This window comes from Brachybacterium sp. SYSU DS0246 (assembly GCF_059391765.1).
Genome location: NZ_JBZXYT010000001.1, coordinates 115,343 through 173,013, shown reverse-complemented (window position 1 = coordinate 173,013; position 57,671 = coordinate 115,343). Strand labels below are relative to the sequence as shown.

Below are 57,671 nucleotides of genomic sequence, written 5' to 3'. Positions count from 1 at the left end.
GGCATCAGCCAGGCGCGGCCGATGCCGGGCAGGAAGGAGCGGTCCCGTTCCTGCGGCGTGCGGTGATCGAGGATGCGGACGTCGGGCCGGCTCGTCATCTGGTCTCCTTCGTCGGGTGCCGCCGCGCGAGTCCCGCGGCGGCGTGCCGCACGGGCGCGATCGGTGACCGGGTCGCCGTATCGTTGACCCCAGCCTTGGACATCATTCGGTCAGTGGACGGCACAGAAACGGGGCAGAATGGCACATTCTTCGGTCGAGGGATCCCATGCTCCGCGACGGAGGCTGCGGACGGTGCGTCCCGACGGCACACCGGTCTATCGCTTCGACCAGCGTGCCGGCGCGCCGACGGTGAGCGTGACCCGCTTCGATCCGAGCACCGGCGGCGCGGCGTCGGCCCCGGATCATCGCCACGCCCACGACTTCTTCGTCCTGCTCTATCTCGAGGATCCCGCGGGACCGTTCCAGACCGACGGTGCCCCGCCCGCGGCCCGCGCGGGGGAGCTCCACGCCGTGCCACCGGGCAGGGTGGTGGACGCCTCCGACCTCGCCGAGGCGTCACGATGCCGGGGGAACGCCATCGCGTTCAGCGCCGACGCCGTCCCGGCCCTGTCATCGCTCTCGCCACTGGCCTGGGCACACCACCCACTGTTCGCGATGTTCGCCCCCGGCTCCGGAGCCGCACTCGTTCCCGACCGTGACCGCGCCCGCTGGTCGACCTGGATCGGCGATCTCGCGGAAGAGCTCGCGGCACCGGAGCGTCCGGGGGCCCGCGATGCGGTCAGCGCACTCCTGACCCGGATCCTGGTCGCGGCCGCACGGCTGTTCCCAGGGGAGGCCTCGACCCCCGACCCGCTGGTGGAGCGAGTCTTCGAGCAGATAGAGGCGAGATTCCGCGGGCCGCTGACCGTCACCGACCTCGCCGAGTCCCTCGGCTACACACCGGGTCACCTCACCACCGTGGTGCGTGCACGCACCGGACGACCCCTGCTCGACTGGATCACCGAACGGCGGATGACCGAGGTGCGGCGCCTGCTCCGGGAGACCGACCTGCCGCTCGGCGTGATCGCCGCGCAGACCGGACTGAGGGAAGCGACGTACCTGGTCAGGCGCTTTCGCGCCCTCTACGGCGTCACCCCGCAGCGCTGGCGCCGCGATCAGCGGGCATGAGACCTCGCGGCGTCACTGCACGTGCCACCCGCCATCGGTGGGCAGCACGACGCCGTTGAGGTTGACGCCGTCGTCGGAGAGCAGGAACGTGATCGAGGCCGCGATCTGCTCGGGTGTCGCCAGCGTGGGGATCTGCTTCTGGAACGGGCGCAGGCGCTCCGAGCCCGTCTCGGACATCGACGGCGGGAACGGGATGCCGGTGGCCACACCGCCGGGCGCGACCGCGTTGACCCGGATGCCGTGGGGTCCGTACATGAACGCCGCGGACTTCGTCAGCCCCACCACGGCGTGCTTGGACGTGGTGTAGGCATTGCCGGCGGCGTTGCCGCGCAGGGCGGCCTCGCTGGCGACGTTGACGATCGAGCCGGCGGAGGCGGCGATCATGGCGGGCAGGATCGCCCGGGTCAGCTTGAAGGTGCCGGTGACGTTCACGCCCATCACCCGGTCCCACATCTCGTCGCTGGTCTCGTGCAGCGGGGAGAAGTCGTCGTTGATACCGGCCACGTTCGCGAGCCCGTGGATGCTCTGCCCGGCCGCGGCGACGATGCGGTCGATCGACTCCGCCTCGGTGATGTTCCCGGCCACAGCGATGACGTCCAGCTGCTCGTGCTCTGCGGCGAACCGGGCGAGACGGTCCTCGGAGAGGTCGACGGCGATGACACGGCCGCCCTCGTGCGCGATCCGCGACGCCGTCGCCGCTCCGATGCCGCCGGCGGCGCCGGTGACGACGACGGTCCTGCCCTCGAAGCGGGCGCCGGCCGGGACCGTCGGGGCGGCCTCCTCCGGGAGCTGCCCGCCGTTGACGGTGCGGACCATCTCGTCCACGGCGTCCTGGGTCAGGGCACCCTGGCTCAGGGTGACCAGCTGCTGGAGCGGCAGCGGGGCGATCTGTGCGCGGGTGTCGGCGGGGACGTCCGCCTGGGCGAGAAGTCCTTCGATCAGGGGTGCTCCGGCCGGATCGGCCAGCCAGTCGCGGATCGAGGATGCGGCGGTGAGGTGGGACATGCGTGCTCTCCTTCAGTCGCGGCGGCGGTCAGCCGCCGGGGGTGCTGCCGTCGCCCTCGACGAGGGACGCGGACATGTCGGGGCGTCCTGCTTCCGGCCTGCTGGTCACGACACCCCTGCCCCGACGGGTGCCGCCGTGCGTCGGTCGGCATCTTCGTCGGTGCGCACGAGCATGTCGGCCATGTCGCCGCGCCGCCATTGCCGCAGCAGGCGGTGGAAGACGACGGGTCCGGGCGAGAAGGTGAACCCGGTGATCGACTGCTGGCCCTCCGCGTTGTAGTACCCCGGGGCGCATTCGGCCTGGAAGCGGGACTCGTCCCGGGCGGTCTCGCGGACCGTGCGGACCCACTCCTCCTGGGCCTGCGGGGACGGCTCCACCCACCGCGCACCTTCCTGCTGCGCGCGGGCGATGACCTCGGCGATGTGCAGCGCCTGCTCCTGCAGGATATGCACGAAGTTCACCGAGTTCGCGTTCTGGACGGCGCCGAGCTGGAAGAGGTTCGGGAACCCGTGGGTGGAGAATCCATGCAGCGTGCGGGGCCCGCGGCCCCACGCCTCCAGCAGCGGTCGGCCGCCGCGGCCGATCACCGGCAGCGTGCCGGAGACGACCCCGGAGACACCGGTCTCGAACCCGGTGGCGAAGATGACGCAGTCCACTGGGTACTCGGTCTCGCCCACCACGATCGCGTCCTCGCTCATGCTGGCGATGCCGCCGTGATCGGCGGTGTCCACGAGGGTGACGGTGGGGCGGTTGAAGGCCTGCAGGTACTCGTCGCTGAAGCCGGGTCGCTTGCACATGTACCGGTACCAGGGCTTGAGCGCCTCGGCGACCTCGGGATCGTCCACGACCGCCTCGACCCTCTCCCGGAGCCGGTTCATGGTCACGGCGTCGTCGCGCTCGTCGCGGCGCTCGCGCTCGTCGGCGTCGACGGATTCGTCCACGGCCCCCGAGAGGATCTTGCGCTGCAGGTGAGCGGTGGCCGTCCACCCGTCGGTCACCAGGCAGCGCTCGACCTCCTCCCCGGCGAGGACCTCGAGGAAGTTATCCATCCGCTCCCGCTGCCAGCCGGGTTCGAGGGAGCGTGCCCACTCGGGGTCCGTCGGCCGGTTGTCGCGCACATCGACCGTGGACGGGGTGCGCTGGAAGACGAGCAGACGGCCGGCGTCCCGAGCCAGGTGCGGCACGATCTGCAGGCCCGTGGCCCCGGTTCCCACGACCGCGACCGTCCTGTCGGCGAGCCCGGTCATCCCGCCCTCGGCATCGCCGCCGGTGTAGCCGTAGTCCCAGCGGCTGGTGTGGAAGGTGTGGCCGCGAAAGTTCTCGATCCCGGGGATGCCGGGGAGCTTCGGCTGGGTGAGCGTGCCGGATGAGGTGACCACGTAGCGGGCGCGGAAGCGGTCCTGGCGGTCCGTCTCGACGATCCACATCGTCGAGTCCTCGTCCCAGCTGAGCCCGGTCGCGCGAGTGTGGAACAGGGTGTCGCGGTAGAGGTCGAAGTGCTCCGCGATGCGCACCGCGTGCCGGCGGATCTCCTCCCCGGGGGCGTACCGCTGCGAGGGCATGTACCCGGTCTCCTCGAGCAGCGGCATGTACACGTAGGACTCGATGTCGCAGCGCACGCCGGGGTATCGGTTCCAGTACCAGGTCCCGCCGACGTCACCGGCCTCGTCCATGAGCCGCAGGTCCTGCACGCCGCGCTCCCGCAGGAACGAGGCGGTCAGCAGACCGCCGAACCCGGCGCCGATCACGAGGGCCTCCACGTCCGTGGTGACCGGCTCCCGTTCCGCCCGCGGGGTGTACGGGTCCTTCGCGTAGTAGCCGAACTCGCCGGTGGTGCCGCGGTACTGCCGCGCGCCATCGGGCCGGATGCGGCGGTCGCGCTCCTGGGCGTGCTTCCGGCGGAGGGCTTCGAGGTCGACGTCGTCGGCACCGTGCGACGTGGATGTCATACAGGTCCTCTCTCGAGGGTGGGGGCGCCGCGGGTCCCGGCAGATCCACCGCACCACGACAATTCACTTAGTCTCAGGCTAAGCATCATGGCTGAACGTCTGCTGATGCGGCCGTACCCCCGGTTCGTGACCGACCACGACGAGGCGGTCGGGCCCTGGGTCCGCCGATGCGGCCGTACCCTGGGTCCGTGACCGACCACGACGACGCGCGCCGCCGGGTCGAACAGCGGATCCAGACGCTGCTGGTGGCGATCTCCGTGCGATCGCTCCCCCGGCTCGTCGGCTCCCTGCTCGACGTGGACCTGACCCTCAAGCAGGTCCGGGTGCTCTCCACGCTCAGCGGGCCGACGCCTCGCACCTCGACGGATCTGGCCGGCGAGTTCGGGATCTCCCTGCCCACCATGACGGGAATCGTCGACAAGCTGGTGGCGCGAGGACTCGTCGAGCGGGTCGTCGACCAGGACGATCACCGGGCCCGGCACCTGCGCCTGACAGCGCTGGGCCGCTCCGTGGTCGCGGAGGTCACCACACCGGATCCGCACCTCGGCGACGAGGTGGTCGCCGGCCTCGACCAGAGCGAGCTCGAGGCGCTCGAGGTCGGTCTCGCGGCGGTCAACCGCGAACTGCGGCAGGCGCGGCCGTAGCGCGGGGACGGCGCAAGCGTGGCGCGGTCGGCACCCGAACCGCCGTGTCAGCGCGCGAGCGGCACTGAGCGCGGCACCGCCCCGGTCACCGACTCCAGGATCTCCAGGTACTGCCGGGCCAGCACATCGTCGTCGGCGTGCTCTGCGACCCATTCGCGGCCGCTGGGCCGCACCCGGGCGCGGGAGCGGTCCGCGGCCAGGCCCCGCCACAGGTCCACCAGGGCGTCCTCGTCCTGCGGGGGCAGCACGTCGCCGGCGCGGGCCCGGCGGACCACGTCGGCCGCTTCCCCGGCCAGCAGTGCAGTGATGTGACGGCCGGTGGCGAGCATCTCGTAGAGCTTGGAGGGCACCGTCCAGGCGAACGGGGCCCAGTTCCGCAGGGAGACCACGACCGTGTCCGCCCAGGCGTACTGCTCCCCCACCTCGCGGTGTGGGATGCGCGGCAGCACCGTGACCGGGGCATCGAGCTCATGGGCGAGAGACGCCAGAGCCGGCGCCTCGATCCCGTGCCCGATCAGCCGCACCTGGATCTCGACCCCGTCGTGATGCAGCCGGGCGGCGGCCCTGACCACCGTCTCCAGCCCTTGGGACCGGCCCATGTTGCCCAGGTAGAGGCACCGCAGCTCGGAGTGGTCGCCGGCTGCGTGGTCACGCTGGGCGGGGACCTGGGAGAGGTCGGTGCCGTTGCGGACCACCTCGACCTTGGTCACGCCCCGCTCGTGCAGCACGTCGGCGAAGCGGGAGGTGGTGGTGACCACGGCGCGTGCGGTGCTCTGCCAGCGGGTGACCTGCTGGTGGACCAGTCCCTTGGCCCGGGCGACGATCCAGCGCACGATGCGGCGGGCGAGGCCGGGGTGCGGGGCGTGGGCGGCTTCGGCGGGCAGCGCGCCGGCGGGGCCGACGTGGGTGACCAGGTCCGGCCAGGCGTCACGCATCTCCACCACCAGCGGAACCCGCCAGCGGGCCGCGAGCAGGTGCCCCACCAGCAGCGTCGGGATGGCGGGGGCGGTCGCGATCACCACGTCGGGGCGGGAGGCAGCCCGGGCGAAGCGACGGCGGACCCGGCGCAGCGCGTCCCCGGCTGCGACGACGTGGTCGACGGTCCGCGAGGCGATGTCCGCCCGGTGCGGGAGGTAGGCGGTGCGCAGCACGGTCTCGCGGTGCATGCCCTTCTCGATGGCGCCGACGCGGTGGGCGCGGCGCTGTTCACGGGTGGGGCGCCCGCCCGGGTAGTGCGGCACGGGGGCGGCGACGGTGACGTCGTGCCCCGCCGTCATGAAGCGCTCCACCAGCGCCGACCAGCGGCGTTGCGGGGCCCCGAACTCCGGGGCGTAGTAGTGCGTCAGCACCAGGATCCTCATTCGGCCGGTGCCTCCTCGATCCCCAGGACCCGCGCGGCCTCGCGCAGCATCTCCGGGGTGGCGTGGGCGGTGTCCGGGGCGGTGATGCCCTCCCGGGCGACGTCGGCGTCGACCAGCAGCCATAGGGCCTGCGGGTGGCCGGGGTGCGGCGTCGTCCGGCCGCGACGGCGCCGCGTGGAGCGCTCGCGATCGGCGTCAGGCGCGTTCCCGTCGTCGGCGTGCTCGCCGGTCGGGCGGTCCGCGGCGCCGTCGGCCGCTTCCGCCTCATCCGGGTGCTCCGCCGGCAGCACAGCGATGGCGGAGACCGGGATCAGCACGCTACGGGAGCTCAGCTGACGCCGCACCACCGTGATCGCGGCGAGCTCGCCGGTCGCATCCTGCAGATAGATGTCGCGCACGCGGCCCACGGACTCGCCGCCCCTCCCGCGCACGGTCGCGCCGGAGAGCGCCTGCAGCCGGGAGCGCGCCGCGAAGCGCTCCCGGGCCAGAGGAGGATTCATGTCCTCGGAATGGCCGGGCAGTGGATCGGTCATCGTCGTCCTCCCCCTATCGGTCGTGACCCCCGTGCACGCACCGCGTTCACCTCTCGCAATCAGCCATCGACATAGTGGCTCACGAACGCGTGGAGCTCTTCGACGGGATCGATCGCGCTGCGCTGCTGCAGCTCGCGCACCGAATGCTCGCGCATCGCCAGGCTCAGCAGCACCGACAAGATTGATCGCGCCACGAACGCGGGCTCGGCGCCGTCACGCAGCAGCCCCTTCTCCGCGTAGCTGGTCAGCACGGATTCCAGCACGTGCTCGTGCACCAGGCGAAGCCGCGCGATGCGGAAGCGGCCCGGATGGCTGGGATTGACGATCTCCGCAGACAGCGTGGCCAGCAGGCACATCGAGTGCTGGGACGGACTCCAGGGCCCGGTCAGCGCCGCGAGCAGGGCCTTCGGTGAGCCCTGCAGGGCCTCGGTCGAGTCCATGAGGCCCTGTGCGTGGGCCTCGAGACGATCGATGACCGCACCCAGCAGGGTCTCCTTCGAGGAGAAGTGGTGCAGCATCCCTGGATGAGAGATCCCCACGCGACGCGAGATGTCACGCAGGCTGGCCCCGTGATAGCCGCGCTCGGCGAACAGTGCGGACGCGCCATCGAGGATGGCCTCCCGGCGTGCCTGGCCCGGACTGGTCTGCAGGCTGGCCAGTTCCGGGGCGGCGTCGATGACGATTCGCGGGCCGTCGTCGGGTGCCTGCTCTCCGGTGGTCAGGGTGTCGAGTGTACGAAGTGCCACGATCATCGGGCCGACTGGGGCGGCCGGTGCCGCCTGGCCGAAATGTTCGCCCCCAGCACGATCCGAAAACTCGGACGACAGCGGAGCGGGCCCGGTTCCGGGTCCGGGAGGCCCGCTCGCGGCGTCCATGTTCATCAGTTCTTCTCCTCGGCGATCAGCTCAGCGATCTGGATGGCGTTCAGTGCAGCGCCTTTGCGCAGATTATCCGCTACCGCGAACAGGACGAGCCCCTTGCCGCCCGGCACCGATTGATCCTCACGGATACGTCCGACGAACGTGCCATCCTGACCAGCGGCCTCGAGCGGATTGGGCAGCTCGACGACGGACACGCCCGGGGCGGCCTCGAGCAGCTCACGGGCGCGCTCGGGACTGATGGCCTGATCGAACTCGGCGTGGATCGCGACGGCGTGGCCGGTCATCACCGGCACGCGCACACAGGTCCCGGCCACCGGCAGATCCGGCAGGTCCAGGATCTTGCGGGACTCGTTGCGAAGCTTCTGCTCCTCGTCGGTCTCCCCGGAGCCGTCCTCGACCAGATTCCCGGCCAGGGCCAGCACGTTGAAGGCGATCAGCTTCGCGTAGGTCGACGGCTCGCCGAGATCGAGGGCGGACCCGTTCAGGGCCAGCTTCTCCACGTCCTCGGCGCCGGCGCGGACCTGCCCAGCCAGCTCCGCGACGCCGGCCACGCCGGAGCCGGAGACGGCCTGGTAGGTGGCGACCTTCAGCCGCGCCAGGCCGGCCTCGTCGTGCAGAGCCTTCAAGGTCGGCATCGCCGCCATCGTGGTGCAGTTGGGGTTGGCAATGATCCCGCGCGGGGCCGACGCGATGGCCTGCGGGTTGACCTCGGAGACGACGAGGGGCACCTCGTCGTCACGGCGCCACGCCGAGGAGTTGTCCACGACGGTGGCGCCGGCGTCGGCGAACCGAGGGGCCAGGGCCCTGGAGGTGGAGCCACCGGCCGAGAAGATCGCGATGTCCACGCGGGAGCCCTCGGAGGTGATGTCCGCGGCCTCGGCATCCTCGACCGTCAGCTCCTGGCCGGCGTACTGCACGGTGGTGCCGGCACTGCGGGCCGAGGCGAAGGCGCGCACCGCGCTGTGGGGCACGGCCCGCTCGGCGAGCAGGGACAGCATCACGCGGCCCACCTGGCCGGTCGCGCCTACCAGGCCGATGACCGGCCCGTCGGCCCGGTAGCCGGGGGTGGTGGTGAAGTCGGGCGCAGCGGTGGTGGCGGTGGTGTTCTGAGTGCTCATCGTCCGGTCCCTCCGTAGACCACGGCCTCCGTCTGATCGGTGTCGAGGCCGAACGCGGAGTGGATGACCCGCACCGCGTCGTCGAGCCGGGACTGCTCGGTGACCACGGAGATGCGGATCTCCGACGTGGAGATCATGTCGATATTGATGCCCGCATCCCCGAGGGAGCGGAACAGCGTCGCCGAGACGCCGGGGTGGGACTTCATGCCGGCGCCGACGATGCTGACCTTGCCGATCTGGTCGTCGTAGCGCACCTCGGTGTACCCGATGGTCTCACGCGCCGTCTCGATCGCCTCGAGCGCGGCCGGCACGTCGGTCTCCGGCAGGGTCAGTGAGATCGCGACGGTGTCGTCGGTGGTCGAGGAGTTCTGGACGATCATGTCGATGTTCGCGCCGGAGCCGGCGACGACGTCGAACAGCAGCGCGGCCTTGCCCGGGGTGTCGGGCACCTCGACGACGGTGATCTTGCCTTCGCTGCGGTCGTGCGCCACGCCCGAGATGATGGGGGCCTCGAGGCCGGGATCGGCGATGTCGTCCATGGGGAGCTCCTTGGTCGGGTCAGCGGCGTCGCGACGGACGACGTCCGCGCTGCGGATGGTGACGTCGGGGTCGATGGGGATCACGCGGTCGGGGTCGTCGGAGACGATCGTGCCCAGGCGGCCGGAGTAGGAGGAGCGCACGTGCAGCGGCACTCCATAGCGGCGGGCGTACTCCACGCTGCGCACCATGAGGATCTTGGCGCCGTTGGCGGCCAAGTCCAGCATCTCCTCGCAGGAGATGTAGGGGACGCGGCGGGCGGCGGGCACGATGCGGGGGTCCGCGGTGAACACGCCGTCGACGTCGGAGTAGATCTCGCAGACGTCGGCGTCCAGCGCCGCGGCCAGGGAGACGGCCGTGGTGTCCGAGCCGCCGCGGCCGAGGGTGGTGATGTCCTTGGTGGTCTGGGAGACGCCCTGGAAGCCGGCGACGATCGCGACCGACCCCTCGTCCAGGGCCTCCTGGATCCGCCCGGGGGTCACCTTGAGGATGTGCGCCTTGCCGTGGATCTCGTCGGTGATCAGGCCCGCCTGCGAACCGGTGTAGGCGCGGGCATCGACGTCGACGGCGTTCAGCGCCATCGACAGGATCGCCATCGAGATCCGCTCCCCCGAGGTGAGCAGCATGTCCAGCTCACGCGGCGGCGGGTTGGGCGTGACCTGCTGGGCGAGGTCGATCAGCTCATCGGTGCTGTCACCCATCGCGGAGACGACGACCACCACCTTGTGACCCGCCTTGGAGTACAAGGAGATCCTCTGGGCGACGCGCTTGATCGAGTCGGCGTCGGCGACGGAGGATCCCCCGAACTTCTGGACGACCAGGCTCATGGGGAGGGGTTTCCTTCACTGTTGCGGACAGGCGGGACAGTCATGCTGTTCGGGCCGTGGCCGGGTGCCGGGGCGATGCCTCGGCGGATACCGGGGCAATGCCGTGGCCGGGTGCCGGGGCGGGCCCTGGTGGTGCCTCGGCCGCAGGGGGCGCTTCCGCCCTGCCCGCGCCGAGGGAACCTCGCAGGTCATCCGCCTGGCACACCGTGGCACCGAGGTTCCGGTGCCAGGCGCACAAGCCCGCCCGTCAGTCTACGAGGCGCAGCGTCAGGTCGCCCATGACCACGGCATCTGAGAAGAAAGCCCAGGTAGAAGGCAGGGTCGCGACGTGTTCCACCCAACATTGACATGCTCCGGGGCGGGTCGTCGTGCAGCGGGAACACACCACCCCTGCCGAGATCGCGCCACTGTCTCCTGCCGAGGCGCCGCCGGGCGCACCCCAACGTGGCGAGGCTCGACCGGGCGCACCGCAACGTGGCGAGGCGCCGCATCCGTGACCTCGTTGGAACGCGAGCTCCTTTCCAACAGCTTCACGGATCTCGCTGCGGGCCCGAGGCGCCTCGGCGCGAGCTATGGCATGCACCACCGGACCGAGCACTTCGTCGCCGGATGGACCGGGCGCTTCGTCACCCGGATGGGGAGGAACGGCGCACTCTGTGCGATGACCTGGCCCCTGTGGATGCACCACGGTGCCCCGGGAGCTGCCATCGGACCATGGCCACATGGCACGCACACCCTCTCCGCTTCCCTCGGCGTTGCTCCGACCGGCCTTCACGACGACCCAGGCCGCGGCCGCCGGAGTCAGCCCGCAACGGCTTCGAGCCGCCGATCTGCGGCGAATCGGATTCGGTCTCTACTCCGAGGCCACGGAACCCCTCAACGAGATCGATGTCGTCCGTGCCCTCACCGGTGACCGACCCGACGTCACGGCCCGGGGCCTCAGCGCCGCACGGCTCTGGGGATTCCCACTTCCCTACAGGCTTCAGACGTGGACAGCGAACAGCCCTCTGACGCCGCTCGAGCTGAACAGCACAGGAACCGCTCGCGCGCGTTCCACTCTGATCCGTTGGAGCAGGCAGCAGATGGGTTCGACCGACGTCGTAGCGCGATCCGGCCTACGTCTCACTTCCCGTGTGCGGACCTGGCTGGACCTGGCGCCGACCCTTTCGGTGACCGATCTGACGTGCATCGGTGATCACCTGGTGCGTCGCCCGAGGCCGTGGGCCGAGCAGCGCAGCGCCCCGTACGCGACTCTGGAACAGCTCGATGGCGCCATCCGCGCCTTCCCCGGTCGCGGCAGGCCTCGTCTGCGACAAGCCCTCGCCACGGTGCGCGTGGGCAGCGACTCTCCGGCCGAGACAAAGCTCCGCCTCGCGATGATCGACGCCGGCATCCCCGAGCCCGAGATCAACACCCAGGTCATGGTCGATGGCGTCGACCTCGGCGAGCCGGATTTCTCATGGCCCCAGTGGCGCTTGTGCGTCGAGCATGAAGGCCGCCACCATCGGACGCCGGAGCAGCAGGAGCGCGACATCTGCCGGCGAGAGCTACGGGAGAAGATGGGCTGGGCCGAGCTGCAGACGGTCGCCGTGGACCTGCACGCCTCGTGCCGGCGCGGGGTACGACGCATCAGCGAAGCCCTGCGCCGGCAAGGGTGGCAGAGCAGGCTCTGACCCGTGCGGCGACAGAGTTCGACGGGAACTCGGAGACTGAGAGACGGGACGCAGGGGGTGCTCACAGGTGACGGATCGCCGCTCCGGCGGTGGCTCGGAGACTCAGACGGGACTCAGAGGGGACGGACCCCCGCTCCGGCGGTGGATCAGCCCGTGGGATCCGTGACCTCGTGGGAACTCGAGACCTTTTCCAACGAGGTCACGGATCCCACGAGGGTGCCGGGCGGCACGAGGATGCCGGGCGGCACGAAAGCACCGGGTGGCACGAGGACATGGGGCACCCCCAGGGCACCGGGCGCCAGCGGGCGCCCCAGGGCGCGGGGTGCCCGCGGGCACCCGCGCAGCGGGAGGGACCTGGTCAGGCGGTGCCCTCAACCAGCTCCGTCAGCAGTGCCCGGGCGCCGCGGGTGCGGAGCACCTCGAGGGCATGGAGGTAGGGCTCGGTGAATGCCTCGTGCTGGACCAGATCGCCGAAGAGCTCCTCGTCGCGGAGGAAGGCGAGCATGTCCTCGTCGTGCTTGGCGGCGGCGGCCATCACGCGGTCGTGGAGGCGGTCGACCACCGGCCACTCCTCCCCGTTCTCGCCCGTGCCCTCGGCGTAGCGGGCCCAGGAGGCGACGATCGCGGCGGTGGCGGTGACGTCGCGCCCGGCCTCGAGGTTCTCGCGGATCACGGGCATCATCCAGGTGGGGATGCGGTCGGAGGATTCGGCGGCGAGGCGGGCGAGGGTGTCCTTGACGTGCTCGTTGGCGAAGCGCTCCATGAGCTCGTCCTTGTAGGCGTCGAGGTCGATGCCCGGCACCTCGGGCACCGTCGGCGTGCCTTCGCGGTCCATGTACAGCCGCCGCGTGAACGGGGCGAGATGCTCGTCGACCGCGGCCTCGTCGGCGTAGGTGTGGCCCAGCAGCAGCCCGAAGTAGGCGATGGCCTGGTGGCTGCAGTTCAGCAGACGCAGCTTCATCAGCTCATAGGGCTCGACGTCCTCGACCATCTGCACGCCCGCCTCCTCGTAGGCGGGGCGGCCGGCGGGGAACTCGTCCTCCAGGACCCACTGGACGAAGTCCTCGCTGACCACGGGCCAGGCATCCTCGATGCCGAAGTCGCTCGAGATCATCTCGATGTCGGCCTCGGAGGTGACGGGAGTGATGCGGTCGACCATGCAGTTGGGGAAGGCGACATGCTCCTCGATCCAGTCGGCGATGGGGGCGCCTTCGTGCAGCCCGTTCTCGTCGCGGCGACGGGCGTAGGCGAGGATCATCCGCTTGGCGAGGTCGCCGTTTCCGCGCACGTTGTCGCAGGACATCACGGTGAACGGCGCCGTACCTGCCTCGCGGCGGCGGCGCAGCGCCTCGACGACGTAGCCGAACATCGTGCGGGGATGACCAGCCTGATGGGCGGTGTTCGCCCCGCCCCCGTCGGTCGCCGCGAGCCCGGCGGCCTGGGCTCCGGCGGGATCGAAGCGGGTCCGAAGGTCGGCGGCGACGTCCTCGGTCTCGTACTGGAACTGGCCGGTCGAGGGGTTGTAGTTGTAGCCGCCCTCGGTGACGGTGAGCGAGACGATGCGCACCGCCGGGTCGGTCATCCTCGCCAGCACGGCCTCGGGGTCGTCGGGCGCGAAGAGGTACTCGGCGATGGAGCCGATGACACGCGGGGCGCGATGGCCGTCGGGGGCCTTGGTGACCAGCGTGTACAACCCGTCCTGCGCGGTGAGCGCGTCGCGCATGCGGGCATCCCGGGGCAGCAGGCCGACGCCGCAGATCGCCCAGTCACGGTCGCGGCCGGCACGGAAGAGCTGGTCGAGGTACATCGCCTGATGGGCGCGGTGGAAGCCGCCCACGCCGAAGTGGACGATGCCGACCTTGCGGTCCTCGAGCGGATAGTCGGGTACCGCGACCTGACCGCTAGCGGCCAATTCGGGCAGGGCAGAAGCGTTCAGAGCGGTCATGTCTCATCCTTCGTCGGTGAGTGATGTGATGGGGCCGACCCTACCAACGTTCTCGTCAGATGAGCAGTCCTGAGCGCTCACCTGATCGAACGGTCCGTGCGCCCTCGAGGCGTGGCCGGCCGGCCACCGGTGGCGCGGCGGCCCTCACTCGCACCCCCGGCACAAGGCCGGGCAAGGCGCCGGCTGCGCGGCGCCCCTCACTCGCACCCCCGGTACGTGGCCGGCCGGCGCGCCGGCGGCGCGGCGCTCCTCACTCCAGCAGTGCAGCGACCTGGTCGGCGAGGTCGGGGGCGAGGACGATGTCATCGACCAGACCGGAGCGGGCAGCGGCCACGACGGCCTCCGGCCGCCCCACGGCGGGCGCCGCCGCGATCACGTGGGCCCGGCGCAGCTGGTCGGGGCGCACGCCGACCACCCTGTCCTCCATCGCGGAGTGCCAGACCGCCCCGGTGCCTGTCAGCAGGATGCCGCAGGTCTCCGCCACGACTCCGGCCTCCTGCGCACGGCGCTGCTCGCTCTCGGCGAGGCGGGCCCACAGGGTCGAGGCCCCCGGGGACCAGGCGCCGATGGAGACCACCGCGACGTCGAGGCTGTCGGCCGCATCGAGCGCCGTGCGCACTTCGTCCATGGACCGCAGCGAGGCGGCGACCTGCGCAGAGTCGACGATCAGCGGCGTGGGCAGGGCCCAGACCTGGCCGCCGCTGAAGGAACCCAGGGTGTGGACGAGGGCCGAGGAGTGCGCGGTGGAGTAGCCGGGGGCGCTGAGCGGGCCGACGAGCTGGACGATGTCGGACGGAGGCAGCGAGTCCAGCGACTCGGGAAGGTGCATGAGGGTCCGGGACCAGGCCACGCCGAGCCTGCCGCCCTCGCGCAGGCGGGCGGGCAGCAGCCGGGCCACCTGCCGGGCGATGGCGGCGCGCATCGATTCACCGGGGCGGGCCGCGGCGACGGTGACCGAGGCGATGCCCAGCTGCTGGGCGAGCTGAGCGTGGTCATGGCCGGCGGCCGCGGGGTCGACGATCTCGATACGCACGATGCCTTCGTCGCGCGCCTCGTCCAGCAGCCGGGCCACCTGGAAGCGGGACAGCCCGTGCCGTCGGGCGATCTCGACCTTCGGCCGGCCCTCGACGTAGTACTCGGTCGCCAGGGCGACCTTGAGGGAGACGGACACAGCGGTCGCCTCGGAGCGGTCGCCGGCCGGCGCCACCTCGCTCACCGCCGCATCGTCCTGCGCCATGCCGGCACCTCCTGCCACCTGGGGATAGCGATCATCTGTCGCACAACTGTTGCTCACGTGAGCGTATATGACTACGCTCACTCTCAGTTGAGCATTTCGAGCGATCATCTGTGAGCACCGGCAAGGCCGTCGGCCGCAGTCATCCTCCAGCGGAGACATCGCCGTCCGCGGCGGTCGCGCCGGAGCGACCGTTCCCGCGGCACGGACGCCGGAGGCGCCCGAGAGACCTGATCGACCCGCTCCCCCGAGACTCCAGCCTCGAGCCGTTCAGAGGAGAACAGCGCATGGGACACCGCCGACCACATCCGCCCCGCGAGGCCCACCCGCCGGGCGCCTCGACCCGCGCCGCGGGGTCGACCCCGAAGGCGTCACCACCACGCAGCCCTCTCACCCGGCCCTCCCGTCGGAGCCTGCTCGGTGCGGGCCTGACCGCAGGCATCGGCGCCGCCGGGCTGGGCCTGGCCGGCTGCGCCCCCGCGTCGGCCGGGCGCGAATCGATCGTGGTGGCGATCGTGTCGAACCCGCAGATGCAGGACGCGACCAGCCTCATCGACCACTTCACCGCGCAGCACCCGGACATCGACGTCCGCTTCGTCTCGCTGCCGGAGAACGAGGCCCGCGCGAAGATCACCGCCTCGGTCGCCTCCGGCGGCGGCGAGTTCGACGTGGTGATGATCTCCAACTACGAGACCCCGCTGTGGGCGCCCAACGGCTGGCTCACCGACCTCGAGCCCTACATCGCCCGAACCGACGGGTACGCCCCCGAGGACTTCGTACCCACCATCCGCGATGCCCTCACTGTGGACGGCTCGATGTACTCGGTGCCGTTCTACGGCGAGAGCGCGTTCCTGGTCTACCGCCAGGACCTGTTCGAACAGGCCGGTCTGGAGATGCCGCAGCGGCCCAGCTGGGATCAGCTGCGCGAGTTCGCCTCCGCGCTGCACGATCCCGACAACGGCATGGCCGGGATCGCGCTGCGCGGCCTGGCCGGGTGGGGCGAGAACCTCGCGCCGATGAGCACCGTGATCAACACCTATGGCGGCTGCTGGTTCGACATGGACTGGGCCCCGCGGCTGGATTCCGAAGAAGTCCACGAGGCAGTCTCCATGTACGTCGACACGCTGCGCTCCTACGGCCAGCCCGGCGCCGCCACCTCCGGTTTCGGCGAATGCCTGACCCAGTTCAGCCAGGGCAACGCGGCCATGTGGTTCGACGCCTCCTCGATGGTCTCCGGGGTGGAGAACCCCAGCTCCTCGACCGTCGTCGGCAAGACCGCCTATGCGCTGGGGCCGACGGAGAGGACCGAGTACGCCGGCTGGCTGTACTCCTGGGCGCTGGCGATCCCCGAGACCAGCCAGAAGAAGGACGCGGCCTGGGAGTTCATCGCCTGGATGACCCATCCGGACTACTTCGATCTGGTGGGCAACGAGGTCAGCTGGGAGGCGCTGCCGCCCGGCTCGCGGCTGTCGACCTACGAGATCCCCGAGTACGCGGAGCTCTCGCAGAACTACGCCGAACCCACGCTGGATTCGATGGAGAACGCCACCCAGGAGAACGCGATGACCGTGGAGGTGCCCTACGACGGGCTGCAGAACGTCGTCATCCCCGAGTTCCAGGATCTCGGCACGCGCGTGGGCCAGCAGTTCTCCGCCGCGATCGCCGGCTCCAAGACGGTCGACGAGGCGCTGGCGCAGTCCCAGACCTTCGCCTCGTCCGTCGCCCGCACCTACGGATGGGAGGGCTGAACGATGAGCGCAGCCACCGACACCCCGGCCGACGCCCCACGCACCGGCGGGACCGGGCGCACCGGTTCACTCGCCTCGCAGGCAGGTTCATCGGCCGACGGATCCCGCGGAGGCAGACCGCGCGGGCAGGACGGTTCCCGGGCCGACGGGTGGCGTCGCCGCCTGCCGCTGATCCCCGCGTTCCTGTTCGTGGTGATCTGCACCCAGATCCCGTTCCTGCTGACGATCTGGTACTCGCTGCGCTCCCGCAACCTGCTGCGCCCCGAGGGCGAGGAGTTCGTGGGCCTGCGCAACTACCTCGACATCTTCGTCGACTCCACCTTCCGCACCGCCGCCCTGAACTCGGTGCTGATCACGCTGGGCTGCGTGGGCGTCTCGATGGTGCTGGGCCTGGGGCTCGCGCTGCTGCTGGACCGGAAGTTCACCGGCCGCGGCATCGTGCGCACCCTGCTGATCACGCCGTTCCTCATCATGCCGGTGGCCGGGGCGATGCTGTGGTCGATCTCGATGTTCAGCCCCACCTACGGGCTGGTGAACTGGCTGATCTCCCTGGTGGGCATCTCCCCCATCGACTGGACCAGCCAGCTGCCGCTGCTCTCGATCCTCATCGCGCTGGTGTGGCAGTGGACGCCGTTCATGATGCTGCTGCTACTGGCGGGGCTGCAGTCCCAGACCGGTGACGTGCTCGAGGCCGCGCAGATGGACGGCTCCACCATGTGGCAGACGTTCGTGCACATCACGCTGCCGCACCTGCGCTTCTACCTCGAGCTCTCGGTGTTGCTGGGCGCGATCTACGTGGTCAACACGTTCGACCAGATCTACCTGATGACCGCCGGCGGGCCCGGCACCGCGAGCGCCAATCTGCCCTTCTACATCTACCAGCGGGCGTTCCTGGGCTTCGACATCGGCCAGTCCGCCGCGATGGGCGTGATCACGGTGATCGCCACGATCATCATCGCGACCTTCGCGCTGCGCCTGATCTTCACCAGCATCAACTCCAAGGAGCAGTCATGAGTGCCGTCACCGCCGACGCCCCGCGCACCCCCGCCGCTGCACCGGCCGCCTCCCAGCCCAGGCGGCGACGGCCGACGGGACGGGCCCGCGGCACCATGCTCACCGTCCTGGCCTGGGCGGCGGGCCTGATCTTCTTCGCCCCGGTGGCGTGGATGGTGCTGACCAGCTTCAAGCAGGAGTCGCAGGCCGCCTCGAACCCGCCCACCTTCTTCTTCACCCCGACCCTGGAGCAGTACTCCTCGATCATCGGCTCCTCCGGGGCCGCCTCCTATCTGGTCAACTCGGTGATCGCCACCGGCGTCTCCACGCTGCTGGTGCTGATCCTGGCCGTGCCGGCGGCGTACGCGGTGAGCATCCGCCCCATCAAGCGCACCCAGGACGTGCTGTTCTTCTTCATCTCCACCAAGATGCTGCCGGTGGTCGCGGTGATCATGCCGATCTACGTCATCGCCGGTCAGCTGCGGATCCTGGACAACATCCTGACGCTGATCGTGCTGTACACGGCGATGAATCTGCCGATCGCGGTGTGGATGATGCGCTCGTTCTTCCTCGAGGTGCCCGGCGAGGTGCTCGAGGCGGCCTCCATCGACGGGGCCACGCTGATGCGCACGATGCGCACCGTGCTGCTGCCGATGGTGGCCCCGGGCGTCGCGGCGACCGCCCTGATCTGCGTGATCTTCGCGTGGAACGAGTTCTTCTTCGCCCTGAACCTCACCGCCGCCAACGCCGCCACGGTGCCGATCTTTCTCATGTCCACCATGACCTCGGAGGGGCTGTTCCTGGCGCGGCTGTCCGCCGCCTCAGTGCTGGCCTCGCTGCCGGTGGTCCTCGCCGGCTGGATCGCCCAGAAGCAGCTGGTGCGCGGACTGTCGATGGGTGCGGTGAAGTAGGCCGGGTGATCGACCGGGCGAGGGTTCGGGTACCGTGCGACAGTTCCCGCCACAGCCCGAGGTGCCGCTCGTGCACCGCCCCGGAGGATCCGTCGTGCCGCTGAAGAAGTCACCCACCGTCTATGACGTGGCGGAGCATGCCGGAGTGTCCATCGCGACGGTCTCGCGGGTGCTGCGAGGACCCGAGAAGGTGGCCGCCGGCACCCGGGAACGCGTCCTCTCGGCCGTGCAGGAGCTCGGGTACGTGCCCAACGCGAGCGCGAGAGGGCTCGCCGGCCGACGAACGGGGGTGCTCGGCCTGCTGATCCCCGGCCACGACATCCCCGCCACCAGCAGCCGGCCGACGGACGTCGACGGCGAGGTCGAGTTCCTCGAGGACCATGACGACTCCCACGCGGGCCCCCTGCGCAACCGCTACTTCGAACAGCTCGTCCAGGGAGCTGAGGCCGCGGCCTGGCGCGACGGGTACGCCCTGCTGATCGCGGCCGGCACCAGCGTGAGCCGTGACGTGGTGCTGCGGGACCTGACCGGCCGGGTGGACGGGCTCGCGGTGGTCTCCCGCACGGTGCCCGACGACCTCATCGAACGCGCCGCCCGCAGCGTCCCGCTGGTCCTGGTCGCGGGCGAGATCCGCGGCGCCACCGATTCGGTGCGGGTCGACAACCGCGGCGGGATGTCCGCCCTGACACGGCACATCCTCACGGTGAAGCCGCCCGGCCCCGTGGTCTATCTCGCCGGCCCGCCCAACTCCCCCGACGCCACGGCCCGCGAACTCGGCTTCCACGACGCGGTGGCTTCCCATGACGGCCCGTGGCACCGCGTCCTGGCCGACTTCTCCTGGCAGGGCGGGTACGACGCGCTCGGCGAGCAGCTGCGCAGCGGGGTCCCCGGGGCCGTGATCGGGGCCAACGACCAGAGCGCCCTGGGCGCCCTGGCCGCGCTCCAGGAGGCGGGGATCCGGGTGCCCGAGCAGTGCGTGGTCACCGGTTTCGACGGGATCGACGAGGCCCGCTACAGCCGGCCGCGCCTGACCACGGTGCGCCAGCCCATGACCGACCTCGGCATCCGCGCCGTCGAAGCCCTGCTGCGGCGCATCGCCGATCCCGACGCCGAGCCCCTCGACCTGCAGCTGCCCGTCGATGTGCTCCTGCGCGACAGCAGCGGCAGAGCCGCGCCCGCCACCTGAGCCCGGGCAGGCTCCCGCTGCACCGCCCATGCCCGCGACCGTCACGGCCACCGCACCCTCCCGGCGGCGAACGGCACCGCGAGATCCGTGACCCTGTTGCTTCACGGCATGAATACCAACGCGCTCACGGATCCCGGCGGGGCCCGGGTCCGATCTGCCCGTCGCGCTCCGGGGTTGCACGAGCGGCATGTAAGCGCATACAGTCACACCGTTCCGTACGACGGAGCGCCGATGCCGGTGATGGAGGAGGCGCCCCGGTCCGCACGGACACCGGCAGGCAGGTTCCTCCCGCGACGCGGCGGGCACCGGCCCCTGCACCTCCGCTCCCGGAGGCGTCTCCACTGCTGGAGGCACCTCGGCCCCCGGAGCGGAATCGTTCACAACGACGGCGTGAGGACGTGACGACGTGGCATCTGCACCACACCTGAACCTGGGCCGGCGCACCCTGCTGGCCGGCGGCGCGCTCGGCATCACCGGGCTCGTCGCCTCGGGATGCTCCCTGCAGATCACGAGCCGGCCCGATCCCACCATCGGCGACGACACCATGCTCATCGCCGGGGACAAGGGCACGCCCACGTTCACCGCGAACTTCAACCCGTACCAGTCCAATGCCCGCACGGCGGCGACGATCATCTACGAGCCGCTGATCTGGATCAATCCGCTGGACGGGGAACTGGAGCCGTGGCTCGCCGAGAGCTGGGAGCAGCCGGACCCGCAGCAGATCGTGATGACTCTGCGCCAGGGCGTCACCTGGCACGACGGCACCGAGCTGACCAGCGACGACGTGGCCTACACGTTCCGGATGCTCCAGGAGTTCCCGGCCAATGACACCGCGGGCGTGTGGGGCCGGCTCGAGTCGATCGAGACCGACGGGGCCACCATCACCTTCACCCTGCTGGCCCCGGACACCCCCGCCCTGCCCGTGATCGGCAAGACGATCATCGTCCCCCGGCACCTGTGGGAAGGGGTCGAGGACCCCTCGACCTGGCGCAACGAGGAGCCCGTCGGCTCCGGGCCGTTCGCACTGGGCAACTTCACCTCGCTGCAGTACACGCTCGACAGGTACGAGGACTACTGGCAGGCCGCGTCGATCGACATCTCCCACCTCGTCTACCCCGCGGCCAGCGAGCAGCTCGACCTGGTCACCAAGGGTTACGACTGGGCGTACTCGTACATGAGCGATGTCGAGAACACGTGGATGGCGGCGAACGAGCACAACAAGTACTGGTTCCCGCCCGGCGGGATCATCGGCCTGCATCCGAATCACGACGTGGCCCCCTTCGACAGCGCCGACGTCCGTCGCGGCCTCGCCCTGGCGATCGACGGCGAGAAGATCGCCTCGGCCGCCGTCGAGGGATACACCGGGCCGGCCAGCCAGTCCGGGATGCTGCTGCCCAACCAGGAGGACCTGCTGAACCCGGAGCTCCCGGACCGCAGCTTCCTGCAGCAGGACACCGACGCCGCCATCGAGGCGTTCGAAGCGGCCGGGTTCACGTACGACGGCACCACGATGCTCACCCCGGAGGGTGAACCGTTCACCTTCGCGCTCTCCACCCCGAACGGGTACACCGACTGGCTGCGGGCCGTGCAGGCCGTCCAGAGCCAGCTGGGGGCGATCGGCATCGAGGTCACCATCGACGCGCCGCAGGCCGCCGCCTACGAGGCGAACCTGACCAGCGGCGACTATCAGGTCGCCTGCGGCTCGTCGAACGGCTCCGACGCCTTCCAGGGCTTCACGAACCTGCTCTCGGGCGAGTACTACGCCCCCATCGGCGAGGACACCCAGAACAACCGGATCCGGTACCAGAACCCCGAGGTCGACGACCTGATCACGCGATACCGCGCCTCGGTCGCGACCGAGGAGCAGACCGAGATCCTGCACGAGCTGCAACGGATCTTCTACCAGGATCTCCCTGTCATCGCCATGTACTACGGCGGGCTGTGGGGCCTGTACAACGACGGCCGCTTCACCGGCTGGCCCACCGCCGAGGACCCCTACGCACCGCTGCAGACCTATGGGTCCTCACCGCTGATGGTGCTGACCAGAGTGCGCCGCGCCGGCCAGGAAGGCGAGTGATCCCCCGATGAGATACGCCCTGCAACGCCTGGGATGGTTCCTGCTGACCCTGTGGGCCGCCATCACCATCAACTTCCTGCTCCCCCGGATGATGCCCGGCTCCCCCGCCGACGCCGCCATCGCCAAGCTCTCCCAGAACGGGCCCGTCACCGAGGCGACGCGGCGCGCGGTCGAGGCCCAACTCGGGGTGCCCGACGGCAACATCCTCCAGCAGTACGTCGACTATCTGGGCCAGATCTTCTCCCTGGACTTCGGTGTCTCCTACGCCTTCTACCCCGAGCCCGTCAGCGGTCTGGTCTCCCAGGCATTGCCGTACACGCTGATCCTCGTGGGCCTCGTGACCGTCGCGGCCTTCGTCATCGGCACCCTGATCGGTGTGCTCTCGGCGTGGAAGCGCGGCACCTGGCTGGATGCCCTGCCCACCGTCGGCGGCAGCTTCATCAACACCTTCCCCTACTTCTGGACCGCGCTGCTGCTGCTGTTCCTGCTGGGATACGTGCTGCACCTGTTCCCCACCTTCGGGGCGTACTCCGCCACCACCGTGCCGGGACTGTCCCTGGAGTTCGTGCTCGATGCGATCTACCACGCGGCGCTGCCGGCCTTCACGATGCTGATCACGTCGCTGGGCGCTTGGATCATCGGCATGCGCAACGCCATGATCACCACCCTCGGCGAGGACCACGTGACCTTCGCGGAGGCCAACGGCATCCCCGGGCGCACGGTGGCGCTGAAGTACGCGGCGCGCAACGCGATCCTGCCGAACCTGACCGGCTTCGGCATGGCCCTGGGCGGTGTCGTGGGCGGCTCGATCCTCGTCGAGCAGGTCTTCGGCTACCCGGGGATCGGGTTCCTCCTGTTCAACGCGGTGACCGGCCAGGACTACCCGCTGATGCAGGCGATCTTCCTGATGATCACGGTCAGCGTGCTGGTGGCGAACCTGCTCGTGGACATCCTGTACGGCATTCTCGACCCGAGGACGAGGCGATGAACGCACCCACCGACCGCACCCCATCGAATCCCGGGGGCGAGGACGCTCCTGGGATGGCCGGTCCCGTCGGGGCCAGCAGTCCCGCGGGAACCAGCCCCGCCGGCCGTCCCGGGCCCGACGGGAGCCCGAGCCCCGTCGGCCGCCCCGGACCAGCCGGCGACCACGGGGCTCCCGGCGACCCCGGATCCGCCGCTGCGGCCGACGCCACCGCGCAGCGCCACCCCGCCCTGGCGGCCCTCGTTGGCGGACTGCGCACCATCTGGGGCAACCGCAAGGCCCGCATCGGCCTGATCATCCTGGGCATCTTCGTGGTGCTGGCCGTGCTGGCGCCGCTGCTGGCACCCTACGACCCCAAGGACAACACCTTCGAGCGCAACCTCGACGCCTCCGCCCAGCACTGGCTGGGCACCACGGCCGCCGGGGAGGACGTGCTCAGTCAGGTCATCTACGGCGCCCGGATCTCCCTCCTGGTGGGCTTCGGGGCCGGCGGCATCTCCACGGTGATCTCCGTGATCATCGGCCTCACCTGGGGATACATGCGCGGGATCCTGGCCGACGTCGTCAACTTCATCGTCAACCTGTTCCTCGTCATCCCCGGCCTGCCGCTGATGATCGTCGTCGCCACGTATCTCAGCAACGGCGGCATCTCCGTGATCATCGTGGTCATCGCCGTCACCGGCTGGGCGTGGGGAGCCCGCGTGCTGCGCAGCCAGACACGCACCCTTCGCAGCCGCGACTTCGTGGAATCTGCCCGGTTCTCCGGCGAGCGGGCGCCGCGGATCATCTTCCGCGAGATCCTCCCGAACATGACCTCCATCATCGCCGGCGGCTTCTTCGGCTCCGCCACCGCCGCGATCCTCGCCGAGGCCGGGCTCGAGTACCTCGGGCTGGGCGATTCCACGGTGGTCAGCTGGGGCACGATGATCTATTGGGCCCAGAACTCCAACGCCATGCTGACCGGTCAGTGGGCGCTGCTGTTCGCCCCGGGCCTGTGCATCGCCCTGCTGGCCACCTCCCTGACCCTCATCAACTTCGGCATCGACGGGATCAGCAATCCCCGTCTGCGGGAAGGGAGCACCGGGCGATGAGCACCGCTCCGATCACGACGCAGCACACCACGGCAGAAGTCGAACCCCTGCTCAGCGTCCAGAACCTCTCCGTCGTCTACGAACCGGTGGGGGCACGCCCCACCCATGCGGTCAAGGACGTCTCGTTCGACGTCGGCCGCGGGGAGTTCATCGGCCTGGTAGGCGAATCCGGCTCCGGCAAGTCCACCCTGGGCTTCGCGCTGACGGCACTGGCCAAGCCGCCTGCCCGTATCGAGAGCGGGCGGGTGATGTTCGGCGAGGTCGACATCGCCCACATGAGCCAGGAGGCCCTGCGCACACAGCGCCAGGGCGGCTTCGCGATGGTGCTGCAGGCCGGGATGAACACGCTGAACCCGGTGCGGACGATCCGCAAGCACTTCCACGACATCTTCGCCGCCCACGGGCATGTCGCCAGCGGCCGCCGCGACCAGCGGGCCGAGGAGCTCGTGGGCCGGGTGTCCCTGGGCCCGGAGGTGCTGGACCGGTACCCCTTCGAGCTCTCCGGCGGCATGCGCCAGCGCATCACCATCGCGCTCGCCCTCTCACTGGAGCCGCAGCTGATGGTCTTCGACGAGCCCACCACCGCGCTGGACGTCCTGGTCCAGCACGCGGTGATGGACACGATCCGGGCGCTGCAGGCCGAGGAGGGCTTCACCGCCATCCTCATCAGCCACGACCTGGGCGTGGTGCTCGAGTCAGCGCACCGCGTGCTGGTCATGCACGACGGCTGCATCGTCGAGGACGCCCCCAGCGCCGAGATCCTCCACCGGCCGCAGCACGAGTACACCCAGATGCTGCTGAGCCACTTCGCCGATCCCCGCGCCGAGCACGTCTCGCTGCCCGGGTTCGAGGCGCCCGAGCTGCGCGCCACCTCCCCGCACGGTGAGGTGCCGCCGGCCGGGAATGGCCCGTCGGCCGAGCATCATCCGTCGACCGAGCACCACCCGTCGGCCCCGCCGCCGCATCCCGGATCGACGGCCGACGGGCCGGCACCGGGCGTCGCCGGCTCCGCACGCCGTTCGGGCCTGGCCGTCCCTGACGGCCCCGAGCTCCGCGTCCAGGGCGTGACCAAGCGCTACGCCCCGCCCCGGCGCCGCGCCGCGCCCGTACTCGCGGTCGACGACGTCAGCTTCACGCTCGCCCCGGGCGGGGCCACCGCGCTGGTCGGGCAGTCCGGCAGCGGGAAGTCGACGCTGGCGAGAATGATCACCGGGGTCGAGAAGCCCACCGAGGGCAGCATCCAGCTGGGACCGGTCGACGTCGGTGCGCTGCGCCGGGGCGGGCTGCGGGATCTGCGGCGCACCGTGCAGATGGTGTTCCAGGATCCGTATTCGGCCCTGAACCCGCTGAACACGGTCGAGTACACCCTCAGCAGGGCGATCGCCAACCTCACCGACGTCCATCGCGACGGCGCCCGCCGGCGCGTGTTCGAGCTGCTGGAGACCGTCGGCCTCACGCCGGTCGAGCAGTACGCGAAGAAGCTCCCCCATCAGCTCTCGGGCGGGCAGCGCCAGCGTGTGGTGATCGCCCGGGCGCTGGCCGCGGACCCGCAGGTGATCATCGCCGACGAGCCCGTCTCGATGCTCGACGTCTCCCTGCGGGCCGGTGTGCTCGCGCTGCTGCGCGACCTGCGCGAGCGCACTGGCATGTCGCTGCTGTACATCACGCACGACCTGCTCAGCGCCCGTCTGATCACCGACGACATCCTCGTGCTGCACGAGGGCCGGGTGGTCGAGCAGGGCCCCACCGCGCAGGTGATGCGGCAGCCGCGCGACGAGTACACGATCCGTCTGCTCGACGCGATCCCCAACCCCGGGCGCGTCCACGGCGCCTGAGCGACCCCGACACCCACGACAGGAGACCCATGTCCACGCTCCGCTTCCCCGACGGCTTCCTCTGGGGCGCCGCCACCGCCGCTCACCAGATCGAGGGCAACAACATCAATTCGAACTGGTGGGAGATGGAGCACCGCCCGGACACCCACGTCGTCGAGCCCAGCGGTGACGCGGCCGACAGCTACCACCGGTTCGAGGAGGACATCCGCATCCTCGCCGAGCTGGGGCTGAACTCCTACCGCTTCAGCATCGAATGGGCGCGCATCGAGCCCGAGCGCGGCGTCGTCTCCAAGGCGGAGCTGGCCCACTACCGCCGCATGATCGACACCTGCCTCGAGCACGGCGTCGAGCCGATCGTGACCCTGATGCACTTCACGGTGCCGCGGTGGTTCGACCGCGACGGGTTCTGGCGGGCCGACGACGCCCCCGATCTGTTCGCCCGCTACACCGAGACGGTGCTGCCGATCCTGGACGACGTGCGCTACGTGTGCACGATCAACGAGCCCAACATCGCCGCGATGCTCGCCGGCGGCGAGAAGGCCGAGAACCTCGTCGCCCACGGCCTCGCCTTCCCCGACCTCCACGTCGCCGACCAGTTGCTGGCCTCCCACCGGGCATCCCGCGAGGTGCTCTCGGGCCGCGGCGACATCCTCTCGGGCTGGACCGTGGCCACACAGGCCTTCCATGCCACGGGCGAGGAGGGCAGCCAGGAGAAGCTCCAGGAGTACGGCTACCCGCGCGACTTCTGGTACCTCGAGAACTCCGCCGGGGACGACTTCCTGGGCGTGCAGGCCTATACCCGCACCTTCATCGGACCCGACGGCCCGATCCCGGTGGCCGAGGGCGTCGAGACCACGCTGACCGGTTGGGAGTTCTTCCCGCCCGCCTCGGAGCTGGGAATCCGCAGCGCCTGGGAGCTCAGCGGCAACGTGCCGATCATGATCACGGAGAACGGCATCGCCACCGCCGACGACACGCGCCGCCGCGCCTACGTCCAGGGTGCCCTGGAGGGAATCCACCGCACGATCGAGGACGGCATCGACGTGCGCGGCTACCAGTACTGGTCGCTGCTGGACAACTACGAGTGGGCCAGCGGGTTCCGCCCCACCTTCGGTCTGCTCAGCTGGGATCCCGACACCTTCGAACGCGAGATCAAGCCCAGCGCCCGCTGGTACGGCGAGGTCGCGCGCGCCGGCGAGCTGAGCGTCGAGGACTCCTGACCCGACCGTCCCCCGATCCCGATTCCGATCCGGAGAGTCGCCATGACACCCGCAGCAGATCCGCATCCCGCGCCCTCGTCGGCCGCGCCCTCCCCGTCGGCCGCGCCCGCACCTGCCCGCCGTCCCAACATCCTCATGGTCCTCACCGACGACCATGCCGCCCACGCCATCGGTGCCTACGGGTCCGTCGTCAATCGCACCCCGCACCTGGATGAGCTCGCCGAGCGCGGCTGGGTGATGGAGGACTGCTTCTGCACCAATTCCATCTGCACCCCGAGCCGCGCGTCGATCCTCACCGGAACCCATAGCCACGTCAACGGCGTGACCACGCTGTCCACGCCGATGGATTCCTCGCTGCCCACCTTCGTCTCGCGCCTGCACGAGGAGGGGTACCGCACCGGGATCGTCGGCAAGTGGCATCTGGGCGAGGGCCCCGAGCATGCCCCGCGCGCCTTCGACCGCTGGGAGATCCTCCACGACCAGGGCGAGTACTTCGACCCCGTCTTCCGCACCGCCCACGGGGACGTCCAGCGCACCGGGTACACGACCGACGTCATCACCGATCTGGCGCTGGAGTGGATCGGGGACTGGGAGGCCGAGGCGCCGGGCGAGCCCTGGTGCCTGCTCGTCCACCACAAGGCCCCGCACCGACCGTGGGAGCCCGACGAGGCCCATCGCGGCCTGTACGCCGACCCGATCCCCCTGCCGTCGACCTTCCACGACGACTACGCCACCCGCGGGGAGGCCGCCCACCGCGCGGCCATGCGCATCGCCGACCACCTCACCCTCGAGGACCTCAAGCGGTACCCGCCCGAGGGGCTCGACCACGAGCAGCTCGCCGTGTGGAAGTACCAGCGGTACATGCAGGACTACCTCGAGTGCGTCGCCTCGATCGATGACAACGTCGGCCGGCTCACCGCTGCGCTCGACGAGCGCGGCCTGTTCGACGACACCTTGTACGCGTACGCGTCCGACCAGGGGTTCTTCCTCGGCGACCACGGGTGGTTCGACAAGCGCTTCATGTACGACGAGTCCATCCGGATGCCGCTGATCCTCAGCTATCCGCGGCAGCTGGCCGCCGGCCGGCGCAGCCAGGAGATCGTCACCAACGTGGACTACGCCCGCACCTTCCTCGCCGCCGCAGGCGTGGAGCCGCACCCCGGCATGCAGGGCACCAGCTTCTTCGAGGCGCTGCGCGACGAGCTGCCCCCGCAGGAGGATCCCGCCTTCTACTACCGCTACTGGGAGAACGACGACGGAATCCACGGGGCTCTGGCGCACTACGGGATCCGCACCCGGCGCTACAAACTGATCCGGTTCTACAACGACGGGCTCGGGCTGCCCGGCACCCGCCGCAACCTGTTCCCGCCGTATTGGGAGCTGTATGACCTGCAGGAGGATCCCGAGGAGCTGCGCAACGTGGCCGAGGATCCGGCGTACTCGACCGTGCGCGCCCGGCTGGAGGAGCGACTGCGGGTGGAGCAGGCCGCGGTCGGCGACGTGCCCTACGAGCCCGAGGTGGACGCCGAGGGCCGGCCGGTGCGGCTGGTCTCGCCGCCCCGGCCGCGGGGCTGAGTCGAGAGGCCGGGCAGCAGGCCGGGGCGCCGCCGCTCAGGCGTCCCCGGGCACCTCCCGCTCGATCTCGGCGAGCCAGGCCTTCGCAGTGACGTCCGAGGGCATCCGCCAGTCGCCGCGCGGGGACAGGGAGCCGCCGGCGAGGACCTTCGGCGCGTTGGGCACGGCGGAGCGCTTGAACTGGTTGGCGAAGAAGCGGCGTGTGAACACGGTCAGCCAGTGCTTGATCTCGTCGCGGGAGTAGGCGCGCTTGTCCGCCTCGGCGTATCCGGCGGGCCACTCCCCGGCCTCGGCGTCACCCCACATCTGATGGGCGAGGTAGGCGATCTTCGCCGGCCCGTAGCCGCGGCGCAGCAGGTGGTAGAGCGCGAAGTCGTGCAGCGCGTAGGGCCCGATCGAGCCCTCGGTGGTCTGCGCCTCCTCCCCTTCGCGGGTGGGGATCAGCTCCGGGGTGATCTCGGTGTCCAGGACCGCCTGCAAGAGATCCGCGGTCGACTGGTCGAACAGTCCCTCGGAGATCACCCAGCGGATCAGGTGCTGGATCAGCGTCTTGGGCACGCCGGCGTTGACGCCGTAGTGGGACATCTGGTCGCCCACCCCGTAGGTCGCCCAGCCCAGCGCCAGCTCGGAGAGGTCGCCGGTGCCGACGACGATGCCGCCGTGATGGTTGGCCAGGCGGAAGAGGTAGTCGTAGCGCATGCCGGCCTGGACGTTCTCGAAGGTGACGTCGTAGACCTCCTCGCCCCGGCCGAAGGGATGGCCCATGTCCTGCAGCATCTGGGTGCAGGCCGGCCGGATGTCGATGGTCTCGAAGCTCGCGCCGATCGCCGTCGAGAGCAGCTCGGCGTTGGAGCGTGTCGTCTCTCCGGTGGCGAAGCCGGGCATCGTGTACGCCAGGATCTCGGAGCGGTCGCGGCCCAGGCGGTCCATGGCCTGCGCGCACACGATCAGCGCGTGCGTGGAGTCCAGGCCACCGGAGACCCCGATGACAGGACGCGTGCCGCCGGGCTTGTCCCCGCCGATCGCGCTGAGCCGACGAACCAGCCCCGCGACCTGGATGTTGTAGGCCTCGTAGCAGTCCTGGGCCAGGCGGGCCGGGTCGTCGGGCACGAAGGGGAAGCGCCGGTGCGGCCGACGCAGAGGGCCGGTCGCGGGGGCCGCAGCGGGCGATGGCGAGCCCGCCCCGTCGGCGCTGCCGAGCTCGTCGGGGCCCGCCCCGTCGGCGCCCGCCCCGTCGGCGCTGCCGAGCTCGTCGGGGGGCGCCCCGTCGGCCGGAGCGCCCCCGAAGAGGTACGTCTCCGGCCCGTAGGTGTAGTGGTCGATGCGCTCGGCGAGGTTGCGGCGGTTGTCGTCGAAGGTGTTCTGGCGCCGGCGCTCGGCGACGATGTGCTCGAGGTCGACGTCGACGACGGTGGCGCGCGGGCCCTGCGGGAACCGCTGGGACTCCCCCAGCAGATCACCGCATTCGTACACGAACGTCTGCCCGTCCCAGGCCAGGTCCGTGGTCGATTCGCCCTCGCCGGCGGCGGCGTAGATGTAGGCGGCCTGGCAGCGGTCGGAGGCGGAGCGGGCCAGCAGCTTGCGCTCGTCGGCCCGTCCGATGGTGATCGGGGAGCTTGAGAGGTTCACCAGCACCGTGGCACCGGCGAGCGCGGCCTCGGCCGACGGCGGGATCGGCACCCACATGTCCTCGCAGATCTCGACGAACAGGTTCAGGCCCGGCACGTCGGGCACCGGGATGATCTGGCGCTGGGAGATGACGGCGTCATGGCCGCCGATCCGCAGCGTTCCCGCGGGAACGTCATCGCCTGCGGCGTACCAGCGGCGCTCGTAGAACTCGCGGTAGGTGGGCAGGTACTGCTTGGCGGTGACGCCGAGGATCTCCCCCCGGTGGATGGTGATCGCGGCGTTGAAGATCCGGCTGCGGTGGGGCAGGCGCAGCGGGGCGCCGACGACGATGATCGGCAGCAGCTCGCGGCTGGCCTCGACCAGGGTGGCGACCGCGTCCTCGACGGCATCGAGCAGCGGCTCCTGCATCACCAGGTCATCGAGGGAGTAGCCGCTCAGCGAGAGCTCCGGGAACACGGCCAGGCCGACCTGCTGGTCGCGCAGATCGCGGAGCACTTCGAGGTGCCGCTCGGCGTTGGTCGCGGGATCGGCGAGCGCGACGGGCAGGGTCACGGCGGCCACGCGCACGAAGCCGTGGTCGTAGATCGAGGCGTGCGGGTCGCGACCGGCCCGGTCGAGACTGTCCTGCCCGACGCGACCCTGGGCAGTGATGCCGTGTTCGGTGCTGCCCTGTTCAGCGCTGCCCGGAACGCCGTGCCGCTGGTCAATCCCGCCCTGGTCGGCGCCGCTGGAGGCCTCGGTGTCCGTCGCTGAGCTCATGGGGGAAGCCTAATCGAGGGCCGCGCCGCGGATCAGGCCGCGAACCTCGGTGTCAGAGGCGCATCATGGCGAGCGCGCCGACACGGCGGGGCGTGCCAGCACGGCGGGCGCGTGCCAGCACGGCGGGCGCGTGCCAGCACCAGGACGAGCGCGCCGACACGGCTCCCATTCCCCCGCAACGTGTCAGCGCTGCAACGTTCCGGGGGAACGGGCGCGGCGACACCGCGCGTCGAACCGTCGGGGGCGCTCGAGACTGCCCCTCCCCACCGCCGAGGCCAGCTGTAATAAGTTGTCCCGGTGATCGTGGACAGCACAGCTTCTCGCGAGGGGGCTCGGTGAACGCTCGTCGGCCCCTGCTGGGGTGGCTGCTGATCGCGCCGAGCCTGATCGGCGTGACCGCCTTCCTGATCCTGCCCGTCGTCCTGGCCTTCGTGGTCTCCCTGTTCCGCTGGGACCTGCTGGGCACCCGGGACTTCGTCGGCCTCCAGAACTACTCGACGCTGCTCAGCAGCGGCGCCCTGGCCAACTCCCTCATCGTCACGGCACTGTTCACGCTGATCTCCGTGCCGGTCTCGATGGCGCTGGGCCTGGCGCTGGCCTCGCAGCTGGTCAGAGCCGTGCCGGGATCTGCCGTGGTGCGGGTGATCGTGGTGATCCCCTGGGTGTGCGCGCCGCTGGCCCTGGGCGTGGTGTGGAAATGGATCTTCCAGCCCTCTGTCGGCGCCGCGAACCAGATCCTGGGCATGCGCATCGAGTGGCTGACGGACCCGAGCCTGGCCCTGCCCGCGGTGGCGTTCGTGTCGATCTGGCAGAACGTCGGCTACATCTCGCTGTTCTTCCAAGCCGGGCTCTCGCGCATCCCCACCTCGATCTTCGAGGCCGCCCGGCTCGACGGCGCCGGTCCCTGGGCCTCGATGTGGCACATGACGATCCCGCTGCTGCGGCCGACGACGTTCTTCCTGGCCGTAACCCAGGTCGTCGCCAGCTTCCAGGTGTTCGACATGGTCTTCGCCCTCACCGGCGGTGGGCCCCAGCACCGCACCGAGGTGATCGCCTCGCTGGTGTACAACGAGGGCTTCGGCGCCTCCCGGCTGGGCCGGGCCAGTGCGGTCGCCGTGATCCTGTTCGTGCTGCTGGTGATCATCACCCTCATCCAGCAGCGCTACTTCGCCCGCCGCATCACCTACGACATGAGCTGAGGGGAGGAGACCATGCACACACGACGCGCCCTGAGCTACGCGGGCACCTACCTGGTGCTCGCCCTCGCGGCCGTCCTCACCCTCGGCCCGTTCCTGGTCTCGGTGATGACGGCCTTCACCTCCACCCAGCAGTTCGCCCAGCAGGGGCCGCTGAGCATCCCGGCCCCGCCGACGCTGGAGAACTTCGTGGGCCTGTTCACCTCCTCCGACGGGTTCGTGACCCCCGTGGTGGTCACGGTGCAGATGGTCGCGGTGATCCTGGCCGGGCAGATGGTGTTCTCGGTGCTGGCCGCCTACGCCTTCGCGCTGCTGCGCTTTCCCGGCCGTGACCTGCTCTTCTGGGTATACGTGGCCACGCTGATGGTGCCGCAGGTGGTCGTGGTGGTGCCGCTGTACCTGATGATGAGCGAAGCCGGGCTGCGCAACACGTTCTGGGCGCTGGTGCTGCCGTTCGTGCTCGGCTCTCCGTACGCGATCTTCCTGCTGCGGGAGAACTTCCGCGGCGTCCCGACCGAACTGATGGACGCCATGCGCATCGACGGCGCCGGCACCCTGCGCCTGCTGTGGCACCTGGTGGTCCCGCTGAACCGGCCGATCATCGTGACCCTGATCCTGATCACCGTGGTGACCCACTGGAACAACTTCATGTGGCCGATGGTGATCACCTCCGGCCCCGAGTGGCGCACCATCACCGTGGCGACCTCCGCGCTGCAGTCGCAGTACAACAACAACTGGACCCTGGTGATGGCCGGGACGACCCTGGCGATGCTCCCGCTGGTGATCCTCATGGTCGTGTTCCAGAAGCAGATCACCCGCTCGGTCGGCGAGACCACCCTGCGCTGAGGGCCGACTGGGCTGGCCGGAGTGGTCCGCGGGCGGCGGGCGGGCTGGGGTAGCCGGGTGGCGTTGGCACGAACCTGTAGCAGAGGAGCATCTGCCCTCCGTATACGGGGGTCGCGTGCCGCTGAGCTACATGTTCGTGCCAGCCCTCCCCCGACCCCGCATCCTCGCGCCAGCCCTCCCCTGACCCCGCGACATACACCGCCACAGATCCGACCGCCCCGCTGTCCCCGCGCGATAATGGGGACTGCTCCGCGCTGTTCCCAGGCCCCGGAAGGACCTTCCCCATGCTGACCCGCCGCACCCTGCTCTCGACCTTCACCGCCGCCGGCCTGCTCGGGACCGCGGCCGCCTGCTCCCCCTCGAGTGACGACGGGGGCAGCGGCGATGGCGGCGGCAACGGCACGCTGACCTTCCGGCTGTGGGACGAGAACGCCGCCGCGGCCTACGAGGAATCCTTCAAGGCCTTCACCGAGCAGGAGGGCTGGAACGTCGAGATCGACATCGTCCCCTGGGACGACTACTGGACCCGCCTGCCCCTCGACGTCGCCAGCGGCGATGCGGCCGACGTGTACTGGATGAACTCCGCGAACTACATCCAGTACAAGGACTCCGAGGACCTGCTGGACATCAATGAGGTCGTGCCCGACGGGGCCTCGCAGTGGGAGCCGAGCGTCGTGGATCTCTACAGCCGCGACGGCGGGCTCTGGGGCGTCCCGCAGATCTGGGACTCGATCGCGCTGTTCTACAACAAGGGTCTGGTCGAGGCCGCGGGCGTGGACCCCGCGAATCTGAGCTTCGACCCCTCGGCCGAGAGCGATCCCCTGCGCGATGCCGGCAAGGCCCTCACCGTCGACGGCGAGGGACGCCATCCCGGGGACGAGGGTTTCGACGTCGACTCCCGCGCGCAGTTCGGGTTCAACTCCCAGGCCGACCGACAGGCGATCATCGGCCCGATGCTGGCCTCCAACGGCGCGCAGTGGCAGAAGGACGACAAGTACACCTTCGCCTCCCCCGAGGGCATCGAGGCCTTCCAGTACATGGCCGACCTCATCAACGTCGACCAGATCGCCCCGAGCGCCGCCGACACCAACGAGAACGGCGACTTCACCCGCGATCTGTTCACTCAGGGCAAGCTCGGCCTGTTCCAGTCCGGCCCCTACAACCTCACCAACATCGCCGACGGGGTCGGTGACTCCTTCGAGTGGGCCCTGGCCGCACCGGTCGCTGGCCCCGCCGGCGCGAAGTCCCTGGTCCACGGCGTGGTCGCGGTGGGCAACGCCAAGGCCGACGACGACCAGCAGGAGGGCATCGCGAAGCTGCTGACCTGGCTGGGAAGCGTCGACGGACAGATGCCGCTGGCCGAGAAGGGCGTCTCCTTCCCCGGCCACGTCGACGCGCAGGACGCCTTCATCTCGTTCTGGAAGGACAAGGGCGTGGACGTCAGCGTCTTCGTCGAGGCCGCCAAGAACCCGGCCGAGGCCGATACCGGCACCCGTGCCAACGCCGGCCTCGAGGCCGCGATGCCGACGTTCCAGGAGGTCTTCATCGGCCGCCTGACCGCCGAGGAGGGCATCCCCCAGGCCCAGGAGGAGGGCAACGCCGCCATGGCGGAATGAGGCCCCGATCCGCGATCGTGGCCGGCGGCCCGCCCCCGACTGATCCGCTCGCCGGCTCACGTCCCTGTTCATAGGGCTCTTCACGATCCTTCTACGGGTTGTGTCCACAACGTGCCCTCCACGGAGCTGGTCGGCGCGCCGCTGCATGCGACGCTGTGCTCATGACGGAGAACACGTCCCCGCCGACCGGGGCAACCGCGCCCGCCCCATCCGGCGTTCCCGAGGTGCCCAGCGGCCCGGGCATCGTCGCCGAGCACGTCAGCCGGGCCTTCGGCAACGTGCAGGCCGTGCACGACCTGTCCTTCACGGCGCCGCGCGGGGCGGTGACGGCGCTCGTCGGCCCCAACGGCTGCGGCAAGTCGACGCTGATGCTGATGCTCGCCTCGCTGCTGTCCCCGGATGCCGGGCGCGTGCTGGTCGACGGCATCGACCCGTCGGCCGACTCCCCCGCCGTGCGTGAGCGCGTGGGCTGGATGCCCGATCAGTTCGGCGCCTGGGATTCGCTGCGTGTGGGCGAGGTGCTCGAGGTGATGGGACGGGCGTACTTCCTGCCCACCGAGCGCCTGCGCCGGCGGGTCGACGAGCTGTTGCGGCTGCTGGATCTCGCGTCTCTGGCCAGCCAGCCCGCGCACGTCCTCTCCCGCGGGCAGAAGCAGCGCCTGGGCCTGGCCCGGGCCCTGGTCCACGAACCGAGCGTCCTGATCCTCGACGAACCGGCCTCCGGCCTGGATCCGGCCTCCCGGCGCCGGCTGCTGCGCGTGGTGCGGTCCCTCGCGGCCGACGGTGCGACGGTGCTCGTCTCCAGTCACATCCTCACCGAGCTCGAGGAGATGGCCGACCACGTCGTCTTCATGGACTCCGGTCGCGTGATCGACGCCAGCAGCGTGCGGGACCTGGCCGACCGGCCCCGCCCGTGGCGCGTCTGTTCCCTCGACCAGCGCGCCCTGGAGCACGCACTGCGCCGGCTCGGCGTGCGCCACGGCGAGATCGTCGGCCCCGACCGCAGCTCCTCCGGGCACACCGAGGCGATCGTCCAGCTGCCCGACGACGCGACGGCCGCGCGCCTGCTGGCCGATCTCACCGGTGCCCGTGCGCAGGTGCTGTCCTTCGGGCCGGCCACCGGGCGCCTCGAGGCCGCCTACCTCGCCTCGGACGCCGCCCAGCGCGAAGGAGCCCTGTGATGACCCGGCCGCTCAACGGCACGCTGTCGCTGCGCCCGCGCGGCCTGTGGCTGGTGACCTCGCTCGAGCTGCGTCAGCGGATCCGCTCCGTGCGCTGGTACGTCGCGCTCGGCGTGTGGACTCTGGCGCTCATCGGCATCGGCGTGCTCGCCCTGGCGCCGACCATGTACTCCTCGCAGTGGAGTTCCATCGAACCGATCGCCGCGGTCGTCTTCAGCCTGCAGATCATGCTGGTGATGTTCGCGATGCTGCTGGTGGTCCCCGCACTGTCAGCCGGTTCCATCAACGGCGACCGCACCGCCGGGACCCTCGCGACGCTGCAGGCCAGCCTGCTGAGCCCGCTGGAGATCGTCTTGGGCAAGCTGCTGGCGGGCTGGCTGACGGGCCTGGCGTTCCTGGTCCTGGCGCTGCCGTCGGTGGTGCCGATGGCGCTGCTGGGCGGGGTGGGCCCGCTGTACATGCTGCGCCTCGTGATCGTGATCGCGGGGTTGACGCTGTGCGTGACCGCGCTGGGGCTGGGACTCTCGGCGCTGACGAACCGGCAGCTGGGCTCGGTCGTGCTCGCCTACGTGATCGTGTTCGGCGTGACCGCCGTGCTGCCGATCGTGTGGGGCGTCTCCGCCATCTTCCTGGTCCAGGAGCGGGAGGTCACGACCTACCACATGGACTACCAGTACAGCGCCGGCGAGAGCACCGGCGAACCGGTCTGCGTCCGCGAGCAGGACACCCAGGACATCGTCCGACTCGACCTCACCCAGCCGCTGATGTGGGGCAACCCGGTGGTGCTGCTGGCGGAGGCATCGCCCAGGGTGAATCCGAACGCGGCCTGGAGGTCCGATGAGGACGTCGACGCCCTGCAGCTGATCAAGGCAGGGATGCGGACCTCGGCGACCCCGACTCATCCGGCGAACCACAATCACTGTGACCCCTCCGCCGAGGGCTACCCCACCGATCTGGGCGAGCCGCCGAACCGTCCGCTGTGGCCCATGGGCGCGGCCCTGTGGCTGCTCGTCGCGGCCGCGGCGCTGGCGGTGTCGACCTGGCGTCTGGCGATACCGATCACGCGCCTCGGCAAGGGCACCCGCATCGCCTGAGCCCGGCCCGCGCGGCTGCCCGCGGGGCCCTCGGTCCTCGCGCAGGTCCCGGCCTCGCACCCTCAGCCATCGCGCAGGCTCAGCCCTCGCGCACCTCAGTCCGCGCGCACCTCAGTTCTCGCGCAGGCTCAGTCCTCTCGCAGGCCGGGGACCGAATCGGGGATCCGGTGCGCTCCCGGCCCGTGGGCCGGCCGGTTCCCACGGCCGGAGCCGTCGGCCCCCGGGCCGCTCCCGTCGACGCCGGAGCCGGCCCCGCCGCTGGTCAGCGGGGAGCCCTCCGCGCCGAAGTCGGGCAGCAGGCCACGGGCGAGGTCGGCCTCGCGCACGGCGGTGTCCTTCGCGCCGGGCTGGCTGTCGTCGACCCACAGTCGTTCCCCGGCCACGTCCAGGTCGAAGATGGCCAGGCTGTTCTGGCCGCCCTGCTCCTGCAGGCGCTTGCGCATCGCGGCCCGCACGGCCGGGTCCTGGGCGTGCTGGGTGCGCGTGCCGATCTCGGGCGCGACCAGGGAATAGGGGGTCTCGCGGCGGGTGTAGTTCCCGGCCGGGCCGTACAGCACATCGCGCAGCCCGCCTCGCATCGCGGCGGCCGCACCGAGGCCCAGCAGCGGCACCAGGATCAGGGCGTCGCACACGATCCACACCCAGGCGGTGGGGGTGGCCGCACCGGGCAGCAGCATCAGCCCGGCCGCGAACAGCGCCACTCCGGCCAGCCCCGCGGCGGCGCTGATCCAGCCGGTCAGGGACACCGCCCGCGCCTCCCACGGGTTCACGCGGGCCCGATGAGCCCAGGAAGCGTAGGTGCGCTGGTCGATGACCAGGCCGCGCTGGTTCTCGCTGAGCCGGGCGGCGAGGCCGGGGGCGAGAGCGACGCCGAGGAGGACCAGCCCGAGCGCAGGGACGGCGGCGGCGAGCATCTGCCAGCCCAGCGGCGAGGACACCTGGGACAGATCCGACTGCGTCATCCCGCTGATCGTGCTCACCAGGTCGGTGATCCCGAAGATCACCCAGCTCAGCGCGACCACTGCGGGGCCCAGCCAGGTCACGCATGCCCGGGCGATCAGCGCCAGAGCTGTCAGCGCGCCGCGCGGTCGCAGCCCGGCGGAGGCGGCGCGGGTGCCGGGGTTCGGCGGGAGGTGGCGGCGGTCCTGGGCCAGCACCCGCTTCGCCGCGGCCCGGCGGCGCTCGAGGTCCCGCTCGAGGCGGGCGGTGGTCTCCACCGAGGAGGCCGGGTCGATGTCCAGTACTTTCGGGGCGCTGACCAGCGGACGCACGCAGATCCAGGCCAGCATGATCGCTCCGGCGGCGAGCGCGAGCGACATCAGCTGGCCGGGTCCGAGGCCCGACCATGGCTGCGGCAGGCCGAGGATGACCGTGAGCGGCAGCGCCGCGACCACCAGTATCGGCGGGGCCAGCAGCACCGCCGTGATCCGGGTGGCCACGTCGCGCTGGAAGCCGCTCTCGCTGAGGTGGCGGCGGGGATCCATCCCGGCGATGGCCAGCGGCGCCAGGGGCACGGTCGCCAGGCTCAGGGCGGCACCCACCAGCGGCAGCACGAGGAACCCCGTCCACAGGCCGCCCGCGGAGAAGCCGAGCTCGCTCACGGTCGAGCGCAGAAGCACCGGTTCGGCGAGGCCGACCAGCAGGCTGAGCAGCCAGTACGCCGGTGAGGCGCCGGCGACGTACAAGAACACCAGCACCAGCCACAGCCCCAGGATGACCAGGCCGGGAGCCCAGAAGATCCGCAGCAGGCGGCGGGCCAGGGCACCCTTGGACTCGGCGATGATCTCCCCGGGCGCGACCAGGTCCGTGCTCTCGTCCGGAAGCTCACGTGGGGGCGGCAGGTCCAGCAGGGGAGGCAGAGGGCGGTCGTGCGGGGACGTCATCGGCGCTCCTGGTGGGCTCTCACACGGCTCGTCGGCCCAGGAAGGCGCGCCCGAGGGTCATCTCGTCGGCGTAGTCGAGGTCCCCGCCGACGGGGAGACCGGAGGCCAGGCGCGAGACGGAGAGCTCCAGCGGCGAGAGCAGACGCGAGAGGTATGTGGCGGTGGCCTCGCCCTCGATGTTCGGATCCAGCGCGAGGATGACCTCCTTCGTCTCCCCCGAGCCCAGCCGGCTCATCAGCTGGGTGATGCGCAGGTCGTCGGGGCCGACGCCGCCGATGGGGTCGATGGCGCCGCCGAGGACGTGATAACGGCCCTTGAACTCGCGGATGCGTTCGATGGCGACGATGTCCTTGGACTCCTCGACCACGCAGATCACCTCGTCGGTGCGGCGCGGGTCGGCGCAGACGCGGCACTTCTCCTCGGCCGAGACGTTCCCGCAGATCTCGCAGAAGCGGACGGTGTCCTTGACGGTCACCAGCACGTCGGCGAGGCGGCGCACGGAGGCGTCGTCGGCGTCCAGCAGATGGAACGCGATCCGCTGCGCCGACTTGGGGCCGATGCCCGGCAGCTTGCCGAGCTCGTCGATGAGGTCCTGAACGATGCCTTCGTACACGCCCTCAACTCTAGTTCGTGCGGCTGACGGGCCGCCCCAGGACGGTCGCCGCCCGCCTCCGGCCGTGCCTCTCCTCACGCGAGCCGTCCTCACCGCGAGATGTTTGTCCATCGCTGGGACATACATCGGTAGCCTGGCGACCGGACCGACCCCCGACGAGGAGAACCATGGCCCAGCTGCCCGACGCCCTGCTCGACGCCGTCCATGAACGAGTCCTGGACGGTCTCGGTGACGTCGCCCCGGCCACGGAGATCGCCCGGCGGGTGGTCACCTATCTGCGCAACACCGCCGAGACCACCGTGCACCGCGAGGACGACGGGACCACCTTCGTCATCACCGGTGACATCCCCGCGATGTGGCTGCGCGATTCCGCCGCTCAGCTCACCCCCCTGCTGCGTCTGGTCGTGGCCGGGGTCGGCTCCGCGCAGGACCGTGCCGTGCTGGTGGAGATGCTGAACGGGCTGCTGCGCCGGCACTGGCAGTACCTCGTCATCGATCCCTACGCCAACGCCTTCAACCGCACCCCGTCGGCCTCGCACTGGGACGAGGACGAGACGGACCGCGACAACCCCTGGGCGTGGGAGCGCAAGTTCGAGCTGGATTCCCTCTCGTACGGGCCGGACCTTGCCTGGCGGGTCTGGAAGGCCACCGGGGACACCTCCTGGGCCGACGGGAACTTCGTGCCCGCCGCCCGCGCGATCCTGACGACGGTGCGCACCGAGCAGCATCATGAGGAGCGCTCCGAGTACTTCTTCCGCCGGCCCGGCGCTCCGGCCCAGGACACCCTCGCCCGCGAGGGGCGCGGCTCCCTCACCGAGCCCAACGGCCTGGTGTGGGCAGGGTTCCGTCCCAGCGATGACGCCTGCGAGCTGGGCTACAACATCCCCGGCAACCATTTCCTCGCGCTCGCTCTGGAGCGGCTCGCAGAGCTGCTCGAGCATGTTGCCGGCGAGGCCGAGGATGCCGCGGAGGCACGCCGGCTCGCCGCCGAGATCCGGGAGGCGCTGGCGGCGCACGGGCTGGTCGAGGGGCCGGACGGCGAGAAGATCTGGGCGCACGAGATCGACGGCCGCGGCAACCACGTGTTCCTCGATGATGCGAACGTGCCCAGCCTGCTGGCGCTGCCGTACCTCGACTGCGTGGCGATGGACGACCCCACCTACCTCGCCACCCGCGCCGCGGTGCTCTCACGGACGAACCCGTACTACTTCGCGGGGCTTTTCCTGGAGGGCGTCGGGTCGCCGCATACCCCCAAGGACCACGTGTGGCCGATCGGCAAGGCCGTCGAAGGTCTCACCAGCGGTGATGACGGCGAGCGCCTGCGGATCCTCGAGCAGCTGATCCGCACCGACGGTGGCACGGGGATGATGCACGAGGGTGTTCACGTCGATGATCCGACGGTCTTCACCCGCGAGTGGTTCTCGTGGTCGAACTCGATGTTCTGCGAGCTGGCGCTGGATCTGGCGGGGGTTCGCCGCGCGGCGGAGTGAGCCGGGGCGACCGGGCGGAGTGCGCCGGGGGCACCGGGCGAAGTGAGCCGGGGGCACCGGGCGGAGTCGCGGCGCTGGGCATCATGACCGGCGCGTTGTACCGTCGTGCCCACCCGCCGCAGATCCGGCGGGCGTCGCCAGCGAGAACAGGACATGCACGATGCCGTCGTTGCCGCATCCCTATGACTCCAGCGAGCCGGTCTCCGAGTGCAAGGTGACCCAGGCCCCGGAGGTCCCCACCGCGGTCGTCTCTCAGCGTGATTTCCCGATGTACGAGATGTCGACCCTCATGGACGGCACGTTCTCGCACCTGGTCCCGGCGCTGGAGGAGGCAGGAGTGCACCCGATCGGGCCGGCCTTCGCGCTGCACCACCGGGCGCCGGTCTCCACGGCGGACGTCGAGGTCGGTTTCCCGGTGGACAAGCCGCTGCCGGCACCCATCACGCTGCCCAGCGGGTACGAGGTCATTGCCTCGGTGCTGCCGGCCGGTCGCGTGGCCTGGGTCAGTCATGTCGGTGGGTACGGCGGCCTGGCGGAGAGCTGGGGCGCGTTCACCGAGGAGGTCGGCGATCGCCGGGAGCAGATGACCTACCCGTTCTGGGAGTTCTACGTGAGCCCGCCCTCGCCCGGGGTGGACCCGGCGACGCTGCGCACCGATCTGTTCAGTCTGCTGGAGCCGCGCGAGGGCTGACGGGCGGCCCGGTGGCTCCCGCCGGCCGGCTCAGTACCGGTCGGTCTCGTCGATGACCTCGATGATCTTGCCGCCGAGGACCGTTTCGATGACCTCACGGCCATTGCGCGTGGCCACCACGGCGTCCTCGTCGTCGCGGGACGCGCCGCCGGTGGGGTCGACGGGGGCCGAAGCGCCCTCAGCGGGCTCCGCGGTGGCGCTGCGTGTGCGCAGACCGGCCGTGCGAGAGGCCAGCGCAGCTTCGCGGGCCAGGGCGGCTCCGGTGCGGGCGGGGGCGGGAGCCTGGGCCTCCGGCGCTGCGGGCGACTCCGACGGCGCGGAGCGTTCCGGCGCCGAGGCCGGGCTCGGCTCCGAGCTGACCGTCGCCGCGGCACCCCATGACGCGGCTGCCCGCGCAGATGCCGACTCGGCCGGCGGCTGCGAGTCCGTCGCAGATGGCGCCGGCGGCTCCGAGGGCGTCACAGATGGCGTCGGCGACTCGACGGGCCCCGCAGACGGGATCGCCCTCTCGACGGGGACTGCCCCGGCCGGCTCCTCGTCACCGGGCGAGGGAACTGCCGGGTCGTCGGCGGCAGGCGCCACCGGCTCCTCGTGTGCTCCGGCGTCGGAGGGCAGTGCGTCCGACCACGGGCGCGTGTCACGGGTGGCGGGGCGGGAATGGACCACTCGGTCTTCGGCGATCGCCCGCCGCAGGGCGTTCTGTCCATAGGTGCGGGGCTGGCCCGGAGGCAGGGTGTCGCGGCCTTCGTCCTCCACGACGGGGATCTCGGTCGCCGGCTCGGCGCGGACGCCCGTCTCCGGCTCGGCGCGAGGGCCTGCTCCGGGCTCGGCGCGAGGGCCTGGCTCGGGCTGGGCGCTGCCGCTGGTTCCGGGCTCACCCGGAACGTCGGCTGCCGGTCCTGGTCCCGGTGCCGGTGCCGGTGCCGGCGCGAGAGCGTCGGACCAGCGGGTGGAGGGCCCAGGCGACTCGGGAGCAGGTGCAGACGGGTCCCGCTGCGGGGGCGCGCTCTGCTGCGGAGCAGCATCGGCGCGGTGCGGTGCGACGTCCTGAGGCGGAAGATCCTCGGGATCGGGCGGATACGGGTCGTCGGGCTCGGGAGGGAAGTCCTCGGGGCGCTCCGCAGTGATCGTGCCGCCCTCGCGACGGGCGTGCGGGGCCGCGGGTGAGGACTGGCTGCGCGCGGGCGCCGTCCCTGCACCGGAGCGATCAGCGGCCCAGGGTGCGGAGGAGGACGGGCCTCTTCCCTGCGCGCTGCCCTGCGGCGCCATGGCGGGCGCGGCCTCGCCCCAGGACGGGACCGGACGTTCCTGGCCCGATGCACCGGGAGCCGCCGACGCCTCGGGGCGGCCCCGGTCCCATCGGTTCCCGGCGGCAGCCGGGACGGACCGCGCGATGCCGGTCTCCGGGCCACCGTCAACGTCGGGACCGGACCCGCGTCCGCCTCCGTCATCGGGACCGCCATCGTCCGGGCCGCCGTCACCGGGACCTCCGGGCCCCGGGTCCTCGGCCACGATCGCGTCGACCGTGACCTCGACGCGGATGATGCGCCTGACGGCGTCGGCGACGTTCTGCGCGACGGTCCCTCGACGGAACGCCGCGACCAGGCCCTCGGTGCGGAACCCGACCAGCAGCGTCGAGCCGTTCATCGAATTGACGTGCGCGTTCTGGGCGACCAGCACCCAGCTGGGGCGCCGGATCTGGGCGAGCTCGTCGAGGATCGCCGACCAGTGCTCGCGCACCGTGGCCGCGTCCACGATGCCCTGAGCCTGCGCGTCGACGCCGGAAGAGTTCGCCGCTGCCCCCGCCGTGGAGGACGCGGCCGGTGGAGCGGCCTGCTGCGCGGCAGTCCGAGGCTCCACGGGCGTCTGCGACGGGCGCGAGAGCTGGGCGTCCCAGCCATCCTGTGCCGGGCGCGACGGCTGGGCGTCCCCACCGCCCTGGGCAGGGCGCGAGGGCCCGGAGTCGCGGTCGCTCTGGGCCGGTCGGGAGGGCGTGCTGTCCCATCCGTCCGGCGCCGATCGGCCGTCAGGCCGTGCGGCGGCCTGGCCCTCGCGGGCTGCAGGAGCGTTCTGCCGCTCCCCGGATCCGGGCGCCGGCTGCCGTGCGGGGACGGCGGAATCGGGCCGCTCCCCCGCCGACTGCGACGAGGCGGCCTGGGAGGGAGCGTTGCCGCTGCGCGCCTGCCGGGCCGCTTCGACCTTCTCCTGGGCGATCCGGCGAGCCTCTTCGCGGCCACCGGATGCCGCCGGCGCCGGCTGCGAGCCCTGAGCGGCCGACGTCGGACCGGCGGACGGGCCTGCGGCGGCCTGGCCTCCCTGCCCGGGCGGGGCCGAGGCCGGGCGGCCCTCTGCCGGTGCCTGCCCATCGGCTCGAGCGGGGGCAGCGGCCCGCTCGTCGCGCAGCACCAGCCGCGCGGCGAGCAGTTCGAGGTGCAGCCGCGGTGAGGTCGCCCCGCTCATGGTCGAGAGCGTCTCGTGGACGAGGTCACCGCAGACGGACAGGTCCGCGGGCGCGAACATCCCCGCCTGGGTGCGCATGCGCTCGAGCTCGTCCGCCGGGACCTGCGGCAGCAGGTCAGCGCCGCGATCCGGCACGGCGGCCAGCACGATCAGGTCCCGCATCCGCTCGAGCACGTCCTCCACGAAACGGCGGGGCTCGTGCCCGGTGGCCAGGACGTGCTCGACCGCCTCGTACAAGGAGGCGGCGTCACGCTGGGCGACCGCGGTGATGGCGGTATCCAGCAGCGCGGTGTCGGTGAAGCCCAGCAGCGCGATCGCGGTGGGGAAGTCGAGCCCGTCCTCACCGGCGCCGGCCATCAGCTGGTCCAGCACCGAGAGCGAGTCACGCGCCGAGCCTCCGCCGGCGCGCACCACCAGCGGCATCACGCCCTCGCCGACCTGCACGCCCTCGGCCGCGCAGACCTCGTCGAGGTAGGGAGCCAGCACCTGCGGCGGGATCAGGCGGAACGGGTAGTGGTGGGTGCGCGAGCGGATGGTGCCGATGACCTTGTCCGGCTCGGTGGTCGCGAAGACGAACTTCACGTGCTCCGGAGGCTCCTCGACGAGCTTGAGCAGCGCGTTGAAGCCCGCGGAGGTGACCATGTGGGCCTCATCGATGATGAACACCTTGTAGCGATCGCGCACCGGCGCGAAGGACGCTCGCTCGCGCAGCTCGCGGGCGTCGTCCACGCCACCGTGGCTGGCGGCGTCGATCTCGACCACGTCGAGACTGCCGGAGCCGCCGCGGGCCAGGTCACGGCAGGAATCGCACTGCCCGCACGGCGTATCCGTCGGCCCCTCGGCGCAGTTCAGGCAGCGGGCGAGGATACGCGCCGAGGTGGTCTTGCCGCAGCCTCGCGGACCCGAGAACAGATAGGCGTGACCGATGCGGCCCGCGCGCAGCGCACGCCGCAAGGGCGTGGTGACGTGGTCCTGGCCGATCACCTCGGCGAAGGACTCCGGGCGGTAACGACGGTACAGAGCGGTGGCCACCCCCACAGGCTAATGGAGACGACCGACGGCCCCGCCTGTCGTGCACATGTTGGGGACAGCACTCCCCTGGGGAGGAACCGCGGCCGCGACGGGCGTGCGACCATCCGTCCACGGCCGGGCGGGCAGAGAGCGCGGCGCACCGGTCGGTGGAAAGATGTCGAGCATGTTCGCCCTCACCCCGTCCGAGGAGGACGTACGCCCCCGGCCGACCTCCGCCGTGCGGATCGTGCTGGGGCTGGCGCTGGCCATCCTGTGCCCCGTCGCCACCCTGCTGGCCGCCTACTACGCCCCGTACCAGAGCCCGCTGGGCTACGTTGCGGCGGCCGCGGTCCAGCTGCCGCTGCTGATCTACGTGCTCGTCGACGGGGCAGGGTGGATCCGCGCCACTCGCCGCTCGCGTCCGGTGGACGCCGTCCCCGCCGCCTGCGCCCTGGTCGCCTCGGGGATCTCCCTGTTCCTCGTGCTGACGCTCGCCGCGGCTCACGGGATCCGCGACAGTGCCCTGCCCCGCCTTCGCCTGGGCATCCCGCTGCCGCCGGACCTGCCGTACCTCATCGCCCTCGGCCTGGTCACGGTCACGGTGCTCATCGCGGTGCTCTCGCTCCTCCTGCTGGTCCTCAACGCTCGTGACCGGCGCAGCGCCGTCCAGGAGGAGCCCGACCGCTCCGCCGATGCGATGGACCGCACAGTCGAGGACGAAGACGGCACCACTGCCAACGAGCACGCCGAGGACGAGGGCGCGTCCGCTGCCGTGCCGACAGGTCCCCGGGTGGTCACGCGCGCATCCGACGGCATGCTGCGCAGGCTGGTCTCCCCCGGGACCGGGATCCTCCTGCTCCTCGGCGCACTCGCCTCGCTGAGCGCCACAGTGCTGATCACGCTGAGCGGCATCGACGACGACCGGGCCGGCCGGGTGGCGTGGATCGTGCCGCTGTCCGCCGTGCCCGCTCCGCTGTGGGCGGTGATCGAGTCGCTGTGGCGCCGGGACGAAAAGCTCGGCATCACCCTGGCGGCTCTGTACCGCGCGCTCACGCTGCCCTTCGTGACGGTCGGCGTGGTCCTGCTTCCGAGCGCCCTGGTCGGGCTGCTGCCGCCGGTGTGGCGGGGGTTCGCCGCCCGGCCGCTGGGGGCGATCGACTGGGCCGGCTTCGTCACGCGCGACGTGCCGCTGCCGGGATGGGTCGGGATGGCGGCGCTGATGGCCCTGCTCTTCGGAATGCTGGGCGCGCTGGCGCTGACGGTGTTCGTCATCCTCCCGCTCACCGCCGCCTTCCTGCCTCACATCGCGATCGGTGACAACGCCCTGAGCACGAAGCCGGAGGATCACCGGCGCAACGTCCGAGCCATCCGTGCGCTGGCCGCTCTGATCCCACTGATCTTCGTCTTCGCGGTGCTCATGACGGACGCGGAGGCCGGAAGCCTCCGCTGGTGGGCAGCAATGGCGACCGTCGTCGTCATGGTCGCGCTGGCCGTGTACATCCGGCGCACCCAGCGCGTCGATCACGCCCGCCGGCGCAGCCCGGCGTGTGGGTCCGCCGCACCGGATCCGGACTCCGGCACCGGTTCCGACTCCAGCTCTGGTTTCGATTCCAGCTCCGATTCCGGTTCCGGTGCCGGTTCCGGCTTCGACTACACCTCCGACTCCGAGAAGTAGTACGGCGGTCCAGGCGCTCAGCTCCCCCGCCCGTCGCCGTCGTCCGGATCGTCCGACGTCGAAGCCTCGCTCGACATGGCCGACGTGCGCGCCGCACCAGGGTCCTCAGCGGCCGGCGCCCGGCTCGAGCCTCCCGAGGTGCGCGCCTCGTGCAGCCGCTTCGCGCGCGCCCGCAGGCGCTGGCGGGTGATGACGAAGACGACGAGCACCACGATGACCGGCACGGCGATGTCGGCCACCCAGCCCGGGATGTCGACGGGCAGATCCAACTCCGGTATCCATCCCAACAGCCGCTCGCGCAGCCAGGCCAGGCCGTCGCGGACGGGCCGGAGGAGGTTCGAGAGAAATTCCTGCACCGGGCCCAGGATCCGGTCCCGAAGCTCCACCAGAGGCCGCAGCAGATCGGCGATCCACTCCCGGATCGGCGCGATGAAGGCGGCGATCGCGTCGGTCACGGGCTGGATGCGGGCAAGGATCCATTCGATCGCCGGTCGGAGGAACCCGCTGAACAGCGCCCCGATCCCGAGCAGCGGCAGCAGGAATCCGGCGGCCTTGGCCAGTGCCGCGAGCAGGGCGTAGCGCGTGGGATGGGCGGTGCGCCGACGATCGCGGGCGGCCGACGGGCTGCCCTCCTCGGGCGCGAGCGGGATCCGCTGGAGACCGCTGCGGACGTCGACCTCCCCGGCGCCGCCCAGGCCGGCGGTGCGCACGGCGAGCACCTCGGCGTCGGCGAGCTCACCGTCCTTGCCCGGGCGGCGCACCGTGGCGTAGGTGACGGTGAAGTTCTCCTCCAGTCGGAACGCCAGGCCGTCATCCTGCGGGTTCCCTTCGGAGGCGGCCTTCTGCTCGGCCTTGGGGTCGTGCTCGACGCCGTCGATGGTGACCGTGAAGGAGGTGTCGAGGAAGCGGTGCCGCACACGGACCTGATAGTCATGACCGTCGGCCCGGCCGCTGTAGTCGACGTCGGCCGCGAACCGCGTCGGTTCCTGCGCGGCCGGAGCCTCGGCTTCCGGACGGCTCGCGGTATCGGCGAGGCTCTCGGGCTCGGAATGGGCGGCAGGTTCGGCATGAGTCTCGGGCTCGGAATGGGCGGCAGGTTCGGCGAGACTCTCGGGTTCGGATCGGGCCGCGGACTCGGGGTGGCGACCGCTGCGGGGCTCGGGCATGGTTCCACGGTGCCCACCTGCCGCGGCCGGCACATCGTCCGCGCGGCGACGTTTCAGGCCGCCCCCATCAGCCGACCGGCGGAGGCCACTCGAGGCATAAGCGCTCCTTGTGTGATGCCGTAGGCAAAGTATTGATCCGAACCCCTCACGCGCGTAGCGTCTTCGGCTGTGAATACTTCAACCTCCTCCCCCGCCGGCGAGGCGCCCCCCACGCGCTCTCGCAATCCGCTGCGCGCGATCACGCGGATCCCCTTCGGCTGGCAGGTCCTCATCGGCCTCGTCCTCGGCGTGGTCCTCGGGCTGGTCGCCGCGCAGATCGGTCCCGTGCCCGGCGCGGGCGAAGATGGCGGTGACGGCCCGAACTGGCTGACCACGACCCTCGAGACCATCGGCTCGATCTTCGTGACGCTGCTGAAGGCCCTGGTCCCGCCGCTGATCTTCCTCGCGATCGTCACCTCCATCGCGAACCTGCGCAACGTCACCAACGCCGCCCGACTGGCGTGGAAGACGCTGCTGTGGTTCGCGATCACCTCCATGATCGCCGTGCTGATCGGCATCGGCCTGGGCGCCCTGACCACGCCCGGTGCGAACTCCGGCGTCTCCGCGGACGCCGCCGAGGCCTCCTCCACCCAGGGCACCTGGCTCGACTTCCTCACCGGCCTGGTCCCGGCCAACTTCCTGGGCATCGAGGGCAGCGTGGGCGACGACGGCTCGGTCTCGCTCGGCTTCAACGCCCTGCAGATCCTGGTCATCTCCATCGCCGTCGGCATCGCGGTGCTCTCCGTGGGCGAGAGGGCCGAGCCGTTCCTGCGGTTCACCGGCTCCGCGCTGGAGATCGTGCAGAAGATGCTGTGGTGGGTCATCCGCCTCGCCCCGATCGGCACCGTGGGCCTGCTCGGCAACGCGGTGGCCAGCTACGGCTGGGAGGCCATCGGCCAGCTCGGCGTGTTCACGGCCGACATCTACATCGGCCTGCTGCTGGTGCTGCTGGTCGTCTACCCGGTGCTGCTGAAGGTCAACGGCCTCAGCGTCGCCTCCTTCTTCCGCGGCGTGTGGCCGGCGACCTCGCTCGGCTTCGTCTCCCGCAGCTCGCTGGGCACCATGCCGATGACCCAGACCGTCACCGAGCGCATGGGCGTCCCGCGCCACTACGCCTCCTTCGCGGTCCCGCTGGGCTCGACCACCAAGATGGACGGCTGCGCCGCGATCTACCCGGCCCTGGCCGCGATCTTCGTGGCGAACTTCTACGGCGTCTCCCTCGGCGTCACGGATTACCTGCTGATCGTGCTGGTCTCCGTGCTGGGCTCGGCGGCCACCGCGGGCATGACCGGCGCGACCGTCATGCTCACGCTGACGCTGTCCACGCTGGGCCTGCCGCTGGAGGGCGTGGGCCTGCTGCTCGCCGTCGACCCGATCCTCGACATGGGCCGCACCGCGTTGAACGTGACCGGCCAGTCACTGGTGCCGGTGATCGTCTCCCGCCGCGAGCGGATCCTGGACCACGAGACCTACGACGCCGCGCGCCGCACCTCGTTCCAGGCCATCCAGGCTGAGCAGGCCGAGGAAGCACGAGCGGCCGCGGCCGCCCACGCCGAGGCCACCGAGCCGGGCGCCCCGGCCGATGACGCGATCATCGACCCCGACGCCCGGGAAAAGCAGGCCACCTCGGTCTGACCCCTGGCGGAGGCACCGCTGAGCGGGGCTCCGGAGTGCAGAGTGCGGCGCATGTGCGCCCCTCGGCATTCCGGGGCCCCGCTTCTGCGTCCATGGACGCCTGGTGGCCATCACGTCCGACCTCTGACATCCAGGTGGCGCAGTACGGATCACCGGTCCGGCTGGTCTGATCCGTCGGCACCGACCCGACGGGCCGGAGCGGCGGCGCGCAGCACCATCCAGGCCACCGCGAGCCACAGCGCCCACGAGGCCACGTCCAGCAGCCACCCGAGGCCCGGGCCGACGGGTCCCAGCACGTTCTGCTCGATCCCGACACGGAGGCTGTTGAGCAGCCCGTGGCCGATGACGGCCGCCCAGACGGTCCCGGAGATCTCTCGCAGCGCCGACAGCAGCGGCGCGACGGCGACGATCGTGCCCAGATAGGCGATCGCCTCCCGCGGAGAGAACCCGAAGGCGACCACGATCGGCAGATGCCACACGGCCCACATCACCCCGATGCTCAGCGACATCGCCCAGAAGCCGAGCGGCGCGAGCTCTCGGTGCAGCCAGCCTCGCCAGCCGGCCTCCTCGCCGATCGCGAACACGGCCTGCATGACGAAGACGGCCGGGACCGCTGCCACGAGGCCGGCCAGCGGCGGGCCGTCGGCCATCGGCGGAGCCCCCGCACCGAACCCGATCAGCACACGGGCCAGCGGTACCACGGTGAAGGCCGCGACGGCAGCGAGGGCGGCGATGCCCAGCGCCCTCCAGGAGGGCACGGCCAGCGCGAGCGAGCGCCACCACGCCTCTCCGCGCCGGCGGACCAGGAGGGCGGCGATCAGCGGGAAGAGCTGGGCCAATGGCACGACGACGCCGACGGCGGCCTCCGGCAGCACTCCGATGGCGAACGGGATCGAGAGGGCGACGGTAGCGGCAGTGGCCACGGCCATGAACAGGGCGACGCGTCCGTAGTCGGGACGAGCATCGGAGGCGGACGCGGACGCGGAGAGCGCCGGGGGCACGGCGGGATTCGAGGACATCGTGCGCTCCTGAGGGACGGTGCGCGGCGCCGGGTGCGATTCCGCGTCGGGCTCCACCGTAGGAATCCGGCACCGGCGCCGGATACGGGGCTCCCCGCCGCATCGGGTGGAGGACATCCCCCACGACGAGAGCAGTGGTGCCCTGGGAACTGCCGCCGGGTCGGCCTCGCGCGCACCGGCTGGCCAGAGGGCATGAAGGACCCCTCGCGCACCTGCCAGAGCCCGCCTGCCCTTGCTGCCGTCAAGCCCTGGGGGAGTTCAGCGAGGTGACACCGCACGAGGGGTCGCATACGAGTGTAGCGGCTCCTCCCGGGCGACTTCGAACCGGTGTGCGCCATGCCGCTTCCCTGACAGTTTGATCACGACCCGGCAACGCGGAGCTGAATACGGGCTCGACGCCGAGACGGTCGGGTAGGTTTCCTCCAGCGCGCGGCCGTGTCCCCGGTCACGCACCTCCGGTGTCGACGTCGCCACCGCTTCCTCAATGCCTCAGGAGGGCTGACATGACTTTCGCCGACGTGGTCGGGATGCTGAATGGGGTGGTCTGGGCTCTGCCCTTGGTCATCCTGTTGCTGCTGGCCGGCCTCTACTTCACCCTGCGCACCGTGTTCCTGCAGATCCGGTGCATCCCGGATATGGTCTCGCAGCTGAAGAAGGGCGAGTCCTCCCCCGACGGCACGTCCTCCTTCCAGTCCCTCATGATGTCCCTCGCCGGCCGCGTGGGTATGGGCAACATTGGCGGCGTCGCCACGGCGATCGCCCTCGGCGGCCCCGGTGCCGTGTTCTGGATGTGGGTGATCGCGCTGCTCGGCGCCGCGACCTCCTTCATCGAGTGCACCCTGGGCCAGATCTACAAGGAGAAGGACCTCGACACCGGCGAGTACCGAGGTGGCCCGGCCTATTACATCGAGAAGGCGTACAAGCACACCGCCGCCGCTCCCGTCTTCAAGGTCTACGCGGCCGTGTTCGCGGTGCTCACCATCATCGCCATGTGCTTCTTCCTGCCGGGCGTGCAGGGCAACGGCGTCTCCTCGGCCGTCTTCGAGGCCTGGAACATCCCGCACTGGATGACCGCCGTGGGCCTGATCATTCTGCTGGCCTTCATCATCATCGGCGGCGTCAAGCGCATCGCGCACTTCGCGATGATCGTGGTGCCGATCATGGCGGTCCTTTACATCATCCTGGCGCTGGTGGTGTTCTTCGTGAACTTCGACCAGATCGGCCACGTCTTCGGCACTATCTTCTCCAGCGCCTTCGGCATGAACGCGGCCTTCGGCGCGATCGTGGGCAAGGCCATCGAGATGGGCGTCAAGCGCGGCCTGTACTCCAACGAGGCCGGCCAGGGCACGGGCCCGCACGCGGCGGCAGCCGCCGAGGTCTCCCACCCCGCCAAGCAGGGCTTCGCGCAGTCCTTCGCGGTCTACGTCGACACCCTGTTCGTGTGCACCGCCACCGCGTTCCTGATCATCTCGACGAACATGTACCAGGTGTTCGCGCTCGACGAGGAGACGGTGCTGTACCAGGGCGCCATCCCCGAGGGCACCGACTACGGCCCCGAGTACGCGCAGAACGGTTTCGAGACCGTCTTCCAGGGCCTCGGGCCGACGTTCGTGGCGATCGCCCTGTTCTTCTTCGCCTTCACCACGATCGTGGCCTACTACTACATGGCCGAGGTCAACCTGACCTACCTCAACCGCTTCATCCCCAGCCGCACCGTGCGCCGCGTGCTGATCCGTTGCCTGCAGGCGCTGATCCTGGTCTCGGTGGTCTACGGCTCGGTCGCCACCACCGGTGACGCCTGGGCGCTCGGGGACGTCGGCGTGGGCCTGATGGCATGGCTGAACGTCGTCGCGATCCTCATCATGCAGGGACCGGCGCTGAAGGCCCTGAAGGACTACCAGCAGCAGAAGAAGCAGGGGCTGGATCCCCAGTTCGACCCGCGCAACGTCGGCATCCGCAACGCCGAGTTCTGGGAGCTGCGGGCCGACGGGCTGATCACACCCGGCGCGACCGGCGAGGAGATCGCGGGCCGCACCAAGGGCCCGGAGACCCGCCCGCTCTGAGAGCCCACACTGCGGTGAACCGACGCCTCTGAACCGGCGCGGCACGAGCTCCACACAGAGACGACGGCTCGGCCCCACATCGGGGCCGAGCCGTCGTCGTCTTCCGGGCGATGAGCCCAGGTGAGGTATCTCAGGCGAGGCGCTGCGCCGGGGAGACCGTCTTGGCGGGGTCCATCTCGGGGATGTCGCCGAGGACCTCGTCGATGCGGGCCTTGACGTCCGCATCGAGGGTGACGCCGGCGGCCTTGACGTTCTCGGTGACCTGCTCGGGCCGCGAGGCGCCGATGATGGCACCGGCGACGTTGTCGTTGGAGAGCACCCAGGCCACGGCGAGCTGCGCCGGGGTCAGGCCCTGCTCCTCGGCGATCGGCAGCAGGCCCTGGACCGCCTCGAGCACCGGGTCGTTCAGGAAGCGCTTGATCATGTCCGCGCCGCCCTTCTCGTCCCGCGCCCGCGAACCCTCCGGCGGCTCCGCGCCCGGCTTGTACTTACCGGTCAGGATGCCCTGCGCGATCGGGGACCACACGATCTGGGAGACGCCGAGCTCGCGCGAGGTGGGCACCACGCGCTCCTCGATCACGCGCCACAGCATCGAGTACTGCGGCTGGTTCGAGATCAGCTGGATGCCGAGCTCGCGGGCCAGCTGGAGGCCGGCGCGGATCTGATCCGCGTTCCACTCGGAGACGCCGATGTAGAGGGCCTTGCCGGAGTGGACCACGTCGGCGAAGGCCTGCATGGTCTCCTCCAGCGGCGTCGCGTAGTCGTAGCGATGAGCCTGGTAGAGGTCGACGTAATCCGTCTGCAGCCGTTGCAGCGACCCGTCGATGGACTCGAGGATGTGCTTGCGCGACAGGCCGGTGTCGTTGTGCCCCTTGGGGCCGGTGGGGAAGTAGACCTTGGTGAAGATCTCCAGCGACTCGCGCCGCTCCCCCTTGAGTGCCTCGCCGAGCACGACCTCCGCCGCGGTGTTGGCGTAGGTGTCGGCGGTGTCGAAGGTGCTGATGCCGGCGTCGAGGGCGGCCTGCACGCACGCGCGGGCGCGGTCGTCCTCGACCTGGGAGGCGTGGGTCAGCCAGTTGCCGTAGATGATTTCGCTGATCTTGAGGCCGCTGCGGCCGAGATGACGATGTTCCATACCTCCCAGCCTACGTCGCAGCGGCCGATCAGGCAGGGGTGTTCACCCGGGCTCCTGCTCGCCCCGGATCGCGACCTGGCGCTGGGCGAGCAGGCGCAGAGTGGCCAGCATCGGCTCGGTCATGACGGTGCCGACGATGACTCGGCGCACCGCGTCGTCCGCCCCGGTCGGCACGGACGCCACATCGATCCGGGCGACCTGCTCGACGGCGTCGGCGTAGTCGTCAAGCATGGCCTCGTCCACCTCGATCCCTGCCGCGCCGCACGCCTCCCAGGCCCGCTCGAGCCGTTCCAGGAGCGGATCGGCCGGGTCGGCGGACCAGCCGCGGCGCGAGGCCCACCGCCGCGCGTGCCCGTCAAGCCCGGCGGGATCAGCGCGGCCCTCTGCTCGCTCGTGATCCTGATCGGTCGCGGCCGCCCGTCCTCGCTCCGCTTCCGCGTGGGCGGCTCCGCTGCCCACGAGAGCGTTGTGCGCGGTGGCCAGGACGTGGTGGCGCTGCGGATCCGGCGCGTCGATCGCGACGACGACCCGGCGCACGGCCGCGATGCCCAGCCCACCCGCGTCGGTCAGTGCCCGCACCAGGCGGATCCGCTCGACGTGGGACTCGTCGTACTCGGCGGTGGTGCGGGAGGTCTGACGGCCCGGGGCCAGCAAGCCCTCTCGCAGGTAGTACTTGATGGTGCCGACGGGCACGCCGGTCCGTTCCGCGAGGGCGGAGATCCTCATCGTGTCACCTTCTGTCGTGCTTCCTCGGGCCCAGACACGGAAACCCCTTGACGTGGGGACGGGTCCGGCACACTCTTAGAAAGTAGCACTTTCTAATCTCGCGAGGAGCGCGCCATGGCCCGTCAGCCGGACTCTGTCACACCTACCCGCCCGCCGAACCTCACCCATGCCCCGATCGGCGGGGTCGTGGTGTTCAACATCGGCATGACCATTCACAAGCCGTGGCGACCGGACCTCTGGCTGCCGGTCGCCGCGGAGATGCCCCGGATGCTCGCCGAGCTCCAGCGCAACCGCGCCGCCTCCGAGCGGGGCGAGGCCGAGGACCTGGGGTTCCTCAGCGCCGAGAACCTGCTGGGACCGAAGGGGCCGTGGGTGGTGCAGTACTGGAAGAGCGTCGAGCACCTCTACCAGTACGCGCGGATGACCTCCCGCGCCCACATGCCGGCGTGGAAGCGGTTCAACGCGGCGGCTCGGAAGAATCCCGGAGCCGTCGGGATCTGGCACGAGGCCTTCGAGGTTCCCGCCTCGGGAATCGAGACCTTCTACGGCAACGGCGCCGAGGTGGGCCTGGCCAAGGCCGCCGGCTCGGCGCCGCTGGCCTCGCGCGGGCGCACCGCCCGCGAGCGGCTGGGCCGGGCGTGAGCCACCTTCCGGGCACACTTCCTGGGCACGCCGCCTCGGGCGCTGAGGAACTGCCGGGCGAGCAGGCGGCTGACGCACGGATTCTCGAGCAGGAGCGCCTCCTCGCGCCATGCGCAGCCGGCTCAGCGGGTCATGCGCCGCCGGAGCGTCGCCACCCCGTTGCCCGCCAGGTCGTCGAGGTAGGCCGGGCGACCGGCCATGACCATGACGAGAGCGAGCAGTGGACCGCGCACCGCCGGCAGCTCGGGCGGATTGTGCGCGAAGGACGCATCGGTCGCCCGGAGGTGGAGCCCGCTCACCTGCGACCGGCTCCTGACGGTGTAGTCGCGGGAGGCGAAGAACGTCGCGACCGCCAGCGCTGAATCCTGCTCCGGTGTCCGCTCCAGTCCGAGCGGCCGACGGATATCTTGGGCATGCACGATGACCTCGCCGAGCCAGGGGACGGTCCGTCGGGTCGCCGGGCGCATCGCCTCCCCGTGGCGGGACCCGATCGCGGCGAACCGGCTCAGCGTCTCCTCCGGAGTCGGTCCGGCGAAGCGGCTGATTCGGCGACGGTTGTAGACGTCGGCGCGCAGACCGGCCCGCAGCATGTGCGCGGCCCAGCAGGCCCATCCCCCGGTCAGCACAGCCCCGAGATGGGCCACCACGTCGTGGACCGTCCACCCCGCGCACAGCGACCCCTGCGCCCACTGCTCCCGCGACAGCGCCTGCAGGTCCTCGGTGAGGGCTGCATGTTCGCGCGCGAGCACGTCGTCGCGTCGGCGGTCCACGGGGCCGGTTCCTCTCATGCCCCGATGAACTGCGGGGCGAGCAGACGGCTGACACCCGGGATGCTGAGGGTGCGCCGCGCGACCTGCTGGACGCGCAGCTGCAGGCCGTTGGCCGGGATGAACGAGGCGGCGCTGCGACGCCCGGCGCGCTGGGCCCGTTCGACGACCGGACGCCACCGCCGCTCATAGTCGCGCAGGCCCACCTCGACGTGCGGCCCTGCCGCGCGCAGGGAGCGGGCGAGCGCCTCCGCGCCGGCGACGGCGAGCGATGTCCCCTGGCCCGCGAGCAGCGAGACCGCATGGGCGGCATCCCCGGCCAGGACCACCCGGCCGCGGCTCCACGTCGGGGCGGCCGATTGGGCGACCAGGTCGTCGTAGAACGACGCTGGTGCTTGCTCCAGCGCCGTATCCACCAGCGGGTGGAGCCCGGAGAACTCCGCGCGCAGACGCGAGGGATCCGGTTCCGGTCGCTCCGTGAGGCGTCGGTCGACGCGCTGGGCGCACAGGACGCCGATCCGGCCCGCGCCTGCGGCGTACATCCCGCCGATCCGCTGGAAGGTGTCGGTCATCAGGGCATGGTTCCCGAGTTCGTCGGCGAGCTCCGGGGCCTCGAGGAGGTAGCTGGCCGCCCGGTACCCCATCGGCACGATCTCGCCGTGGCCGGGGGCGACATGCTCACGGAACGGGGAGCGCACGCCGTCGCAGGCGACGACGAGGTCGGATTCGAGGGTGGCTCCGTCGGCGGTCTCCACCACGGCGCGGGCCGGATCCATGGCGCCGCTGAGGGCCGCGTCGCGGACTGCGACGGCGCGCTGCCCGTAGCGGACGTCCACGGAGGCCGGGAGCTGCGCGAGCAGGCCCAGCTCCACCTCCGGCCGCAGGATTGAGAAGTAGCGGCCGTCGGCCGCCTCGACCAGGGGGCCGACGTCGATGGTCCCGCTCGGGGTGCCGTCGGGCCGGGCGAAGCGCACCCCGTCGAAGACGTTCCCGCGGGAACGCAGTTCCTCGAGGATGCCCATCCGCTCGGCGGCGAGGAAACCAGGACCGAAGAAGTCGATCATGTACCCGCCGCCGCGCGGCCCCGGGGAGGCCTCCAGCACGGTGACGTCGTGGTCCGGGGCGAGCTCGTGGGCGAGGGCGAGGCCGCTGACCCCGCCGCCGATGATCGTGACCTCCATGGTCTCGAACCTACTCCGCCGGTCGCTGCCGGCGAAGCGGTTCCGCCGACACGGGCTCATTGCCCACGCAGGCAGGCATCTCCGCCTCGGGGCGCTGAGCGCTGAACGGTACCGGGAGATGCCAGTGTATCGAGGGAGACCGTCCTGGCAGCCTCTGGAACCGCCGAGCACGTCAGGCGTATGCGCGCTCCAGCCAGCCCTTCCAGGCCTGCTGGGCGGCCTCCCGATCCACGTCCTCGGTGTAGAGGTAGTGACCGACGGCGACGGGAAGTCCCATCGCCGCTCTGCCGTGGAAGCGGTAGAGACCGTCGGCGGCGCGCAGGCCGATGAAATCCTCCCCCGGGCGGGCGTAGTCCACTTCACCCTCGAGCCGCGGAAGGCCCTCCGGGGTCAGCGTCAACTGCTGACCGACCTCGACGGGCCCGTCCACGCCGAGGGCCCGCTCGAGCTGCGTCCATGCCTCGGGGCTCGAGGAGGAGGCGGGCCCTTCGGCGACGACGAAGGCCGCAGGACGGTCGGCGAAGTGCTTGAGGTACTCGGCCAGGGTGTGGAAGTACATGTCCCACCCCTGCGCGGTCATCTCGCCGAAGTCGAACTCGGCGTCCCAGTCGTCCCCGAGGTAGCCGCTGTGGACGAACCGCAGGGTGGTGGTGCTGCC

General features: G+C 71.0%; 45 protein-coding genes and 1 other RNA gene (2 of these 46 running past the window's edge). 24 read left to right on the top strand and 22 right to left on the bottom strand.

Annotated features, from left to right (window positions below; all coding sequences use genetic code 11):
• Window positions 1-98, bottom strand: the start of a protein-coding gene (locus AC5020_RS00700) for a class I SAM-dependent methyltransferase (RefSeq protein ID WP_464986813.1). It extends 775 nt beyond the left edge of the window; only the first 98 of its 873 coding nucleotides appear in the window; the start codon lies at window positions 96-98; its stop codon lies beyond the left edge, outside the window.
• Between the two features lie 193 nt (window positions 99-291).
• On the opposite strand from AC5020_RS00700, the gene AC5020_RS00695 reads away from it, so the two are divergent.
• Window positions 292-1,167 carry a helix-turn-helix transcriptional regulator gene (locus AC5020_RS00695; RefSeq protein ID WP_464986812.1) on the top strand — a complete coding sequence of 292 codons (876 nt, stop codon included), beginning with the start codon at window positions 292-294 and terminating at the stop codon, window positions 1,165-1,167.
• Window positions 1,168-1,179: 12 nt separating this feature from the next.
• Here AC5020_RS00695 and AC5020_RS00690 read toward each other — a convergent pair whose 3' ends face one another.
• On the bottom strand, window positions 1,180-2,172 hold the full coding sequence (locus AC5020_RS00690) for an SDR family NAD(P)-dependent oxidoreductase (protein WP_377018594.1): 993 nt from the start codon (window positions 2,170-2,172) through the stop codon (window positions 1,180-1,182).
• Between the two features lie 105 nt (window positions 2,173-2,277).
• On the bottom strand, window positions 2,278-4,122 hold the full coding sequence (locus AC5020_RS00685; protein ID WP_464986811.1) for a flavin-containing monooxygenase: 1,845 nt from the start codon (window positions 4,120-4,122) through the stop codon (window positions 2,278-2,280).
• A 188-nt stretch (window positions 4,123-4,310) separates the two neighbouring features.
• Between AC5020_RS00685 and AC5020_RS00680 the strand changes: the two genes are divergently transcribed.
• Window positions 4,311-4,766 (top strand): MarR family winged helix-turn-helix transcriptional regulator, encoded by a 456-nt coding sequence (locus AC5020_RS00680; RefSeq protein WP_377018591.1) that lies wholly within the window; start codon window positions 4,311-4,313, stop codon window positions 4,764-4,766.
• A 47-nt stretch (window positions 4,767-4,813) separates the two neighbouring features.
• Here AC5020_RS00680 and AC5020_RS00675 read toward each other — a convergent pair whose 3' ends face one another.
• From AC5020_RS00675 to AC5020_RS00655, 5 genes are all read right to left on the bottom strand, one after another.
• Window positions 4,814-6,127 carry a glycosyltransferase family 4 protein gene (locus AC5020_RS00675; protein ID WP_464986810.1) on the bottom strand — a complete coding sequence of 438 codons (1,314 nt, stop codon included), beginning with the start codon at window positions 6,125-6,127 and terminating at the stop codon, window positions 4,814-4,816.
• Window positions 6,124-6,660, bottom strand: coding sequence for a PRC-barrel domain-containing protein (locus tag AC5020_RS00670; RefSeq protein WP_464986809.1), 537 nt, complete (start codon window positions 6,658-6,660; stop codon window positions 6,124-6,126). The genes AC5020_RS00675 and AC5020_RS00670 overlap by 4 nt, the downstream gene beginning before the upstream one ends.
• A gap of 59 nt (window positions 6,661-6,719) precedes the next feature.
• Window positions 6,720-7,412, bottom strand: a complete 693-nt coding sequence (locus AC5020_RS00665) for a TetR/AcrR family transcriptional regulator (RefSeq protein ID WP_377018587.1) — start codon at window positions 7,410-7,412, stop codon at window positions 6,720-6,722.
• 128 nt (window positions 7,413-7,540) lie between these two features.
• Window positions 7,541-8,659, bottom strand: a complete 1,119-nt coding sequence (locus AC5020_RS00660) for an aspartate-semialdehyde dehydrogenase (RefSeq protein WP_464986807.1) — start codon at window positions 8,657-8,659, stop codon at window positions 7,541-7,543.
• Window positions 8,656-10,023 carry an aspartate kinase gene (locus tag AC5020_RS00655; RefSeq protein ID WP_377018584.1) on the bottom strand — a complete coding sequence of 456 codons (1,368 nt, stop codon included), beginning with the start codon at window positions 10,021-10,023 and terminating at the stop codon, window positions 8,656-8,658. The genes AC5020_RS00660 and AC5020_RS00655 overlap by 4 nt, the downstream gene beginning before the upstream one ends.
• A 1,169-nt stretch (window positions 10,024-11,192) precedes the next feature.
• On the opposite strand from AC5020_RS00655, the gene AC5020_RS00650 reads away from it, so the two are divergent.
• On the top strand, window positions 11,193-11,696 hold the full coding sequence (locus tag AC5020_RS00650) for a putative endonuclease domain-containing protein (RefSeq protein WP_464986806.1): 504 nt from the start codon (window positions 11,193-11,195) through the stop codon (window positions 11,694-11,696).
• A gap of 358 nt (window positions 11,697-12,054) precedes the next feature.
• On the opposite strand, the gene AC5020_RS00645 is transcribed toward AC5020_RS00650, so the two are convergent.
• The gene (locus AC5020_RS00645; RefSeq protein ID WP_464986805.1) at window positions 12,055-13,641 is read right to left on the bottom strand and encodes a mannitol dehydrogenase family protein; all 1,587 of its coding nucleotides are present in this window, start codon (window positions 13,639-13,641) and stop codon (window positions 12,055-12,057) included.
• 250 nt (window positions 13,642-13,891) lie between these two features.
• Window positions 13,892-14,878, bottom strand: a complete 987-nt coding sequence (locus AC5020_RS00640) for a sugar-binding transcriptional regulator (RefSeq protein WP_464986804.1) — start codon at window positions 14,876-14,878, stop codon at window positions 13,892-13,894.
• A gap of 284 nt (window positions 14,879-15,162) precedes the next feature.
• On the opposite strand from AC5020_RS00640, the gene AC5020_RS00635 reads away from it, so the two are divergent.
• From AC5020_RS00635 to AC5020_RS00590, 10 genes are all read left to right on the top strand, one after another.
• A complete protein-coding gene (locus tag AC5020_RS00635) occupies window positions 15,163-16,623 on the top strand; it encodes an ABC transporter substrate-binding protein (protein ID WP_464986803.1) in 1,461 nt (486 codons plus the stop codon).
• 3 nt (window positions 16,624-16,626) lie between these two features.
• Entirely contained in the window at window positions 16,627-17,637 is a 1,011-nt protein-coding gene (locus AC5020_RS00630; protein ID WP_464986802.1) for a carbohydrate ABC transporter permease, read from the top strand.
• Window positions 17,634-18,527 (top strand): carbohydrate ABC transporter permease, encoded by an 894-nt coding sequence (locus tag AC5020_RS00625; protein ID WP_464986801.1) that lies wholly within the window; start codon window positions 17,634-17,636, stop codon window positions 18,525-18,527. Before AC5020_RS00630 ends, AC5020_RS00625 begins: the two co-directional genes overlap by 4 nt.
• 94 nt (window positions 18,528-18,621) lie before the next feature.
• On the top strand, window positions 18,622-19,713 hold the full coding sequence (locus AC5020_RS00620) for a LacI family DNA-binding transcriptional regulator (protein WP_464986800.1): 1,092 nt from the start codon (window positions 18,622-18,624) through the stop codon (window positions 19,711-19,713).
• A gap of 406 nt (window positions 19,714-20,119) precedes the next feature.
• Entirely contained in the window at window positions 20,120-21,790 is a 1,671-nt protein-coding gene (locus tag AC5020_RS00615) for an ABC transporter substrate-binding protein (protein ID WP_464986799.1), read from the top strand.
• Between the two features lie 7 nt (window positions 21,791-21,797).
• Complete coding sequence (locus AC5020_RS00610; RefSeq protein ID WP_377018575.1) at window positions 21,798-22,778, top strand: ABC transporter permease; 981 nt, start codon at window positions 21,798-21,800, stop codon at window positions 22,776-22,778.
• Window positions 22,775-23,866 carry an ABC transporter permease subunit gene (locus AC5020_RS00605; RefSeq protein ID WP_464986798.1) on the top strand — a complete coding sequence of 364 codons (1,092 nt, stop codon included), beginning with the start codon at window positions 22,775-22,777 and terminating at the stop codon, window positions 23,864-23,866. The genes AC5020_RS00610 and AC5020_RS00605 overlap by 4 nt, the downstream gene beginning before the upstream one ends.
• Window positions 23,863-25,701, top strand: coding sequence for an ABC transporter ATP-binding protein (locus tag AC5020_RS00600; RefSeq protein ID WP_464986797.1), 1,839 nt, complete (start codon window positions 23,863-23,865; stop codon window positions 25,699-25,701). Before AC5020_RS00605 ends, AC5020_RS00600 begins: the two co-directional genes overlap by 4 nt.
• 29 nt (window positions 25,702-25,730) lie before the next feature.
• Window positions 25,731-26,921 carry a glycoside hydrolase family 1 protein gene (locus tag AC5020_RS00595; protein ID WP_464986796.1) on the top strand — a complete coding sequence of 397 codons (1,191 nt, stop codon included), beginning with the start codon at window positions 25,731-25,733 and terminating at the stop codon, window positions 26,919-26,921.
• A gap of 42 nt (window positions 26,922-26,963) precedes the next feature.
• Window positions 26,964-28,496, top strand: coding sequence for a sulfatase family protein (locus AC5020_RS00590; protein WP_464986795.1), 1,533 nt, complete (start codon window positions 26,964-26,966; stop codon window positions 28,494-28,496).
• A 36-nt stretch (window positions 28,497-28,532) separates the two neighbouring features.
• On the opposite strand, the gene AC5020_RS00585 is transcribed toward AC5020_RS00590, so the two are convergent.
• Complete coding sequence (locus AC5020_RS00585; protein ID WP_464986794.1) at window positions 28,533-30,884, bottom strand: NAD(+) synthase; 2,352 nt, start codon at window positions 30,882-30,884, stop codon at window positions 28,533-28,535.
• A gap of 335 nt (window positions 30,885-31,219) precedes the next feature.
• On the opposite strand from AC5020_RS00585, the gene AC5020_RS00580 reads away from it, so the two are divergent.
• From AC5020_RS00580 to AC5020_RS00560, 5 genes are all read left to right on the top strand, one after another.
• On the top strand, window positions 31,220-32,083 hold the full coding sequence (locus AC5020_RS00580) for a carbohydrate ABC transporter permease (protein WP_464986793.1): 864 nt from the start codon (window positions 31,220-31,222) through the stop codon (window positions 32,081-32,083).
• 12 nt (window positions 32,084-32,095) lie between these two features.
• Entirely contained in the window at window positions 32,096-32,926 is an 831-nt protein-coding gene (locus tag AC5020_RS00575) for a carbohydrate ABC transporter permease (protein ID WP_464986792.1), read from the top strand.
• A gap of 284 nt (window positions 32,927-33,210) precedes the next feature.
• Entirely contained in the window at window positions 33,211-34,542 is a 1,332-nt protein-coding gene (locus tag AC5020_RS00570; RefSeq protein ID WP_464986791.1) for an extracellular solute-binding protein, read from the top strand.
• A gap of 161 nt (window positions 34,543-34,703) precedes the next feature.
• Entirely contained in the window at window positions 34,704-35,723 is a 1,020-nt protein-coding gene (locus AC5020_RS00565) for an ABC transporter ATP-binding protein (RefSeq protein WP_464986790.1), read from the top strand.
• Window positions 35,723-36,817 (top strand): ABC transporter permease, encoded by a 1,095-nt coding sequence (locus AC5020_RS00560; RefSeq protein WP_464986789.1) that lies wholly within the window; start codon window positions 35,723-35,725, stop codon window positions 36,815-36,817. Before AC5020_RS00565 ends, AC5020_RS00560 begins: the two co-directional genes overlap by 1 nt.
• Before the next feature lie 128 nt (window positions 36,818-36,945).
• Here AC5020_RS00560 and AC5020_RS00555 read toward each other — a convergent pair whose 3' ends face one another.
• Both AC5020_RS00555 and recR read right to left on the bottom strand, forming a co-directional pair.
• Complete coding sequence (locus AC5020_RS00555; RefSeq protein ID WP_464986788.1) at window positions 36,946-38,700, bottom strand: hypothetical protein; 1,755 nt, start codon at window positions 38,698-38,700, stop codon at window positions 36,946-36,948.
• A 19-nt stretch (window positions 38,701-38,719) separates the two neighbouring features.
• Complete coding sequence (gene recR, locus AC5020_RS00550) at window positions 38,720-39,313, bottom strand: recombination mediator RecR (RefSeq protein WP_377018562.1); 594 nt, start codon at window positions 39,311-39,313, stop codon at window positions 38,720-38,722.
• Between the two features lie 167 nt (window positions 39,314-39,480).
• On the opposite strand from recR, the gene AC5020_RS00545 reads away from it, so the two are divergent.
• Together AC5020_RS00545 and AC5020_RS00540 are read left to right on the top strand one after the other, a co-directional pair.
• A complete protein-coding gene (locus AC5020_RS00545; RefSeq protein ID WP_464986787.1) occupies window positions 39,481-40,803 on the top strand; it encodes a glycoside hydrolase family 125 protein in 1,323 nt (440 codons plus the stop codon).
• Window positions 40,804-40,963: 160 nt separating this feature from the next.
• The gene (locus tag AC5020_RS00540) at window positions 40,964-41,494 is read left to right on the top strand and encodes a GyrI-like domain-containing protein (protein ID WP_377018560.1); all 531 of its coding nucleotides are present in this window, start codon (window positions 40,964-40,966) and stop codon (window positions 41,492-41,494) included.
• A 30-nt stretch (window positions 41,495-41,524) separates the two neighbouring features.
• Here the strand turns inward: AC5020_RS00540 and AC5020_RS00535 are convergent, their stop codons facing one another.
• A complete protein-coding gene (locus AC5020_RS00535) occupies window positions 41,525-44,986 on the bottom strand; it encodes a DNA polymerase III subunit gamma and tau (RefSeq protein ID WP_464986786.1) in 3,462 nt (1,153 codons plus the stop codon).
• Between the two features lie 154 nt (window positions 44,987-45,140).
• Between AC5020_RS00535 and AC5020_RS00530 the strand changes: the two genes are divergently transcribed.
• Complete coding sequence (locus AC5020_RS00530; protein ID WP_464986785.1) at window positions 45,141-46,640, top strand: hypothetical protein; 1,500 nt, start codon at window positions 45,141-45,143, stop codon at window positions 46,638-46,640.
• Between the two features lie 17 nt (window positions 46,641-46,657).
• Here AC5020_RS00530 and AC5020_RS00525 read toward each other — a convergent pair whose 3' ends face one another.
• Window positions 46,658-47,806 carry a hypothetical protein gene (locus AC5020_RS00525; protein WP_464986784.1) on the bottom strand — a complete coding sequence of 383 codons (1,149 nt, stop codon included), beginning with the start codon at window positions 47,804-47,806 and terminating at the stop codon, window positions 46,658-46,660.
• Between the two features lie 168 nt (window positions 47,807-47,974).
• Here AC5020_RS00525 and AC5020_RS00520 point away from each other — a divergent pair, with 168 nt between their 5' ends.
• On the top strand, window positions 47,975-49,480 hold the full coding sequence (locus tag AC5020_RS00520) for a dicarboxylate/amino acid:cation symporter (RefSeq protein WP_464986783.1): 1,506 nt from the start codon (window positions 47,975-47,977) through the stop codon (window positions 49,478-49,480).
• A 149-nt stretch (window positions 49,481-49,629) separates the two neighbouring features.
• Here AC5020_RS00520 and AC5020_RS00515 read toward each other — a convergent pair whose 3' ends face one another.
• Both AC5020_RS00515 and ffs read right to left on the bottom strand, forming a co-directional pair.
• Window positions 49,630-50,499 (bottom strand): CPBP family glutamic-type intramembrane protease, encoded by an 870-nt coding sequence (locus AC5020_RS00515; RefSeq protein ID WP_464986782.1) that lies wholly within the window; start codon window positions 50,497-50,499, stop codon window positions 49,630-49,632.
• Between the two features lie 192 nt (window positions 50,500-50,691).
• Window positions 50,692-50,788: signal recognition particle sRNA small type (gene ffs, locus AC5020_RS00510), an RNA gene on the bottom strand.
• Window positions 50,789-51,002: 214 nt separating this feature from the next.
• On the opposite strand from ffs, the gene AC5020_RS00505 reads away from it, so the two are divergent.
• Window positions 51,003-52,562: an alanine/glycine:cation symporter family protein gene (locus AC5020_RS00505; RefSeq protein WP_464986781.1), complete on the top strand. Its 1,560-nt coding sequence runs from the start codon at window positions 51,003-51,005 to the stop codon at window positions 52,560-52,562.
• A gap of 130 nt (window positions 52,563-52,692) precedes the next feature.
• On the opposite strand, the gene AC5020_RS00500 is transcribed toward AC5020_RS00505, so the two are convergent.
• Window positions 52,693-53,697, bottom strand: a complete 1,005-nt coding sequence (locus AC5020_RS00500; RefSeq protein ID WP_464986780.1) for an aldo/keto reductase family protein — start codon at window positions 53,695-53,697, stop codon at window positions 52,693-52,695.
• Window positions 53,698-53,739: 42 nt separating this feature from the next.
• Entirely contained in the window at window positions 53,740-54,423 is a 684-nt protein-coding gene (locus tag AC5020_RS00495; RefSeq protein WP_464986779.1) for a MerR family transcriptional regulator, read from the bottom strand.
• Window positions 54,424-54,537: 114 nt separating this feature from the next.
• Between AC5020_RS00495 and AC5020_RS00490 the strand changes: the two genes are divergently transcribed.
• A complete protein-coding gene (locus tag AC5020_RS00490) occupies window positions 54,538-55,065 on the top strand; it encodes a DUF4188 domain-containing protein (protein ID WP_464986778.1) in 528 nt (175 codons plus the stop codon).
• Between the two features lie 122 nt (window positions 55,066-55,187).
• On the opposite strand, the gene AC5020_RS00485 is transcribed toward AC5020_RS00490, so the two are convergent.
• The 3 genes from AC5020_RS00485 to AC5020_RS00475 form a co-directional block, all read right to left on the bottom strand.
• Complete coding sequence (locus tag AC5020_RS00485; RefSeq protein ID WP_464986777.1) at window positions 55,188-55,835, bottom strand: maleylpyruvate isomerase family mycothiol-dependent enzyme; 648 nt, start codon at window positions 55,833-55,835, stop codon at window positions 55,188-55,190.
• Window positions 55,836-55,849: 14 nt separating this feature from the next.
• Window positions 55,850-57,013, bottom strand: a complete 1,164-nt coding sequence (locus AC5020_RS00480; protein ID WP_377018548.1) for an FAD-dependent monooxygenase — start codon at window positions 57,011-57,013, stop codon at window positions 55,850-55,852.
• A 172-nt stretch (window positions 57,014-57,185) separates the two neighbouring features.
• Window positions 57,186-57,671, bottom strand: the 3' portion of a protein-coding gene (locus AC5020_RS00475; protein ID WP_464986776.1) for an SRPBCC family protein. It continues 231 nt past the right edge of the window; the window shows 486 of its 717 coding nt (coding positions 232-717); its start codon lies beyond the right edge, outside the window; the stop codon is at window positions 57,186-57,188.

Excerpts from the sequence above, each read along its gene's own strand:
- AC5020_RS00690 (WP_377018594.1), bottom strand. The coding sequence starts at position 2,172 with ATGTCCCACCTCACCGCCGCATCCTCGATCCGCGACTGGCTGGCCGAT.
- AC5020_RS00685 (WP_464986811.1), bottom strand. The coding sequence starts at position 4,122 with ATGACATCCACGTCGCACGGTGCCGACGACGTCGACCTCGAAGCCCTC.
- AC5020_RS00675 (WP_464986810.1), bottom strand. The coding sequence starts at position 6,127 with ATGAGGATCCTGGTGCTGACGCACTACTACGCCCCGGAGTTCGGGGCC.
- AC5020_RS00670 (WP_464986809.1), bottom strand. The coding sequence starts at position 6,660 with ATGACCGATCCACTGCCCGGCCATTCCGAGGACATGAATCCTCCTCTG.
- AC5020_RS00665 (WP_377018587.1), bottom strand. The coding sequence starts at position 7,412 with ATGATCGTGGCACTTCGTACACTCGACACCCTGACCACCGGAGAGCAG.
- AC5020_RS00660 (WP_464986807.1), bottom strand. The coding sequence starts at position 8,659 with ATGAGCACTCAGAACACCACCGCCACCACCGCTGCGCCCGACTTCACC.
- AC5020_RS00655 (WP_377018584.1), bottom strand. The coding sequence starts at position 10,023 with ATGAGCCTGGTCGTCCAGAAGTTCGGGGGATCCTCCGTCGCCGACGCC.
- AC5020_RS00645 (WP_464986805.1), bottom strand. The coding sequence starts at position 13,641 with ATGACCGCTCTGAACGCTTCTGCCCTGCCCGAATTGGCCGCTAGCGGT.
- AC5020_RS00640 (WP_464986804.1), bottom strand. The coding sequence starts at position 14,878 with ATGGCGCAGGACGATGCGGCGGTGAGCGAGGTGGCGCCGGCCGGCGAC.
- AC5020_RS00635 (WP_464986803.1), top strand. The coding sequence starts at position 15,163 with ATGGGACACCGCCGACCACATCCGCCCCGCGAGGCCCACCCGCCGGGC.
- AC5020_RS00630 (WP_464986802.1), top strand. The coding sequence starts at position 16,627 with ATGAGCGCAGCCACCGACACCCCGGCCGACGCCCCACGCACCGGCGGG.
- AC5020_RS00625 (WP_464986801.1), top strand. The coding sequence starts at position 17,634 with ATGAGTGCCGTCACCGCCGACGCCCCGCGCACCCCCGCCGCTGCACCG.
- AC5020_RS00610 (WP_377018575.1), top strand. The coding sequence starts at position 21,798 with ATGAGATACGCCCTGCAACGCCTGGGATGGTTCCTGCTGACCCTGTGG.
- AC5020_RS00605 (WP_464986798.1), top strand. The coding sequence starts at position 22,775 with ATGAACGCACCCACCGACCGCACCCCATCGAATCCCGGGGGCGAGGAC.
- AC5020_RS00600 (WP_464986797.1), top strand. The coding sequence starts at position 23,863 with ATGAGCACCGCTCCGATCACGACGCAGCACACCACGGCAGAAGTCGAA.
- AC5020_RS00595 (WP_464986796.1), top strand. The coding sequence starts at position 25,731 with ATGTCCACGCTCCGCTTCCCCGACGGCTTCCTCTGGGGCGCCGCCACC.
- AC5020_RS00590 (WP_464986795.1), top strand. The coding sequence starts at position 26,964 with ATGACACCCGCAGCAGATCCGCATCCCGCGCCCTCGTCGGCCGCGCCC.
- AC5020_RS00585 (WP_464986794.1), bottom strand. The coding sequence starts at position 30,884 with ATGAGCTCAGCGACGGACACCGAGGCCTCCAGCGGCGCCGACCAGGGC.
- AC5020_RS00575 (WP_464986792.1), top strand. The coding sequence starts at position 32,096 with ATGCACACACGACGCGCCCTGAGCTACGCGGGCACCTACCTGGTGCTC.
- AC5020_RS00570 (WP_464986791.1), top strand. The coding sequence starts at position 33,211 with ATGCTGACCCGCCGCACCCTGCTCTCGACCTTCACCGCCGCCGGCCTG.
- AC5020_RS00565 (WP_464986790.1), top strand. The coding sequence starts at position 34,704 with ATGACGGAGAACACGTCCCCGCCGACCGGGGCAACCGCGCCCGCCCCA.
- AC5020_RS00560 (WP_464986789.1), top strand. The coding sequence starts at position 35,723 with ATGACCCGGCCGCTCAACGGCACGCTGTCGCTGCGCCCGCGCGGCCTG.
- AC5020_RS00555 (WP_464986788.1), bottom strand. The coding sequence starts at position 38,700 with ATGACGTCCCCGCACGACCGCCCTCTGCCTCCCCTGCTGGACCTGCCG.
- AC5020_RS00545 (WP_464986787.1), top strand. The coding sequence starts at position 39,481 with ATGGCCCAGCTGCCCGACGCCCTGCTCGACGCCGTCCATGAACGAGTC.
- AC5020_RS00540 (WP_377018560.1), top strand. The coding sequence starts at position 40,964 with ATGCCGTCGTTGCCGCATCCCTATGACTCCAGCGAGCCGGTCTCCGAG.
- AC5020_RS00530 (WP_464986785.1), top strand. The coding sequence starts at position 45,141 with ATGTCGAGCATGTTCGCCCTCACCCCGTCCGAGGAGGACGTACGCCCC.
- AC5020_RS00525 (WP_464986784.1), bottom strand. The coding sequence starts at position 47,806 with ATGCCCGAGCCCCGCAGCGGTCGCCACCCCGAGTCCGCGGCCCGATCC.
- AC5020_RS00515 (WP_464986782.1), bottom strand. The coding sequence starts at position 50,499 with ATGTCCTCGAATCCCGCCGTGCCCCCGGCGCTCTCCGCGTCCGCGTCC.
- AC5020_RS00505 (WP_464986781.1), top strand. The coding sequence starts at position 51,003 with ATGACTTTCGCCGACGTGGTCGGGATGCTGAATGGGGTGGTCTGGGCT.
- AC5020_RS00500 (WP_464986780.1), bottom strand. The coding sequence starts at position 53,697 with ATGGAACATCGTCATCTCGGCCGCAGCGGCCTCAAGATCAGCGAAATC.
- AC5020_RS00495 (WP_464986779.1), bottom strand. The coding sequence starts at position 54,423 with ATGAGGATCTCCGCCCTCGCGGAACGGACCGGCGTGCCCGTCGGCACC.
- AC5020_RS00490 (WP_464986778.1), top strand. The coding sequence starts at position 54,538 with ATGGCCCGTCAGCCGGACTCTGTCACACCTACCCGCCCGCCGAACCTC.
- AC5020_RS00480 (WP_377018548.1), bottom strand. The coding sequence starts at position 57,013 with ATGGAGGTCACGATCATCGGCGGCGGGGTCAGCGGCCTCGCCCTCGCC.